The 57,671-nt window shown below is 67.8% G+C and carries 51 protein-coding genes (1 of these 51 running past the window's edge); 33 read left to right on the forward strand and 18 right to left on the reverse strand.

Features of this window, described 5'->3' with window-relative positions; all coding sequences use genetic code 11:
- Positions 1 to 570: 570 nt before the first annotated feature.
- Positions 571 to 3,549, reverse strand: a complete 2,979-nt coding sequence (locus tag DPM12_RS18750; RefSeq protein ID WP_112259887.1) for an HtaA domain-containing protein — start codon at positions 3,547 to 3,549, stop codon at positions 571 to 573.
- 18 nt (positions 3,550 to 3,567) lie between these two features.
- The gene (locus tag DPM12_RS18755; protein ID WP_123788422.1) at positions 3,568 to 4,386 is read right to left on the reverse strand and encodes a hypothetical protein; all 819 of its coding nucleotides are present in this window, start codon (positions 4,384 to 4,386) and stop codon (positions 3,568 to 3,570) included.
- A 134-nt stretch (positions 4,387 to 4,520) separates the two neighbouring features.
- Here DPM12_RS18755 and DPM12_RS18760 point away from each other — a divergent pair, with 134 nt between their 5' ends.
- Genes DPM12_RS18760 through DPM12_RS18775 form a run of 4 tightly spaced genes read left to right on the forward strand, consistent with a single transcriptional unit; the run spans position 4,521 to position 8,402 of the window.
- The gene (locus tag DPM12_RS18760; RefSeq protein WP_211659138.1) at positions 4,521 to 5,189 is read left to right on the forward strand and encodes a biliverdin-producing heme oxygenase; all 669 of its coding nucleotides are present in this window, start codon (positions 4,521 to 4,523) and stop codon (positions 5,187 to 5,189) included.
- Positions 5,189 to 6,403: a heme/hemin ABC transporter substrate-binding protein gene (locus DPM12_RS18765; RefSeq protein WP_211659139.1), complete on the forward strand. Its 1,215-nt coding sequence runs from the start codon at positions 5,189 to 5,191 to the stop codon at positions 6,401 to 6,403. The genes DPM12_RS18760 and DPM12_RS18765 overlap by 1 nt, the downstream gene beginning before the upstream one ends.
- Complete coding sequence (locus DPM12_RS18770; RefSeq protein ID WP_211659140.1) at positions 6,400 to 7,581, forward strand: FecCD family ABC transporter permease; 1,182 nt, start codon at positions 6,400 to 6,402, stop codon at positions 7,579 to 7,581. Before DPM12_RS18765 ends, DPM12_RS18770 begins: the two co-directional genes overlap by 4 nt.
- Positions 7,572 to 8,402, forward strand: coding sequence for a heme ABC transporter ATP-binding protein (locus DPM12_RS18775; RefSeq protein ID WP_112259889.1), 831 nt, complete (start codon positions 7,572 to 7,574; stop codon positions 8,400 to 8,402). The genes DPM12_RS18770 and DPM12_RS18775 overlap by 10 nt, the downstream gene beginning before the upstream one ends.
- 91 nt (positions 8,403 to 8,493) lie before the next feature.
- Here the strand turns inward: DPM12_RS18775 and DPM12_RS18780 are convergent, their stop codons facing one another.
- On the reverse strand, positions 8,494 to 9,030 hold the full coding sequence (locus DPM12_RS18780; protein WP_112259890.1) for a hypothetical protein: 537 nt from the start codon (positions 9,028 to 9,030) through the stop codon (positions 8,494 to 8,496).
- Between the two features lie 174 nt (positions 9,031 to 9,204).
- Between DPM12_RS18780 and DPM12_RS18785 the strand changes: the two genes are divergently transcribed.
- From DPM12_RS18785 to DPM12_RS18815, 7 genes are all read left to right on the forward strand, one after another.
- Positions 9,205 to 9,792, forward strand: a complete 588-nt coding sequence (locus tag DPM12_RS18785) for a hypothetical protein (RefSeq protein ID WP_112259891.1) — start codon at positions 9,205 to 9,207, stop codon at positions 9,790 to 9,792.
- A gap of 155 nt (positions 9,793 to 9,947) precedes the next feature.
- A complete protein-coding gene (locus DPM12_RS18790; protein WP_112259892.1) occupies positions 9,948 to 11,030 on the forward strand; it encodes an NAD-dependent epimerase/dehydratase family protein in 1,083 nt (360 codons plus the stop codon).
- Positions 11,020 to 11,754, forward strand: a complete 735-nt coding sequence (locus DPM12_RS18795; RefSeq protein WP_158542949.1) for a PIG-L deacetylase family protein — start codon at positions 11,020 to 11,022, stop codon at positions 11,752 to 11,754. The genes DPM12_RS18790 and DPM12_RS18795 overlap by 11 nt, the downstream gene beginning before the upstream one ends.
- Before the next feature lie 12 nt (positions 11,755 to 11,766).
- Positions 11,767 to 12,513 (forward strand): WbqC family protein, encoded by a 747-nt coding sequence (locus tag DPM12_RS18800; protein ID WP_112259894.1) that lies wholly within the window; start codon positions 11,767 to 11,769, stop codon positions 12,511 to 12,513.
- Between the two features lie 11 nt (positions 12,514 to 12,524).
- Positions 12,525 to 13,961 (forward strand): glycosyltransferase family 2 protein, encoded by a 1,437-nt coding sequence (locus DPM12_RS18805; RefSeq protein WP_112259895.1) that lies wholly within the window; start codon positions 12,525 to 12,527, stop codon positions 13,959 to 13,961.
- Positions 13,962 to 13,990: 29 nt separating this feature from the next.
- Positions 13,991 to 15,091, forward strand: coding sequence for a glycosyl hydrolase family 18 protein (locus DPM12_RS18810; protein ID WP_112259896.1), 1,101 nt, complete (start codon positions 13,991 to 13,993; stop codon positions 15,089 to 15,091).
- A gap of 127 nt (positions 15,092 to 15,218) precedes the next feature.
- Positions 15,219 to 15,941: an AfsR/SARP family transcriptional regulator gene (locus DPM12_RS18815; protein ID WP_158542950.1), complete on the forward strand. Its 723-nt coding sequence runs from the start codon at positions 15,219 to 15,221 to the stop codon at positions 15,939 to 15,941.
- A gap of 13 nt (positions 15,942 to 15,954) precedes the next feature.
- On the opposite strand, the gene DPM12_RS18820 is transcribed toward DPM12_RS18815, so the two are convergent.
- On the reverse strand, positions 15,955 to 16,737 hold the full coding sequence (locus DPM12_RS18820) for an alpha/beta hydrolase (RefSeq protein WP_112259898.1): 783 nt from the start codon (positions 16,735 to 16,737) through the stop codon (positions 15,955 to 15,957).
- Positions 16,738 to 17,181: 444 nt separating this feature from the next.
- Here DPM12_RS18820 and DPM12_RS18825 point away from each other — a divergent pair, with 444 nt between their 5' ends.
- From DPM12_RS18825 to DPM12_RS18840, 4 genes are all read left to right on the forward strand, one after another.
- Positions 17,182 to 18,717, forward strand: a complete 1,536-nt coding sequence (locus DPM12_RS18825; RefSeq protein WP_112259933.1) for a molybdopterin-dependent oxidoreductase — start codon at positions 17,182 to 17,184, stop codon at positions 18,715 to 18,717.
- 92 nt (positions 18,718 to 18,809) lie between these two features.
- Positions 18,810 to 19,529: a fasciclin domain-containing protein gene (locus DPM12_RS18830; protein WP_112259934.1), complete on the forward strand. Its 720-nt coding sequence runs from the start codon at positions 18,810 to 18,812 to the stop codon at positions 19,527 to 19,529.
- Between the two features lie 156 nt (positions 19,530 to 19,685).
- Positions 19,686 to 20,279, forward strand: a complete 594-nt coding sequence (gene sigK, locus DPM12_RS18835) for an ECF RNA polymerase sigma factor SigK (protein ID WP_112259899.1) — start codon at positions 19,686 to 19,688, stop codon at positions 20,277 to 20,279.
- Positions 20,280 to 20,284: 5 nt separating this feature from the next.
- On the forward strand, positions 20,285 to 21,076 hold the full coding sequence (locus tag DPM12_RS18840) for an anti-sigma factor (RefSeq protein ID WP_158542951.1): 792 nt from the start codon (positions 20,285 to 20,287) through the stop codon (positions 21,074 to 21,076).
- 64 nt (positions 21,077 to 21,140) lie between these two features.
- Here DPM12_RS18840 and DPM12_RS18845 read toward each other — a convergent pair whose 3' ends face one another.
- The 8 genes from DPM12_RS18845 to DPM12_RS18880 all read right to left on the reverse strand — a co-directional run bounded on the left by DPM12_RS18845 (position 21,141) and on the right by DPM12_RS18880 (position 30,381).
- A complete protein-coding gene (locus tag DPM12_RS18845; RefSeq protein ID WP_112259901.1) occupies positions 21,141 to 21,851 on the reverse strand; it encodes a GntR family transcriptional regulator in 711 nt (236 codons plus the stop codon).
- Complete coding sequence (locus DPM12_RS18850; RefSeq protein WP_112259902.1) at positions 21,851 to 23,071, reverse strand: fumarylacetoacetate hydrolase family protein; 1,221 nt, start codon at positions 23,069 to 23,071, stop codon at positions 21,851 to 21,853. The genes DPM12_RS18845 and DPM12_RS18850 overlap by 1 nt, the downstream gene beginning before the upstream one ends.
- A complete protein-coding gene (locus DPM12_RS18855) occupies positions 23,071 to 24,396 on the reverse strand; it encodes an enolase C-terminal domain-like protein (protein ID WP_112259903.1) in 1,326 nt (441 codons plus the stop codon). Before DPM12_RS18855 ends, DPM12_RS18850 begins: the two co-directional genes overlap by 1 nt.
- 24 nt (positions 24,397 to 24,420) lie before the next feature.
- A complete protein-coding gene (locus tag DPM12_RS18860) occupies positions 24,421 to 25,701 on the reverse strand; it encodes a TRAP transporter large permease (protein ID WP_112259904.1) in 1,281 nt (426 codons plus the stop codon).
- A gap of 7 nt (positions 25,702 to 25,708) precedes the next feature.
- On the reverse strand, positions 25,709 to 26,269 hold the full coding sequence (locus DPM12_RS18865; RefSeq protein ID WP_112259905.1) for a TRAP transporter small permease: 561 nt from the start codon (positions 26,267 to 26,269) through the stop codon (positions 25,709 to 25,711).
- Entirely contained in the window at positions 26,266 to 27,315 is a 1,050-nt protein-coding gene (locus DPM12_RS18870) for a DctP family TRAP transporter solute-binding subunit (protein WP_112259906.1), read from the reverse strand. Before DPM12_RS18870 ends, DPM12_RS18865 begins: the two co-directional genes overlap by 4 nt.
- A 49-nt stretch (positions 27,316 to 27,364) precedes the next feature.
- Positions 27,365 to 28,429, reverse strand: coding sequence for an Ldh family oxidoreductase (locus DPM12_RS18875; protein WP_211659142.1), 1,065 nt, complete (start codon positions 28,427 to 28,429; stop codon positions 27,365 to 27,367).
- Positions 28,430 to 28,977: 548 nt separating this feature from the next.
- Entirely contained in the window at positions 28,978 to 30,381 is a 1,404-nt protein-coding gene (locus DPM12_RS18880; protein ID WP_164465261.1) for a hypothetical protein, read from the reverse strand.
- Between the two features lie 310 nt (positions 30,382 to 30,691).
- Here DPM12_RS18880 and DPM12_RS18890 point away from each other — a divergent pair, with 310 nt between their 5' ends.
- Positions 30,692 to 33,253 carry a polysaccharide lyase family 8 super-sandwich domain-containing protein gene (locus DPM12_RS18890; RefSeq protein WP_211659143.1) on the forward strand — a complete coding sequence of 854 codons (2,562 nt, stop codon included), beginning with the start codon at positions 30,692 to 30,694 and terminating at the stop codon, positions 33,251 to 33,253.
- Between the two features lie 72 nt (positions 33,254 to 33,325).
- Here the strand turns inward: DPM12_RS18890 and DPM12_RS18895 are convergent, their stop codons facing one another.
- Positions 33,326 to 34,048: an IclR family transcriptional regulator gene (locus DPM12_RS18895; protein WP_112259910.1), complete on the reverse strand. Its 723-nt coding sequence runs from the start codon at positions 34,046 to 34,048 to the stop codon at positions 33,326 to 33,328.
- A gap of 101 nt (positions 34,049 to 34,149) precedes the next feature.
- Here DPM12_RS18895 and leuC point away from each other — a divergent pair, with 101 nt between their 5' ends.
- The 3 genes from leuC (at position 34,150) to DPM12_RS18910 (ending at position 37,304) form a co-directional block, all read left to right on the forward strand.
- Entirely contained in the window at positions 34,150 to 35,583 is a 1,434-nt protein-coding gene (gene leuC / locus DPM12_RS18900; RefSeq protein ID WP_112259936.1) for a 3-isopropylmalate dehydratase large subunit, read from the forward strand.
- Between the two features lie 61 nt (positions 35,584 to 35,644).
- Complete coding sequence (leuD, locus tag DPM12_RS18905; protein ID WP_112259911.1) at positions 35,645 to 36,235, forward strand: 3-isopropylmalate dehydratase small subunit; 591 nt, start codon at positions 35,645 to 35,647, stop codon at positions 36,233 to 36,235.
- 256 nt (positions 36,236 to 36,491) lie between these two features.
- Complete coding sequence (locus DPM12_RS18910; RefSeq protein ID WP_112259912.1) at positions 36,492 to 37,304, forward strand: HU family DNA-binding protein; 813 nt, start codon at positions 36,492 to 36,494, stop codon at positions 37,302 to 37,304.
- Between the two features lie 84 nt (positions 37,305 to 37,388).
- Here DPM12_RS18910 and cofC read toward each other — a convergent pair whose 3' ends face one another.
- The gene (gene cofC / locus DPM12_RS18915; protein WP_211659144.1) at positions 37,389 to 37,997 is read right to left on the reverse strand and encodes a 2-phospho-L-lactate guanylyltransferase; all 609 of its coding nucleotides are present in this window, start codon (positions 37,995 to 37,997) and stop codon (positions 37,389 to 37,391) included.
- Positions 37,998 to 38,166: 169 nt separating this feature from the next.
- On the opposite strand from cofC, the gene DPM12_RS18920 reads away from it, so the two are divergent.
- Genes DPM12_RS18920 through DPM12_RS18930 form a run of 3 tightly spaced genes read left to right on the forward strand, consistent with a single transcriptional unit; the run spans position 38,167 to position 41,163 of the window.
- The gene (locus DPM12_RS18920; protein WP_170313723.1) at positions 38,167 to 39,009 is read left to right on the forward strand and encodes a lysophospholipid acyltransferase family protein; all 843 of its coding nucleotides are present in this window, start codon (positions 38,167 to 38,169) and stop codon (positions 39,007 to 39,009) included.
- Positions 39,009 to 40,037: an NAD(P)H-dependent glycerol-3-phosphate dehydrogenase gene (locus tag DPM12_RS18925; RefSeq protein ID WP_112259914.1), complete on the forward strand. Its 1,029-nt coding sequence runs from the start codon at positions 39,009 to 39,011 to the stop codon at positions 40,035 to 40,037. The genes DPM12_RS18920 and DPM12_RS18925 overlap by 1 nt, the downstream gene beginning before the upstream one ends.
- A 16-nt stretch (positions 40,038 to 40,053) precedes the next feature.
- Positions 40,054 to 41,163 (forward strand): D-alanine--D-alanine ligase family protein, encoded by a 1,110-nt coding sequence (locus tag DPM12_RS18930; RefSeq protein WP_112259915.1) that lies wholly within the window; start codon positions 40,054 to 40,056, stop codon positions 41,161 to 41,163.
- An 8-nt stretch (positions 41,164 to 41,171) separates the two neighbouring features.
- On the opposite strand, the gene DPM12_RS18935 is transcribed toward DPM12_RS18930, so the two are convergent.
- Both DPM12_RS18935 and DPM12_RS18940 read right to left on the reverse strand, forming a co-directional pair.
- Positions 41,172 to 41,597: a DUF3515 domain-containing protein gene (locus DPM12_RS18935; RefSeq protein ID WP_158542953.1), complete on the reverse strand. Its 426-nt coding sequence runs from the start codon at positions 41,595 to 41,597 to the stop codon at positions 41,172 to 41,174.
- A gap of 8 nt (positions 41,598 to 41,605) precedes the next feature.
- The gene (locus DPM12_RS18940; protein ID WP_211659148.1) at positions 41,606 to 41,839 is read right to left on the reverse strand and encodes an Lrp/AsnC family transcriptional regulator; all 234 of its coding nucleotides are present in this window, start codon (positions 41,837 to 41,839) and stop codon (positions 41,606 to 41,608) included.
- Positions 41,840 to 41,928: 89 nt separating this feature from the next.
- On the opposite strand from DPM12_RS18940, the gene DPM12_RS18945 reads away from it, so the two are divergent.
- Positions 41,929 to 42,873: a thiamine-phosphate kinase gene (locus DPM12_RS18945; protein WP_211659145.1), complete on the forward strand. Its 945-nt coding sequence runs from the start codon at positions 41,929 to 41,931 to the stop codon at positions 42,871 to 42,873.
- A 95-nt stretch (positions 42,874 to 42,968) separates the two neighbouring features.
- Here DPM12_RS18945 and DPM12_RS18950 read toward each other — a convergent pair whose 3' ends face one another.
- Complete coding sequence (locus tag DPM12_RS18950; RefSeq protein ID WP_112259918.1) at positions 42,969 to 43,913, reverse strand: ribose-phosphate diphosphokinase; 945 nt, start codon at positions 43,911 to 43,913, stop codon at positions 42,969 to 42,971.
- Positions 43,914 to 44,451: 538 nt separating this feature from the next.
- Positions 44,452 to 44,643 (reverse strand): 50S ribosomal protein L28, encoded by a 192-nt coding sequence (gene rpmB, locus DPM12_RS18955; protein ID WP_112259919.1) that lies wholly within the window; start codon positions 44,641 to 44,643, stop codon positions 44,452 to 44,454.
- Between the two features lie 528 nt (positions 44,644 to 45,171).
- Here rpmB and DPM12_RS18960 point away from each other — a divergent pair.
- The 10 genes from DPM12_RS18960 to smc all read left to right on the forward strand — a co-directional run.
- The gene (locus tag DPM12_RS18960) at positions 45,172 to 46,836 is read left to right on the forward strand and encodes a DAK2 domain-containing protein (RefSeq protein WP_112259920.1); all 1,665 of its coding nucleotides are present in this window, start codon (positions 45,172 to 45,174) and stop codon (positions 46,834 to 46,836) included.
- A gap of 128 nt (positions 46,837 to 46,964) precedes the next feature.
- Entirely contained in the window at positions 46,965 to 49,319 is a 2,355-nt protein-coding gene (recG, locus tag DPM12_RS18965) for an ATP-dependent DNA helicase RecG (protein WP_112259921.1), read from the forward strand.
- Complete coding sequence (locus DPM12_RS18970) at positions 49,316 to 50,002, forward strand: RsmD family RNA methyltransferase (RefSeq protein WP_112259922.1); 687 nt, start codon at positions 49,316 to 49,318, stop codon at positions 50,000 to 50,002. The genes recG and DPM12_RS18970 overlap by 4 nt, the downstream gene beginning before the upstream one ends.
- Before the next feature lie 19 nt (positions 50,003 to 50,021).
- Positions 50,022 to 50,516 carry a pantetheine-phosphate adenylyltransferase gene (coaD, locus tag DPM12_RS18975; protein ID WP_112259923.1) on the forward strand — a complete coding sequence of 165 codons (495 nt, stop codon included), beginning with the start codon at positions 50,022 to 50,024 and terminating at the stop codon, positions 50,514 to 50,516.
- A 72-nt stretch (positions 50,517 to 50,588) separates the two neighbouring features.
- On the forward strand, positions 50,589 to 51,242 hold the full coding sequence (locus DPM12_RS18980; RefSeq protein WP_112259924.1) for a F0F1 ATP synthase subunit B family protein: 654 nt from the start codon (positions 50,589 to 50,591) through the stop codon (positions 51,240 to 51,242).
- A gap of 28 nt (positions 51,243 to 51,270) precedes the next feature.
- Positions 51,271 to 51,870, forward strand: coding sequence for a YceD family protein (locus DPM12_RS18985; RefSeq protein WP_425467615.1), 600 nt, complete (start codon positions 51,271 to 51,273; stop codon positions 51,868 to 51,870).
- Between the two features lie 2 nt (positions 51,871 to 51,872).
- Positions 51,873 to 52,076, forward strand: a complete 204-nt coding sequence (gene rpmF, locus DPM12_RS18990) for a 50S ribosomal protein L32 (protein WP_112259926.1) — start codon at positions 51,873 to 51,875, stop codon at positions 52,074 to 52,076.
- A 12-nt stretch (positions 52,077 to 52,088) separates the two neighbouring features.
- Complete coding sequence (rnc, locus tag DPM12_RS18995; RefSeq protein WP_112259927.1) at positions 52,089 to 52,961, forward strand: ribonuclease III; 873 nt, start codon at positions 52,089 to 52,091, stop codon at positions 52,959 to 52,961.
- Positions 52,954 to 53,826 carry a bifunctional DNA-formamidopyrimidine glycosylase/DNA-(apurinic or apyrimidinic site) lyase gene (gene mutM, locus DPM12_RS19000; protein ID WP_112259928.1) on the forward strand — a complete coding sequence of 291 codons (873 nt, stop codon included), beginning with the start codon at positions 52,954 to 52,956 and terminating at the stop codon, positions 53,824 to 53,826. Before rnc ends, mutM begins: the two co-directional genes overlap by 8 nt.
- A gap of 735 nt (positions 53,827 to 54,561) precedes the next feature.
- Positions 54,562 to 57,671: the 5' portion of a chromosome segregation protein SMC gene (gene smc / locus DPM12_RS19010; protein WP_112259929.1), read on the forward strand. 685 nt of this gene lie beyond the right edge of the window; only the first 3,110 of its 3,795 coding nucleotides appear in the window; its start codon is at positions 54,562 to 54,564; its stop codon lies off the right edge, out of view.

The following is a 57,671-nucleotide window of genomic DNA, read 5'->3' on the forward strand; positions in this document are numbered from 1 at the left end:
CCGACTCGAGTTTCAAGCTTGATCACCACTCAACGTTAGATAGTCTCGCATCGCCCCTCGCGTCGACTCCCGCCCCCCACGGCCGCGGCGGCAGGCCCGGCCGCCCTCCGCAGCGCCTCGTGCGCACGCTGGACACGTGCCCGCGGCAACGCACAGCGATCACGCCCAGGTCGGCACCTCGATTGCGTCGGCAACGACCGCCCTGGCGCAGATCTCCGGTCGCGCGAACGATCCCGGCACCGTTCCCGACCGTGGCGATGAATTGTCCCGCCTTCGTGCGGGCAGGAATCCGATGATGACTCGAGCCGTGACTGAAAATCTGCCGCCCGGGGCAGGAGCGCACTTATCGATGCACTAATAGTGATAAAAAAGTCATATTTTGTGCGCGACGGTCGTTGAAACTCGCAGTGGAATGTATCCCCCAGCCCGCTGAATGTGAGACGTATTGTCTGCGGTCGTCGTGCGATATTGCGGAATACGGTGCCGAAGCAGTGAAAAGCACGCGCCCCACGGCCGCAAAGACCGTGGAGCGCGTACTGGCCGGGCGCCACGCCGGCGAGCCGCGGATCCTCAGGCGGTGCCGAAGCGGCGGCGAAGCGTGCAGATGGCGGCGCCTGTACACAGGATCAGCGTGCCGAGGAGCAGCAACGACGCGGTCCCAGTGCCCGTGTCGGGCAACGTGTCGTCACCGGTACCGTCGTCACCGTCACCGGTGCCGCCCGGATCGTTACCCGGCCCGTTGCCGGAACCGTCGTCGTCCCCGTTGCCGTTCTCGTCGCCGGCTGGCTCGCCGGGTTCGATGGTGAACTCACCGGAAAGCTCGACCTGGCCGGCGGTCAGTGCCGCAGTTGCGGTACCCAATGGAAAGTCGCCCGGCACGGTCCAGGTCAGCTCGGCGGCGCCGGCGTCGTCGACGGAGGTGGAGCCGACGTCAACCGCCTGCCCGTCGGTGACGGTGACGGCGAAGCTGAGCGGGTCGAGCTCGGCTCCCTCCTCGTAGAAGTCGGCGAAGGCCGGGACACCGCCGGCAGTGAGGGTCGCCGGGACGTCGGTGGCGGAGGCGGTCCCGTCGTCCACGTTGAGCGGGTGGTCGCTCAGGTCGAGCGCCGCGAAGTCCACCTCGGGATACTCGACGATCTCCCCACTGTCGAGGCTCTTGCTCGCCACGTCGGCGACGAGGACGCCGGTGTCGCCGTCGATGACGACCTGCGGATCGGTGATGGTGAGTTCCAGGAGCGGTCCCTGGCCGTGGTCGTGTCCCGCGAAGTGGATCTGGCCGGCAAAGGACAGCTCGGCACGGTCGCTGTCGACGTGCCCCTCGCCGTCGGCGAACCGGAACGTGCCGTCGTCGTTGCGGGTGGCAGGGTCATGCACCTCGATGGACCCGTTCGCGACACCACCTTCGATGTAGTCGCGGAACGATTCGCGAACGCCCCAATCCAGGGTTCCGTCACCGGCGGTGCTGCCTGGCTCGGTGCTGACCGTGACCTGTGCGGTTTCCCCGGCGGGAAGTCCGTCGCCGTGGAACGTCACGTCCTCGCCTTGCACCACCGTCGACGGCGAGATCGTTAGCTCGGGCTCGGGATCGGGGTCCGGGTCGGGTTGGGCGTCGGCGAAAGTCACCGGGACGAGGACGTCCTGGCTGCGGTCTGCCCGGTAGTCGATCGGTGTCGCGTCCTCGGCCTGCGCCGAGCTGAAGCTCGCTACGTAGCACCGCTCCTGCAGGCAGTCCTCACCCGATCCGGTGACAGTGCCGGGGACGGTGAAGGTCCGGCTCAGGTTACCATCGGCGTCGGCGCGCACGACACCGTGCGCCAGCCAACCGGTGGGCCAGCCGTACTCCTCGTGGGTGGACGTGTTGGCCGTGATCGCCACCGAGATGGGCCGATTCGGTGCGTACCCGGTACCGGTGACCTCGATCTCCTGGCCGACCTCGATGTCGGTGGCCGGCTCGACGGTCAGCTCGGGCGTGCGGGCGTCGGCGAACGAGATCGGCGTGCTCGTCGTGTACGCCGGGTGGGCGTCCCCGTCGACCGGCGCCGTGTGGACAGCGAGCGTCGCCCCGGGCTCGACATCCACGGTTTGCAATTCGACCTCGAAGGAGCCGTCGTCGCCGAGCGCGTGCTCGTCGTTGCCCGGCTCCAGCGTGAGAGCGGGATCGAGCTCGGGTACCGGACCGTCCCCGGCCTCCGGCCCGATGCCGACCCGCAGGCCGCTCTCCAGATCGCCGGGTGCGAACCCGGTGCCGGTGACGATGATCGAGTCGGCGTACGGATCGAGATTCGCCGTCTTCGACACCTCGATACCGGGCTCCGGAGTCTCCTCCCCGTCATCGGCCACCGTCACGGGGATGCCGAACTCGTGCTCGGCGGTGACGGCGCCGCCGGCGGCATACGTGTAAACGCCGTAGTTTCCTGCGGCATCCCCGTCCGTGCTGACCGTCAGGGTGGCCTCGAACGTGCCGTCGGGCGTGAGCTCGACGTACTCGTCGAGGATCGCATCCCGGTACCGCTCCGGCACCTCATCCAGGGTGGCGCGCGTCATCGCCCAACGCTGGTCCAATACGGTCCGGGCATCCGAGCCGGCGCCCAGCGACGGTTGCCATTGGTCGGCGAACGCGCCGAACACCACATAAACGCCGGCTGGCAGCCCTTCGGGTACCGGTTGGCGGGCAGCGGGGTTGGCCTCGGGGTCGAAACCCGATCCCCGGACCACGATCTCCTCGCCGGCCGTGACCTCCGTGTCACCGAGCGGCGTTTCGCCGTCAGCGGCAAACACCTCGACGACTGGATCCCACTCCGGATCCGGTTCCTCGTCGTCGGGCTCCAGCGTGGCGGTGAAACTGACCGGGTCGAGCTCGATGTCGGGTAGTTCAGCGGAGTAGAACTCGTCCCATCCAATGGCTTCCATGGCCTCGAGCACCCCGGTTGTCGGCGCCTCCTCGACGGTGACGACGCCATCCTCGTCCGGTGTGAGATCTGCGGTGCTGAGATCGACCGTCGCGAATGCGAGATCCGTGGCCTCGACCGTTTCGGGCGGTTCAAGGCCGGGATCGGCACCGGCGAAGGGGCGGTACTCGGCATCGACGACGAGCGTCGCCCCGTCACCGTCGAGCTGGAGCCGCACGTTGCTGATGGTGAGCTCGAGGATGGGGCCGTCGCCGTAATCGTGTCCCCAGGTGTACACCTGGCCCTCGAACGCGATCTCGCCGGTGCCCGTCTCCGGATCGGCGGTGCCGGAGGCGTTCGGGAACGTGAACGGGCCGCGGGCGTTGCCCGGCCCGTCGAGCCATTCGGCGCCGTCACTGGTGACGATCTCGCCTCCGGCGATGGGCCCGGCGATGTAGTTGCGATAGGACTCGCGCAGGCCCCACGTGAGCTCACCCGCCGATACCTCATCGGAGATGGCGGCCCCGGCCCGGGCATCCGCATCTGTATCCGCATCCGGCGTGGCGGCGCCGGCCGTGGCGAGGGTGGCGGCGACGAGCGTAGCGGTCAGCCCGGTGGCTGCCGCGCGCCCCGCGTGCCGGCGGGAGTGTGTCGTGGTCATGCTGTGCTCCTCACGTTGTCAGCTGCTCGGGGTCGGTGATCCAGGAGTCGCGGAACGGTGGCGTGCGACGGCGAGCACGGCAGGACCGGCGATCAGGGCGAGCGCGCCCGCGACGAGCGGGGCCGTCGTCGACGAGCCGGTGGCTGCCAGCCCGTCATTGGTGTCGTCGTCGGCGTTCGGTGACGCACCCGAGGCGGCTCCGCCGTCGGCGGACTCGCCTGGCACGCCGCCGGATTCGTTGCCGTCCTCGCCGCCGGCCCCATCGCCGGCCTCATCGCTGTTCCCCGCTTTGGACTGCTCATCCGAGCCGGATGTGGCGAACGTCACGGGGATCAGGACGTCGGCGCTGCGATCCGCGGAGCGGGTGTGGTCGGCCCGGGTCCCGACGACGCAACCGTTCGGGGCGATCGACGTGTCGAGACAGTCGGTGTACTCGTCAGCTGCGGAGACGGTTAGCTGCACGCTGAACGAACCGGTGCCGTTCTCCTCGTCGAACGGTTGTGCCAGGCCCTCCCCGTAGGACGGAGGGTTGGAGGAGATCCAGGCCGACGAGCCGGTGCCGCCTTCCATGTCCATGCCGCCCAGGCAGGGCGTGGGCTGCTGGCCGGGACCGTTGTCGACGCAGAGCACGACGTAGATGCCGGTGTTCAGGTCGAAGCCCGAGCCGGACACGGTGATCGTCTCGCCGTCCGGATCGAGTTCCTGGCTTTTCGAGACCGTGACCGTCTGTCCCTCGGGCCCGGTCTCCGACGTCGCCGACGCGGGCGCCGCGAGGGCGATCGAGACGCCGAGGCCGAGACCCAGCGTGGTCACCAGCCGTGTAGTGGGTAAACGCATCCTTCACCTCGGATGTGTGTGAGCGGACGATGTGCGTGACTGCCAAATAGGTAAGGCTTGCCTAAGCACGATATCGTATAGGTAAGCCTTGTCTAGCTTTGGTAAGCCTTACCTGATATGTCGTAGGAGGCGCCGTGACCGCAACGACCACGCTGGATCGACCACCGTTCTCGCAGGCACTGCGCGAGCGCAGTCGCGAGGTGCATCGCCAGGCCGAGCGCTCGGCATTCGTCACCGCCCTGATGAACGGCCAGCTCGACCGTTCCGGATACGCGCTGCTGGCCAGCCAGCACCTGTTCATCTATGACGCACTCGAATCCGTGGCCGAGCACCTGCGACACACCCACACGGCCGGGCCGTTCATCACCGACCGGCTGCGGCGCCTGCCGAGCCTGCAAGCCGATCTCGATGTCCTCCTGGGACCGGGGTGGCCGCAGCGCATCGCGCCGCTACCGGCCACCCAGCGCTACGTCGAGCGCATCTACCAGACGATCGATTGGCCGGGCGGTTACGTCGCTCACCACTACATCCGATACCTCGGAGACCTGTCCGGTGGACAGGCCATCCGGGCCGTGCTGGCACGCTCGTACGGCATCGACGGCGACGGGGCGAGCTTCTACCGTTTCGATCAGATCGAGAAACCGAAGCGGTTCAAGGACGAGTACCGCGCCAAGCTTGACGCGGCACCGTGGGAACTCGACGAGCAGGAACGGGTAGTCAACGAGGTCCTGCTCGGCTTCCGGCTGAACGCCGACGTCTTCGCCGACCTCGCCCGTGCCGTTGGCCTGGAGCCGAGCCAGTGATGCGCCCGCACGGCCGCCGTTCGCTCGCCGTGGCAATGATCCGTGGCTACCGGGTGCGCCGCCGGAGGCACCCGCTCCCCGGCGCCTGCGCCATCCTGGCTGCGCTCGTGCTCGCGACCGGGGCAGCGTGCTCCGGCGAGCAGGGTGGCGCCGCGCACGGCCGCGAGCCACGCACGGTGGACGCGTGCCCGGAGCCGGTCGAGGGATTCGCCGTCAGCGTGGACGGCGATGGTCAACCGTTGGAGCCCGCGGATCCTTCCGAGAATCTCGCGGGCCGCGGCGAGCAAGCCGATCCGCGGTCGCTGTCCGGGCGCACCACTGCCGAACTCGACAACGAGCGTGTCCACCCCGTCGTCGATGCCCCCGCGCCGGAGCTACCCGTGGAGGTGGCGTCCTGCGACGGCGAGATCGTCGAGATAGATGACGCCAGCCGGATTCTGGCGGTCGACTTGTACGGCACGCTCGCGGAGATCGTGTTCAGCCTTGGCCTGGGAGACCGCGTCGTCGGCCGGGACATCTCCACCGGCTTCCCGCGGGCCGAGAACCTGCCCGTGGTCACGCCGGGCGGGCACGACCTCAACGCCGAGGCCGTGCTTGAGCTGAACCCCACCGTCGTGCTGACCGACTCGAGTATCGGCCCGCCCGAAGTTCATCAGCAACTGCGTGATGCCGGTATTCCGGTCGTGTTCTTCGACGACTCGCGCACCATCGACGGCATCCCCAGCCAGATCCGGGCCGTCGCGGGGGCGCTCGGCGTCCCGGACGCGGCGGAGGCGTTGATCGACCGCACCGAAGGCGAGATCGCCGGCGCCATGGCGATGGCGCCCGACGACGTCGAGCCACTGCGCATCGCCTTCCTCTACACCCGCGGAGGCATGGTGCAGCTCCTGGCCGGCCCGGGATCCGGCGCCGACGCCATGATCCGGGCCATCGGCGCCGTCGACGTCGGTACCGACATTGGCCTCGATCAGCCGTTCACCCAGATCACCTCCGAGGCACTGATCGAAGCGCAGCCGGATGTGGTCATCATGATGACCAAGGGGCTCGAATCGATCGGTGGGGTGGAGGGAATGGCCGAGTTACCCGGTCTGGCCCAGACACCCGCCGGCGAGCACCGCCGCGTGGTCGATATGGACGATGCCCAGCTGCTGAGTTTCGGACCGCGCACCGGCGCGACGATCGCGGCACTGGCCGAAGCCGTCTACGCGCCGTGACCACTGTCCGGGACATCGTGCCGGGGCCGGAGACCACGGCGCGAGGGTCGCGGGGCTCTCCCGAGCCCGCACGTGCGTCCGAGCCCCGGAAGGGCCGCGGACGGAGTGCGGCGCTGTTCGCCGTCCTGGGCGCGGCGCTCGTGATCGCCACGGTCGTGGCCGCCGGACGCGGCCAGCTGACGATCGTTCCCGCGGAAGTTGTGGGCTCGATCGCGCATCGCGTCGATACCGGCCTCGAGTGGTTGCTCGCCCGTGCCGGGCTCGCCGTCGACATCCCGCTCGACATCGGCCGGTTGCCGGCACATCCGCAGGGAGAGAACACCCTGTGGCTGGTGCGGTTCCCGCGGGTGGTCCTGGCCATCATCGTGGGCGCCGCGCTGGCCGTCGCCGGTGCGTTGATGCAGGGTGTCTTCGGCAACCCGCTAGCCGAACCCGCGATCGTGGGAGTCTCGCCAGGCGCGGCGGTCGGTGCGAGCCTGGTCTTCGTCACCGGGGCAAGCTTCCTCGGCGAATGGACCGTCCCCGCAGCCGCGTTCGGCACCGCGCTGTTCGCGACCCTGCTCGTCTACGCCCTGTCGCGATCGGGCGGGCGGACCGAGGTCGTAACCCTCATTCTCACCGGAGTGGCGGTGACCGCGGTCGCCTTCGCCATCGTGTCGTTCGCCACGTTCATCGCCAGTCCTGACGCTCGCGAGCAGATCGTGTTCTGGCAGCTCGGTAGCTTGAACGGGGCACGCTGGACGGCCGTGAGCGCCGCGTTCCCGCTCATCGCCGCCGGGCTGATCACGGCGATCGGGGTGACCGGCCCGCTGGACCTGTTGGCACTCGGTGACCGGTCCGCACGGCACCTGGGTGTCAACGTCGAGCGGCTGCGCATCGTCGTGATCGTCACCGTGGCCCTGCTCGTCGGAGCCGGCGTGGCGTTCGCCGGGGTGATCGGCTTCGTCGGCCTGGTAGTGCCGCACCTGATCCGTATGATCGTCGGGCCCGGTCACCGGGTGCTGGTGCCGGCCAGCGCGCTGGGCGGCGCGGTGCTCCTGGTGACCGCCGACCTCGTGGCCCGCACCGCCATCGCATACGCCGACCTGCCGATCGGCATGCTGACAGCCCTCGTGGGTGGGCCGTTCTTCTTCTGGTTGCTGCGCCGCACCCGCACGCGTGCCGGGGGATGGGCATGAGCGTCGGGCTCCGCCGCGGCACCGGCCTGCCCGAACCGGTCGACGTGGGTGACGTGATCGCCGCGATCCGCGACGCGGAGGTCAGCCTGGGCGGCGCACGGGTCCTGCAACGGGTCTCGCTGGAGATTCGTGCCGGCGAGGTTCTCGCGCTGGTGGGGCCGAACGGTGCCGGCAAGTCGACACTGCTGTCCGTGCTCACCGCCGACGTGATGGCGGGCGCTGGAGACGTCGAGCTGTACGGCCGGCCGGTGGCGTCGTGGTCGCCCGTTGCGGCCGCGATGCGGAGAGCCGTGTTGCTGCAGCAGGTCACCGTCTCGTTCCCGTTCACCGTCGCCGAGGTGGTGGCGATGGGACGCGCGCCGTGGACGAACACGGCACGAGAGCGCGATGACGGGGAGGCGATTGCCGAGGCGATGCGGCTGGCCGATGTGGAGAGGTTCGCGACGCGCCGGTTCCACACGCTCTCCGGCGGGGAACGAGCCCGCACGGCGCTGGCACGAGTGCTGGCCCAGCGCACCCAGCTGATCCTGCTTGACGAGCCGACTGCGGCACTGGACGTCCGTCACCAGGAGCTCGTGCTCGGCCTGGCACGGGAGCGGGCCGCCGCTGGTGATGCGGTGGTGCTCGTGCTGCACGATCTGAACTCGGCCGCGGGCTTTGCCGACCGCGTCGCCGTCCTGTCCGGTGGCCGGCTTGTGGCCGACGGCCCGCCGTCGAGCGTGTTCACCGCCGATCTGCTCAGCGACGTGTACCAGCATGGAATCGAGGTGCTCACGCACCCGCGCACCGCGACGCCGATCGTCCTCCCGGTCCGGGTATGAGGTGGTGGAAGGCCCGTCCGGTCGTGACCATCTGGCATCCTCGAGTCGGCGTGAATGCCGCCACGCAGCGCCCATCACGCCACCGCGTGAGTCACGCCAACGTGCTCTCGGTGTCGCCGCGGTTCAACCGCGTGCTCACCGCACGCGTCCGTCCCGTTCGCTCGTTTCGATAGGCACCCAGCACCGTGCCTTCGGTGCCATACAGCTCGATGACGACGGCGTCGCCCGCCACGCTCCACGTGTCGTTGCGGTCTCGGGTGCGCACTCGCAGCTCCGATCCTCCGTCGACGTCGATCGTGACAAAGCTGGCCAGGCGGGTGTGGGTGATGTCCGTTATGGTTCCCTGAGCGGACACCGGTGGCACCTCGACGCGTGCCGCGCGCCTCCACGCGGCGCTGCGAGAGTGAACGACCGCCAGGGACATGACGGCGATGCCGATGCCCACGATCAGCAGGAGAATCGCTACGAGGGGATTGATATCGTCCCGGAACCCGCTGTCGTCCTGGCTGGCGAGATTTCCCACGATGGCGATGCCGATGACAAATATGAAAGCCCAGAGGGCGATGGCAGCCCAGCGATATTTCCGGCCGAGCCGGCGGCGTTCCTGTAGCGGGTACAAGGCCGACATCGACAGTCCTCCTCGGCAATCGGCAGCATCACGTGGAATTCTCGGGTCGCGGATGAGACGGCCCTCGGTTTGTACCATATTTACCGCCGAGATGGTGGATTCTCGTGCCGGCTATCTAGCGCCCGGAGACGGTAGCTGACCAGCGGCCAGTGTGGAGGCGAGTGGGGTGGAACGGTGAAGAAAGAAGTATTGATCACGCTGGCCGTGTTTTTCGGCATCGGCATCGCGGTCATCGTCCCGTTCATCATCGTGTATGGCGACAGCATGCCGCAGGCAGACGATGGCCGTGCCTTGGGTGCCAGGCGTGCGATAGGCGAGGACCCGGTCGTGCTCATCGTGGTCGTCGGGACCGCTGTCGTTGCCGGGACGGCTGCCGAGTTGGTCTTCAGACGGTTGCGGCCGCGCTTCGCGCGGCTGGAGACGACCCGGGATGTCGCCGCGGCTGCCCGGGCGGTGTCCCAGGTCGGGGGCTCCGGTGGCGAGAGCGGTAACCATCTGCGGGAGCGCGCCCAGCAGGTCGCCACGTCGTATCTGCTAGGGCTGGACAAGCGGCAGTGGCCCTATGAAGCAGACCGGGTATGGGCCTACATCGATACCGGTGATGTCGAGGTGGTCGCGGAACGCAGCTTCCAGAAGCCCGGCCTGTTGTGGCACTGGGGAGACCGTCATCGTGCCACTCGAATGGATGTCCGGGGGAGGGCCCGGGTGCGCACAGATGGGACGGAAGCGAGTGAAGCCTTCATCGTCGAACCCCACGTGTGATCATGAATGATTTCCTCACTCAGAGAGGGGGAAATCATTCATGATCATGGAATTGTCACGCCGGAATCACGGTAGCGTCACGCCCTCTGTGTCTTACTGGATTTTCAGTAGAGGTGGGTTTTCTGCGTCATCGATTTGGGGGCAACACGGTGCCGATGTCATCGGACGAGCTGGCGTGGTCATGCAATGACGCCAGCAACACGACAACATCCACATTGATAACTGGAGGTGCGGGGTTCATCGGGGGACACCTGGCGGAGCGTCTACTCGCCGCTGGGCATCACGTGATCTGCATCGACGATCTCTCGACGGGCAGCGTGAGCAACGTCGCCAGGTTGAGCGATTATCCCGGATTCGAGTTCGTGCGCGGCTCGGTTCTGGACGAGAAGCTGGTGGACGGCCTGATGTCCCGGGTCGACACCGCGTTTCACCTGGCAGCGGCCGTGGGCGTCCAGCTCATCTTGCAGGAGTCGTTGCTCGGGCTACGCACCAATATCCAGGGCACGGAGAACGTGTTGGACTGTGCCCACCGCCACGGCGTGCGCACGCTGATCGCGTCGACGAGCGAGGTCTACGGCAAGAATCCCGCGGCCCCACTCAGGGAAGACGACGATCGCCTGATCGGATCGCCACTCATTCGCCGCTGGTCCTACTCGGAGGCCAAGGCGTTGGACGAGACGATGGCGTATCTGTACTGGTCCGATCTCGGGACTCCGGTCGTGATCGCTCGGCTGTTCAACGTGGCCGGCCCGAAGCAGACGGGGCGCTACGGCATGGTCATCCCGAGATTCGTCGACCAGGCGTTGCGCGGCGAACGGTTGACGGTCTACGGGGACGGCAAACAGACCCGTAGCTTCTGTCACGTCTGGGATGCCGTGGATGGACTGATCGCCCTCCTGGAGCATCCGGCCACCTACGGGAAGGCCGTGAACATCGGAAGGCCCGAGGAGGTTTCGATCCGCCAGCTCGCCGAGCGCGTCATCGCCGTCACGGGTTCCGTGAGCACGATCGAGCATGTGCCCTACGCCGACGCCTACGGCGACGGGTTCGAGGACACGATGCGCCGGGTCCCGGACATCGCCCTGGCACGTGAGCTCGTCGGATTCGATCCGCACCTCGGACTCGACGACATCATCATGAGTGTCGCCGCCGAGCACGGCTCGGCGGCGACGAACGGTTCGACGATGTCGCTGGGCTCCGAGCCCGGCGGAGCGGAGGTGGCCGCACGTGTTCGGTGATGAATTCCTGGCGAGGCAGCGGCTGCTGGTCATCACGCCGCATGCCGACGACGAGACCTATGGATGTGCCGGCAGCATCGCGCGCATCAAATCCCTCGGCGGTGAGGTGTTCGTCGTGCTGGTGTCGGCGGGCGACCTGGAGCACTTCGGTGACGACGGGCAGGGGCACAACAGGAAACTGGTGTCACATTCGACGAGGTTGAACGAGTTCGACTCCGTGATGCGTCGCCTGAAGGTCGACGACTGGGATGTCCTGTTCACCGATGAGCAGACCCATCTCGCTCTGGACACGGTGCCGCGCAAGGAGCTGGTGCGGCTGCTGGAGTCGGACGGCAGGCTCGCGATCGACCAGATTCGCCCGACGATGATGATGATTCCAGCGGTGAGCTACAACCAGGATCACGAAGCGCTGTACCGGGCGTGCGTCACGGCGACCCGTCCCGGAGTGCCTGGCCAGCGGCATCTGGTTCCGTTCGTGCTGGCGTACGACAACACGTCGTTGTTCTGGTCATTCGGCGATGATCGATTCCACCCGAACTGGTACATCGACATCTCGGATTTCCTCGCCACCAAGATCGAAGCGATGCGCTTGCACGAATCCCAGGTCCGGCCCCCGATCTACCACGGAAGCCCGGAAAGCCTTGAACTGGCGACGCGGGTCCGTGGGCGCGAGGTCAGCGTGGAAGCAGCCGAAGGCTTCGTCGTACTCCGTTCGCTCATCTAGGGGAGGGGCGAGATGGGAGACACGATCGTTTCGATCCACCAGCCGAACTTCCTGCCATGGCTCAAGCTCCTCGACAAGATCCTGGCCAGCGATGTCTACGTGGCCTATGACACGGTCTTGTACACGAAGTCGGAGTACCACGCCCGGCAGAAGGTGAAGTCCCACGCCGGCCCGGTGTGGCTCTCGGTGCCTGTCCGTCATGTCCGGGGCCAGCAACAGGTCATCGAGGAGGTGGTGATCGACAACGGCCAGCCATTTCGTAGCCGGCACCTGCGCCGCATCAAGCTGTCGTACGGTTCGACACCGTACTTCGGTGAGGTCTTTCCGATCCTCGAGGACGTCTACGGGCGCGGGCAGGAGCGGCTCGTCGATCTGAACGTGGACCTGATCGGGGCGCTGTGCAGCTACCTCGACGCCCAGGTGAGAATCGTGCGGGCAAGTTCCGTGCCACACGACGGTGACCGGACCCAGCGGCTGATCGACCTGGTGACGAATCTCGGCGGGACCGAGCACCTGACCAGTACGTTCGGCACCGACGGCCCACCGGTGGACTGGCATCGATTCACCGCGGCCGGAATTCCCGTCAGCTCCCAGCACTTCGAGCATCCCGAGTACGAGCAGGTCGGCGACGACTTCATCCCCGGCCTGGCGGCGATCGACATGCTCTTCATGTACGGCCGCAAGGTGGGCGAGGTGCTCGCGAGCCGGAGACGCAACGTGCGTGTCGATCCGGCGAGCGGAGCCGAGCCAGGCAGGTAGGCACTACATCGATGGACGTCGCGCTGTTGCTGCTCGTCTTGGGCGTCAACCTCACGTTCTGGACGCTCGTCGGGGGAGTCCGGCTGGCGAACGAACGTTGGGCTCGGCGGCGACGGGCCGGCGCCTCGCGGGAGACATCCGCACCGCTGGGGCCGGACGATGTCGCGGTCCTCATCCCGGCGCACAACGAGGAGCCCGTGATCGCGGCGTCCATCGCCTCCGCACTCCGGTTGGTGCCGAGCCAGAACGTGCACGTCGTCGCCGACGGGTGCACCGATGACACCGCCCGGATCGCGCGGGACGCCGGAGCGCAGGTTGTGGAGCTCGACCCCGGTCGTGGCAAGGCCGGCGGGATCGAGGCGGCAGTCCGACACTTCGACATTCCCGGCCGGTTCGAGGTTCTGCTCATCGTCGACGCGGATACCGAACTCGACGAGCACTATCTGGAACGCGGCTTGCCGATGCTCGACGAACCCGATGTCGTCGCGCTGGCCGGCTACGCGAAGGCGAGCTGGCGACCCGCAGAGCTCGATCCGATGGGCCGCTTTCTCGTGGCGTACCGCACCCGGCTGTATGCGGTGATGCAATGGCTGAAGTACGGTCAGACGTGGCGCTGGACCAACGTCACGTCGATCGTTCCGGGATTCGCCAGCATGTATCGGACTCATATGCTCTCCCGGATGGACCTGAACCCGCCGGGGCTGGTCATCGAAGATTTCAACATGACATTCGAGATACATCGCAAACGGCTGGGAAAGATCGCTTTCCGGCCGGGTGTGAACGCCACGACGCAGGACCCCGATAATCTCGCTGATTACTACCGCCAGGTGCGTCGTTGGTTTCTCGGTTTCTGGCAGACCTTGCGACGACACGGATTCTGGGCGAGCGGATTCTCGCTGGCGCTGCTGCTGTTCATCGTAGAGGTGATGGTGGCCAGTATCGGGCTCGTCGTGCTGGCGCTGGCACTCGTGTTTCTCGGGCTGAGCGCGGCGGCAGCGGCGCTGGGCGTATCCGGTGGCTGGATACTCGACCTGCAGATGTCGCTGAGCTCGTCCCTCGATCTGTGGATCGTACTGTTCCTGCTGGTCCTCCCGGACTACCTGCTCACCTGCCTGACAGCAGCAGCCTTCCGGCGCCCCAGCCTCCTGTGGTACGGCGTCGGCTTTCTCGGCCTGCGGCTGCTCGACGCGATCGCAGCGCTGCTCACGCTGCCGCAGGCATGGAGTTCGCGGTCCACCGGCCGATGGGTGAGCCCGGCCCGGCGCGTTGTTGGATTGGTACCCGGGACATCGGGTGCGGCCGTACTGCCGGGCTCGCCGGGCGCTGAGCACGGCAGCACGGCCGCGCCTCCGGGTCCGGATTCGGGTGGCCCGCCCCCGGGAGAGACGTCGGGTGGTCCGAGCCCGGGAGAGACACGGCACGACGATGATGGGCCGAGCGCCACGTGACCGGGCCGGTGCGACATCGACGGGGGCGCATGCCGACGGGGCCGTTCGCCGGGCTCGTGGCGCTGCTCGTGTTCGCTGCCGTCCTGGTGTTCGCGCTGTTCCTGGCCCGCGGCAATCCCCTCGCCGGCAGCCCGGATGGTGACGGGGGACGGCCGACGGTGATCGGCTACGTGCCGTACTGGGATCAGGTGCGCGCTTTCGACGTGGCAACAGCGCATCTCCACCTGTTCGACGAGATCAGTCCCGTGTGGTACGCACCGGAACCGTCGGGTGGGGTAGAACTGGCCGATGCCGAGCACACCGTCGTCGATCCCGCCGCGGTGGCGCACCTGCGGGCAGAAGGCGTCCGGGTGGTACCGACGGTCACGAACCTGCGCAGCGGGGAGTGGGACACCGAGACCGTGCAATCGGTGGTGCGTGATCCGGACACCCGGCGCGCGCATATCCGGGAGCTGGTGAACCTGGCTGTGACGGAGGATTACGACGGCCTCGACATCGACTACGAAGATCTCGATGCGGCCGACCGCGAGCCGTTCACCGAGTTCGTCGTGGATCTCGCCGCCGCCTTGCACGCCGAGGACAAGATCCTGACGGTGGACGTGCACCCCAAGACGTCGGAGTCCGGTGACGACGGCCGCAACCAGGCACAGGACTTCGCGGCGATCGGGGCGGCCGCCGACCAGGTTCGGCTGATGACCTACGACTACTCGTGGGACACGTCGCCACCGGGTCCGGTGGCACCCGCCGACTGGGTCGAGGAGGTCGTCGCCTGGACCGTGACCCAGATCCCGGCACACAAGGTCATCCTCGGCATCGATCTTCTCGGCTACGACTGGGCCGACGGCCACGGCGAGACGGTCGACCACGCGCAGGTGCAGGATCTGCTGGCCGAGCACGGATCCACCGTGAACCGCACGGATGACGGGACGCCCTGGTTCGTGTATCACGATGCCGGCGGCACGCGGCACGAGGTGTGGTTCGAGGACGCGGAGAGTGCTGGCGCCAAGCTCGAACTCGTTGCCGACTACGATCTCGGCGGCGCGTTCTTCTGGCGGCTCGGTGGGGAGGACGCGGCCGTGTGGGACGACGAGATGTGCCACCTCGGCTGTCCCGAACAGCATCCCAGGTGAAAAGTGGTCCGAATGGCCCTTGGTAGAGCGGTTATGCCGGTGTACATTCAGAGTGCTTTTCCTTGGGGGGCCGAGTATGAAGCGAAAAGATTCACGTCTGCGGTTGCGCCTGTTCGGGTGCTGGCAGATGTCCGTCGACCATCGAACGGTTGACATGCCGTTGCGCGCCCGGCGCATCATCGCGTTGCTCGCACTTCGCGGACGGCTGCCACGGTCATATGCAGCTGCGACGCTGTGGCCGGACACCGACGAGCAGCGGTCGCAAACCAGCCTGCGGGCGGTGCTGTCCGACGTGCAGCGGCGCATGCCCGGGATCGTGCACGCGTCGAATGGCGACCTGGAGCTGTCCGCGGAGGTGTCCGTGGACGTGCACGAGTTCCGTGCTGACGCCGCGACGGTGCTGCGTGGCGAGAGGCCGGACCTTTCCGGTGTGGACGACCTCGCGGCCGTCGCCGGAGGCGAGCTCCTTCCCGGGTGGTACGACGAATGGGTGCTCGTCGATCGCGAGCGGCTGCATCACCTGAAGCTGCACGTGACGGAGGCGCTGTCGGATCGCCTGATGAAGGACGGCTTCTTCCCGCAAGCGCTCGAGATGGCGTTCCGGGCGGTCGAGCTCGATCCGCTGCGGGAGAGCGCGCGCCGCGCCGTGATCCAGGTGTATCTGGCGGAAGGCAATCCCGCGTCGGCGGTGCGCGAGTACCGGCGCTTCCGGGCGACTCTCCGGGAGGAGCTGGGCGTCGAGCCGACGTACCAGCTGAGCGAGCTCGTCGAGCGGGGGAGCCAGTCTTCGTGGCCGGTGGAACCGGGCAGGCAGCCGGTACCGGATCGAACCTACCTGCCGACCGCCTGAGGGAGGTAGCGCGTCAGCGGGGCACGTGGCCGGGCGTGGCGAGCCAGCTGGTGAGCCGGCGGGCGAGGCCGGCGTCGAGCGTCTTCTCGGCGTGCCCGAAGCCCGGTTCGAGCCAGAGCGTACCGAGCTCGCCAGCGGCTGCGCTCACGCGTTGCGCGTGATCGATGGGGAACAGATGATCTCGATCACCGTGGACGACGAGCAACGGCACGTCGAGCTGGCCCGCGGCGGCGACCGGATCGATGGGGAGCGGCTCGGTCCACGGCACGTGCGTGACGTATGTACGGCGGAGCATCCGGAGCGCCAGCCTGCCGCTCCTGGTGAGAACGAGCTGGTGCAGCAGTCGCATGCGGGAGGTTCCGCGGTAATACCACTGGCTGGGACCGCTGACCGCGGCGATCCGGTCAACGCCGCCGTGCAGTGCGCCGTGCCGGACCACCACGGCGGCACCGAGCGAGAAGCCCAGCGTGACCACCCGGTGATAGCCGAGGCACCGTGCCCAGGCGACGGCCGCTTCGACGTCGTGAACTTCCTGCCAGCCGAGCGTGGACGTTCCGGTGGAGCCGCCGTGGCCGCGAAGATCGACGTGAACGACCCCGACACGTTCGCTGATCCAGTGGCCGATCTGCTGGAGTAGCGGATGCCGGGAATGGAGCGTGAAGCCGTGTGCGACGACGACGGCCAGATCCCGATTCCCGGACGTGGCCGGGAGGTGTGCCGCCTCGACGATCGTTCCGTCCTCGGTGAGCAGCCGCTGGCGGCGGACGTGCTGCTGGCCCGGGTGCTGATTGTTCATGGTTGTATACGAGACTACAGGGTGGAGTTGGATCACCGGTGCCTTCGGTGTCGTGAGGCTGACGGCAGCGGATCAAAGGAACCGACATCATCGAGGTTATGGCCCCGACAACGTCGGTTCTTTCGCGGCCGCTGGGTGAACCCGTCATTGCATGTCCGCGTGGCCACCAGCGTCAGGTGCGGGCATGGCATCACGGAAGCGGTGTCCCTTATTCATGGACCCACGCCCCGCACTTCTTGGTTCTGCGGAACGTCCAGCGGCCGAATTGCGCCCCTGGACGTTCCGAAGAACCAAGAAGTGGGCGTGCGGCAGTCCAGTCGCCGCGATTGTGGGTGTAGCGGCCTGCCGTGGTTGGTGATGTAGACCAATCCGCTGACCGATCGGCCCCGAACCAGGGGTATGAACGCTTCCCGCTCTTCGGCGCATCCACCAGTCGTGCGGATCATGGCCGCAGCCGCCGGCGTGGTGGCAGGTGCCGTGACGCTCGCCGCCGGTGAGCTCGCCGGATTGCTCGTCGGCCCACGGTCGGGGCCGTTCTTCGTCGTCGGTAACACGATCGTTGACCTCACACCGGAATGGCTCAAGAGCTTCGCCATCTCCACCTTCGGCGAGAACGACAAGATCGCGCTCTTCGCGTGCCTGGCCACGATGCTGACGTTGCTGGCGGCCATCGCCGGGTGGTTGCAGCTGCGACGTCCGCCGTGGGGTCTGGTACTGGTCGGGATACTTGGTGCGGTGGCCGCGGTCGCGGCGCTTACCCGGCCCGGTTCCGATGCCTGGTACGTGATCCCGGCGATCGTAGCCATCGTCTCGGGGTCCCTGACGCTGTGGCTGCTCATCAGTGTCCTGCGCGAACGGCCCGAGCAGCCGAGCGATTCGGCGCACGCAGACGCACCGCAGCCGCTGCCGAGATCGAGCCGGCGCCGGTTCCTCGTGCTGACCGTGGCGGCCGCCGGTCTGGCCGTGGCAGCGGCGGCCGGGTCCCGCACCCTCGGGCAGACGAGACAGGACATCCTCGATGCCAGGGCACGGCTCCGGCTGCCCTCCGCGGACGATCCGGCCGCGCCGCCGCCTGTGGATGCCGAACTCGACGTTCCCGAGATCACGCCGTTCACCACGCCCAATTCGGAGTTCTACCGGGTCGATACGGCGCTGGAGATCCCCAGGCTGCATCCCGGCGAGTGGCGGCTGCGGATTCACGGGATGGTCGACGAAGCCGTCGAGATCGACTTCGACGATCTCGTGTCATTGCCGCTCGTCGAGCGAATGATCACGTTGACCTGCGTGTCCAACGAGGTTGGCGGTGAGCTGGCGGGTAACGCCGTGTGGCTGGGATATCCGCTGCGCGCGCTCCTGGAACGGGCGCGGCCGCACGACGACGCGGACATGGTGCTGTCGACCAGCGTCGACGGCTTTACCGCCAGCACACCACTCGAAGCCTTGACGGATGGCCGGGACGCATTGCTCGCCGTCGGGATGAACGGCGAGCCGCTACCGATGCGGCACGGATTTCCGGTGCGGATGGTGGTTCCCGGCCTCTACGGCTACGTGTCCGCGACGAAGTGGGTCACCGACCTCCGGGTCACCAGGTTCGACCGGGAGACGGCGTACTGGACCGACCGTGGCTGGGCGGAGCGGGCACCGATCAAGACGGCGTCGCGGATCGACGTCCCCGGCTCGTTCGCCCGCCTGGACGCGGGCCCGAACGTCGTCGCCGGCGTGGCGTGGGCGCAGCGCCGGGGGATCGGCGCCGTGCAGGTCAACGTCGACGACGGGGAGTGGTACGAGGCCGAACTCGCCGGTGAGGTCTCGGTGGACACGTGGCGCCAGTGGTTCTGGGAATGGGACGCCGAGCCTGGCCGGCACACCGTGCGTGTGCGGGCCGTCGATGGCGACGGCGCGCTGCAGACCGGCGAACAAGTCCCGCCGATACCCGACGGCGCGAGCGGCTGGCACTCCGTAGTGGTGGAGGTGATCTGACCAGAAGCATCTCACCCGTTGGCACACAGCACCCAGAACGCGAAACCCAGACACGAAGATTCAGCAACTCGATCATGGAAGGAGTCGCGATCATGCGACAAATCACCCGACGTACATCGGCGGTCCTGGCGGCTGCCGTGACAGTGTCCCTTGCCGTCGCCGCCTGTGGCGACGATGCCAGTGAAGATGCCGGCAACGGGAGTAACGACGACGCGGCCAGCGCGCCGCAAGAGGACGAATCCGGCGACGACAGCAGCGACATCTCCGACGACGAAGGGGAAGCCTCCGACGACGAGTCTCGGGAGGGCGAGGCGATGGCCGGGCCCGTCGGGCCGGGATGCGCCGACTATGCGGAGGCGGTTCCGGACGGTCCGGGCTCGGTCGATGGCATGGCCGAGGACCCGGTGGCGACGGCGGCGTCGAACAACCCGTTGCTGACGACCCTCGTGTCCGCGGTTTCCGGGGAGCTGAACCCGGACGTCGACCTGGTGGACACGCTCAACGGCGACGAGTTCACCGTGTTTGCCCCGGTCGACGACGCGTTTGCCGAGGTGGACGACGAGACGCTGGATGCGTTGTCCGAAGACGCCGATCTGTTGACGACGGTCCTCACTTACCACGTCGTTCCCGGACAGGTGCCACCCGACGAGATCGCCGGTGAGCACGAGACGGTGCAGGGCGAGAGCGTGACCGTTGAGGGAAGCCCCGACATGCTGACGGTGAACGACGCCGACGTCATCTGTGGTGGCGTCCAGACGGCCAACGCCACCGTGTATCTCATCGACGCCGTGCTGATGCCACCGATGGAGTGACAGGCGGTGCCCGTCTCCGGCAGCGGGGACGTGACGGGTGGTCTCCCGCCTCCCGGGGAGGGCGGGAGACCACCCGATCGAGAGTTCATATCGGCGGGCGACCGGGAACGAGGAAGGTATCATCATGCATCTGCGCAGCTTGAGGATTGGCCACTGATGCCTGGGTTACGATCCGTCCCATCGGGCGACGACGCCGAGCCGGAGTCCGGTGATGTGCTGGCCGGCTTGTTGAACAGGTCGGCCCGGGGCGACATCGCCGCCTTCGAAAGGATCTATGACGACGTGGCCGGTGCGGTGCTGGGTCTCGCGCTGCGGGTGGTGCGCAACCGGGCTCAGGCCGAAGAAGTAGCACAAGATGTGATGGTCGAGGTGTGGCGCTCGGCAGCGCGATACGCCCCGGAGCGGGGCAGCCCGATGGCGTGGATCATGACCATTGCCCACCGCCGTGCTGTCGATCGGGTGCGCCACGAACAGGCGTCGGCTGAACGGGATGACCGGGTTGTGGCCCGGGACGAGCGGCGGCCGGTCGATGAGGTCGCCGAAGAGGTCGAGTCGCGCTTCGAGCGCGAACGGACCAGGCGCTGTCTCGGCACGCTCACCGACCTTCAGCGGGAGTCGGTGACCCTGGCGTACTACGACGGCTACACCTACCGGGAGGTCGCGCAGCTGTTGAACACTCCGCTGGGAACCGTGAAGACGCGATTGCGCGACGGTCTGATCCGGTTACGCGACTGCATGGGCATGGGGTGATGAGGATGGCCGCGAACGCCGAGATCCACACCCTCGCGACCCCGTATGCGTTGCATGCGTTGTCGGACGAGGACGTAGAGCTGTTCGAGCAGCACCTGGCCGAGTGCGCGGCGTGCCAGGCAGAGGTCGACGAGATCCGCGAGACCGCGACGCGGCTGGGAACCGCCGCTGCCGTCGTGCCGCCATCCGAGTTGAAGGCCGACGTGATGCGGCGTGTCGCGCACGTCCGGCCGCTGCCACCCACCGAAGACGTGGATGACGGGGATCGCCGTGCGCTGGAGGCGGGCGTTCGCCGCCGGGGGTGGCGTCGCTGGTGGGGGCCGGCGGCCACCGGTCTGGCCGCGGCGATGACAGCGGGAGTGATCATGCTCGGCGTCCAGCTGAACGAGACTCGCGATGACCTCGAACGCGCCGAGCAGCTCGCGACGCAGGTGGAGGAGCTGGTGGCCGCGCCGGACGCGGAGATGATCCACGCCGACGGCGACGCCGCCGCCGGTACCGTCGTCATGGCGCGTTCGCTGAATACCGCCGTCGTGCTCGCTCGTGATATGGACCCCGTGTCCGCGGAGGAGACGTACCAGATGTGGTTCATCGGTGACGACGGCGCCCGTTCAGCGGGTGTCCTGGGTGACACCGACGACGGCCAGCTCGGCCCCGTCACGGCGCACGGCCTCGACGATGCGGAGCACATCGGCATCACCGTCGAACCCGCCGGTGGGTCCGAGCAACCCACGACCGATCCCGTCATGGTGATCGACCTCCCCACCGCACCCTCCTCCCCGTCCTCGTCCCGCTGATCATGAACACTTGGCAGGCCGCACGGCCTGCCAAGTGTTCATGATCAGCGGGACGAGGGCGAGGTCAGAAGATGCGGGGGGACTGGGGGAAGCGCAGCTGGATGTTGCCGGTGTCGTCGAACGCCCGCGCGAAACGGTAGAAGGCCTTCGTCAGGTGCTCCCGCATCGCGGTCTCGGCTTCGTCCGGATCACACGCCTCGATCGCGTGGGCCAGCCGGGCGTGCTCCTCGATCGTCAACGCGCCATTCGTGTCGGGGGAGTAGAGGCGGAACGCGTGGAAATGACAGTGGGTTTGATCATAGGCATTCTTCACGACGTCGTTTCCGAGTGCCCCGAGGATGAGCCCGTGAAACCTAGTGTCGTGTTCCAGCAGGTGCTGGCGGATGTCCGGGACTCCCACGATGGCCCGGGTGAACCGTTCGATCTCCTCGTGCAGCCACCCGCTGGGGTTACCCAGCCGGTTCACGGCCACGGCGCGCACCGCCCACAGGTCGACCACCAGCCGGAACTCGAAGAGCTGGCGCAGGCTATCGAGGTCGAGCAGCGGTGTGGTCTGGTACCCCTTCCCGGGAACCTTGTGCAGCAGGTGATCGCCTTCCAGCCGACGCACCGCCTCGCGGATCGGTGTCTGGGACACGCCGAGCTGCCGCGCGAGCGCGTCGATGTTGACCCGCTCTCCAGGAGCGATGGCGTTCTCCAGGATCAGCGTACGTAGCTGGTGGTAGACATCGTCGCTCGACAGCCGGCGGGAATGCGCACCATCCGCGGTCGGCATCACGGCTCCTCCCGGGAACGGCTACCGTCACGCTGGCAGGTCTCAGGATTCCTGGCCATGACGGTACGTGTAGTCAAGTACTCAGTCAGCGCGCGAATCCCGAACGTCCATTGCGGCAGGGAGGCGGTGTCCGCGACCTCGTTGACCAGGGTGCCCAGATGCGTGCTGTGAATCGACACGCGGTCGCCGTGCTTGTGGGTGAATCCCATCCCGGGAGTGTCCCGATCCTGCACCGGCGCGAACAGCGTCCCCGTGTACAGCGCGAATCCGTCCGGGTACTGGTGGTGTGGGCCGTACGTCGCGTCGATGAGCTGTTCGAAGGGACGGCTGAGCCGGCCGACGCTGTTCTCGCCCTCCAGCACGTATCCGTCGTCGGCCCCGTCGACCCGCAACGTGATCCGCTCCTCGCGGGCGGTGTCCACCGTGAAAGATTCGTCGAACAGCCGGATCAGCGGGCCGATCGCACTGGAGGCGTTGTTGTCCTTGGCCATCCCCAGCAGCAGGGCGCTGCGGCCCTCGACATCGCGCAGGTTCACATCGTTGCCCAGGGTGCAGCCGCGTGCCCGGCCCCGGGAATCGACGATGAGTACGAGCTCGGGCTCCGGGTTGTTCCACGACGAGAACTGCGGGACGCCGATCCCGGCCCCGTAGCCGACGGACGAGAGCACCGGGGCTTTGGTGAACACCTCGGGGTCCGGCCCGAGCCCCACCTCCAGATACTGCGACCACATGCCTTCGCGGACCAGCACCTCTTTGATCTCCTCCGCGGCCGGGGAGCCGGGTACCACCGCGCCGATCTCGTCGTGCAGCACGCCGCCGACGCGCTCGCGCAGCTCGGCCGCCCGTCCGGGGTCTCCCGCGCAGCGTTCCTCGATGACCCGTTCGATCATGCTGTCGACGAAGGTCACCCCGCAGGCCTTGACCACCTGCAGATCCACGGGGGCGAGCAGGTGCGGGCGATCGTGGTCGCGGGCGAGCGACGCGTCGACGAGATCGGTGAGCCGCCAGCGGCGGGCACTTCCGATGTCGCGGATACTGGCCGTATCGGCGGCGTCGACGGTTTCGAGCAGCTGCGACGTGGTGGGCGCGACGTGGAAAAGGTCGACGACGTCGTCGCCGGAAACCAGGACCGGCCGGGGCCCGCCGGTCTCGGTGTCCCAGACCCGGCCGACGAGCGTCGCGGAGGCGGCGTCGTCGGGAAGCATTCCAGCCGTGGCCATCAGGAACGTCCCTCGCCACCTGCGCCGGCCTCCAGCTCGCGCCACCCCGGGCCATCCGGATAGACCCACGTGTCCAGCGAGCTCTCCAGCATCTCCGCGCCGATCCCGGGCGCGCGGGGAGCCAGGTAGTTCCCGTCGCGCATCCGTACCGGCTCGGCGAAGTGCTCGTGGAGGTGGTCGACATATTCGATGACGCGGTCGCGCATGCTCGCGCTGACGGCAGCGTAGTCGAAGAACGAGAAGTGCTGCACCAGCTCGCACAAGCCCACGCCGCCGGCGTGGGGGCAGACCGGAACCCCGAATTTCGCGGCGAGTACGAGGTTGGCGAGGTTCTCGTTCACCCCGGCAACCCGGGTGGAGTCGATCTGCATGACGTCGATCGCGCCGGCCTGCAGCAGCTGCTTGAACACGATCCGGTTGGCGACGGCCTCGCCCGTGGCGACCTTCACCGGAGCCACGCCACGGCGGATGTCGCGATGACCGAGTACGTCGTCGGTGCTGGTCGGTTCCTCGATCCACCACGGGTCGAACTCCGCAAGCGCGTTCACCCAGGTGATGGCGTCGTCGACTTCCCAGCGCTGGTTCGCGTCTATCCCGATCTTCACATCAGGTCCGACGGCTTCGCGGGCCAGGCGCATCCGTCGCCGGTCGTGGTCGAGATCGCCACCGACCTTCAGCTTGACCATGTCGAACCCCTCGGCGACGGCGTCCTTGCACAGCCGCACCAGCTTCTCGTCGCTGTAGCCGAGCCAGCCCGGCGTGGTCGTGTAGGCGGGGTAGCCGTGCTGCTGGAGCTCGTTGATACGTTCCTGCTTGCCCGGCTCGGCACGGCGCAGGATCTCCAGCGCCTCCTCAGGGGTGAGTGCGTTGCCGATGTGCGTGAAGTCGATCGCGCGCACGATCTCCTCGGCAGGCAGCTCGGCAAGCAACAACCACAGCGGCTTGCCGGCCCGGCGGGCACGCAGGTCCCACAGGGCGTTGACGAGGCCCCCGCAGGCCATGTGCGAGACGCCCTTCTCCGGACCGAGCCAGCGCAGCTGCGAATCGTGCACGAGCAGCCGCGACGCGGCGGCCATGTCGCCGAGGAGCTCGTCGACGTCGCGTCCGCGCAGCAGCTCGCCGTAGCTTTGCATGGCCCGGACCACCAGCTCGTTCCCGCGGCCCCCGGTGAACACCAGGGCGTGCCCGGTCTCGTCGTCGCTCGTGGTGATGGTGACGTAGGCGGCGGAATAGTCAGGGTCGACGTTGACCGCGTCGGAGCCGTCCAGCTCCAGCGAGGTGGGAAAGCGGACGTCGCGGGTGTGTACGGATGTGATGCGGGACAAGAGCGATCACCTTTCTGATGCATCCTAGGCCAGTCCCAGGAGGGTGGGCAGCCACAAGCTGACGGCGGGTACGAACGTGACGACGAGCAACACGACGAGCATCGGCACGTAGAACGGCATGACACCGCGGATCACCGTCGTCACCGGTGTGGAGGTCACGCCCGACAGCACGAAATGCAGCAGGCCGACCGGCGGTGTCAACAGGCCGAGCAGGAGATTGAAGATCACGATCGCCGCGAAGTGCATCGGGTGTATCCCGAAGGTTTCGGCCACCGGGGCGAGCACCGGGACGACGATGAGGATGGCGGCGGTGGGTTCGAGCACGGCACCGATCACCAGCAGGAACACGTTCACCAGGATGAGGAAGATGATGGGGTGATTCGTGACCTGGAGAATGAGATCGGCGATGGCTTGCGGTGCGCGTTCCCGGGCGAGCACCCAGCCGAACAGAGCGGCACCGGCGACGATGAGCAGGACCGACCCGGCTGTCTCCACCGTCTGCAGGATGACGTGGTAAATCTTTCGCCAGGTCAGCGCGCGATACGCGAGGGCGAGCAGGAAAATGTAGAGAACGCCGCTGGCCGAAGCCTCGGTCGGGGTGACGATGCCGCCGAGGATTCCACCGAGAATGATCACAGCAGCACCGGCCGCCGGCAGTGCGGCCAGCAGCTCCTTGCCCCGGACCGACCATGATGCCCTGGATTCTCGCAGCTCTTCCTTGGCGCGCGTCATCCACCACACCGTGACGCACAGGCACACGACCAGGACGAGTGCTGGCAGGATGCCGGTGACGAACAGCGCTCCCACGGACAGGCCGGCCGTCACCGCGTAGATGATGGCCGGAATGCTCGGCGGGATCAGCGGCGCGATGACCGACGACGCGCCGGTGATGCCGACGCTGAAGGAACGGCTGTAACCACGCTTGACCATCGCCGGCACCTGTACCCGGCCCATGGCCGCGGCGTCGGCGATGGCGGCGCCGGACATCCAGGAGAAGCCGAAGCTCGTCGCCACGTTGACATAGCCGAGACTGCCGCGCACGTGCCCCAGAAACGCGACCGCCGCACCGTAGACCCGGTCGGTGATGCCCGAGACGTTGGCGAGATTGCCCAGCAGGATGAACATGGGCACGGCCAGGATCGGGAAACTGTTGACCCCGGACAGGGTCTGCTGCACCGCCAGCTCCAGCGACGCCGATCCGTCCACGAGGACATACACCAACCCGGGTGTGAGCAGCGCGATCGCGACGGGAACCCGCAGCATGAGAAGGACGATCAGGGCGGCCAGCATGAGGAGGAGAGTCATGGCAGCCTCAGATCCCTTCCTTCTCGACGCTGTCCATGGCCTTCGGGACTTCCCGCGGGTGGCGCACGTTCACGTAGATGTTGAACAGGCTGTGCGCGAGCATCAGGCCGAACCCGATGAAGCCGGCCAGGTAGATGACGCTCACGGGCAGCCCGGTCGCCGGCGCGTGGGTGGTCGCCTCCCCGGCGGCGCCGAACGCCGCCACCGTCATGGAACCGGCCACCAGCACGACCACGAGCATGGCGAACGTGTCCACCGCGACCGCCAGCCGCCGGCCGAGCCCGGCCATGAGGAGGTCCACCGAGATGTGCAGCCGGCGAGCGGTGACGTAGCCGGCCGCGGCAAACGTGAGCCAGACCAGCAGGAAGCGCGCCACCTCCTCGGTCCACGGCAGCGGGCTGGAGAACACGTACCGCGTCACCACCTGCAAGAAGATGACGGAGAACGTCGCCACGAGCAGCAGGCAGCACACCGCGCGTTCGAGCTGCATCGCCGCCCGGTAGGGACGGGATACGCGCTCAAGATAGTCGGGAGCGTCCGGCGCGTCGTCCTCCCCAGATGGGGTCATGGAGTGCCCCGGATTTCGAGGTAGAGATCACCCCAGGGCACCTCGTCCGGCAGGTGATCGGCGACCGCGTCGGCGAAGGCCTCGCGATCGACGTCCTCGACCACCTCGATCTCGTCGGAGCCCTTCCACTCCTCGATGAACTCTTCCTCCTCGCTCACGATGCACTCACGCACGGCCTCGCTGGCCTCGTCCATCGCCTCGTCCAGGAGCGCGGCCTGCTCGTCGTCCAGGGAGTCGTAGACGCCGTCATGCGTCACCGTGTGCACGGCCTGCACCATGTGCCCGGTGAGGTTGATGTAGTCCTGGACCTCGTGAAACCCGGACGAGGCGATCGTCGGGACCGGGTTCTCCTGGGCGTCGAGAACTCCCTGCTGGAGAGCGGTGTAGACCTCATCCAGGGCCATCGGCGTGGCCGTTCCGCCCATGCCCTCGATGTTCGTCAGGTAGAGGGGCGCATCCGGGGTGCGTAGCTTCACGCCCGCGAGATCCTCCGGAGAGTTGACCGGGACATTCGACGTGACGTGCCGGGTGCCGTAGTACCAGGTGGACATCACCCGGATGCCGGATTCCTCGTAGAGGTCGTCGTGGATCTGGGTGATCTCTTCCCCGTTGACCGTCTCGATGAAGTGGTCGACGTCGTCGAACAAGTAGGCACCATCGAGCACGGCGGCCGGCTCGTGCCACACACCCAGGAACGACGGGCCGGCGACGGCGATGTCGAGGCCACCGTTGGCGATCTGCTCCAGGGACTCCGCCTCGTTGCCGAGCTGTGCGGACGGGTAGCTTTCGATGTTGATCCCGCTGCCCTCGAGGTGTTCCTGGATGGCGGGCACGCCACAGGTCTCGACGGGATGGGAGGCGTCGTAGACGTGTGCGAAGCGCAAGATCTCGTCGTCGGACGTAGCAGCCTCTGTGTCCTCCTCGTCGACGGTCTCTCCGACGTCGCAGGCGGCCAGGGCGGTGGCCACCAGCAGCCCGACGCCCGGTACGAGTGCGAGGGAGCGCTGGCGGTTGCGGGTGCCGTTCGTCGCGTTGGTCTTGATCATGTGCGTTCTCCGTTGAATGTCGTGATGGCAGTTGTCGACCAGGCTGGAATCATCCGTCCTGGCCGCCGGCGTCGGTGGTGCCCGCCACTCTGGGGATGCCGAGCGAATCGGCGAGCTGGTCAAGCTGCTCGGCTGTAGACGCGGGGAGCATGACCGTTTCGGCACGGGCCCGGCCGTACTCGATGTCGCCGGGCGCGTATACGTCGGCCGCGTCCGGAGCCCCGCTGTCGCGGACGCGTTCTTGCAGGCGCGCCACCCGCCGCTCCGTCGGCGTCCGGCCGGCGAAGGATGCCGTGTCGATGGCGATCAGCAGATGCCCGGTGTTCATCTGCACCGCGTGATCGTTCCAGATGTCCCGCGTCTCGTGAGCGAAGGCGGCAGTGGTGAGTGAGGCCCCGAGGGCTTCGAGCACCACCGAGAGCGCCGAGCCCTTCGGTCCTCCGAAGGGCAGCAACGCTCCCTGGAGGGCACGTTCGGCATCCGTGGTGGGATCCCCGTGCGCGTCAACCGCCCATCCGGCCGGGATCGGCCGGCCGTCGTTGCGGGCGGCGACGATCTTTCCGTACGCCCCTTCGCTCGTCGCGAAGTCGGCGGTGAGGGGGTGATCATCGGTGCTGGGAACGGCGATGGTCAGGGGATTCGTCCCCAGGAGCTTGCTCGCGCCGCCGTAGGGCGTGACAGAGGGTCCGGTGGTCGACGTGAGGATCCCGATCAGGCCGTGTGCGGCGAGTTCGTCAGTCCAGTACGCGCCGGCACCGTAGTGGACACTGTTTTGCACCGCCACGACAGCGGCTCCGTGGTGGTGCGTGATGCTGATCGCGCGCCGCACCGCCGCGTTCATGGCGACCTGGCCGAGCCCGGCGTCGGCGTCCAGCAGGGCGGTGGCCCCGCGTTCGTCGATCCAATGCAGGTCCGGTCGGGGGTTGATCCCTCCGGCCTGGAGCGCGGAAACGTACAGCGGTAACCGCAGGAGACCGTGCGAGTGGATGCCCCGCTGATCGGCTTGCACCAGCGAGCGGCTGGTGACGTCCGCATCTTCTGGCGGCACATCGACTGCTCGTAGCGCCCGGGAGGCGAACTCGGCCAGTACACCGGGACTGTACTGCATCGTCATCTGCGCGCAATCCCCTAACCTATAGGATTTTGCGAAAGCCTATAGGGAATGCGCGTGTATGGCAATGGTCTGTCCTCTTTCGGCGCTCACTCCATGTCTCGCGCCGCCTCCACCGCCCCCACGTCTCCCACCCCCGGCATCTGGCCGCCCCGGCATCTGCGCGCCCCGGCATCTGGCCACCCCGGCATCTGCATGATCATGAACACTTGTTGGGTCATATGGGTGGTGAAGTGTTCATGATCATTGGGAGGAGGGGTGGATTGCCGACGATTGCCTCGGCGAACCACACTTCTTGGGCCTGCGGAACGTCCAGACGGGCATAGAGCGTCCTGGAGGTTCCGCAGGCCCAAGAAGTGACCTTTCCAGTGTGCGATTGGATGGATCGGCGCTCGGTGCGCGTCGAGGACGATGCTGCGGGCCCTGGCGTTACTGCGGCGCCGCCGGCAATTCCCCACTTCTCGTGATCATGAACACTTCACCCGCCACTTGGCCCAACAAGTGTTCATGATCACGAGAAGTGTGCGGGCGTGCGGGTAGGTGGGTTGGCCTCAACCCGTGCCGAGTGCCGTCAGGTGGAATGGCCTGCCGCCGACGTCGTAGCTCTCCCGCACCTCGCCCGCGTTCAGGTCGATCTCGTGCACCCGGCGCGCCTCCGGGTCGCTGACGAACACGAGACCGTCCGGTCCCGTGGCGAGCTGCGGCGTGGGCTCGGTCCACTCGGCGTCCTCGTCGTAGGCAGCCGTCACGTCCCCGATCGATTCGACGTCACCCGAGGTGATGTCGACGACGTGAAGGGTGCCGCTCGCGGACATGCCGAGCAGCTTGCCGCCGTCGTGACCGGTGACGCCGAACGTGCTGAACGGCTCCGGAATTGCCACGGCATCAACCGCGTGTCCGACGGGATCGATGACCAGGTATGCGTCATCGCTGTAGTTGCCGACGACGACGTCGAGACCGTCGGCGGTCAGAAGGGCGCCGGTGCGCTCGTCGTCCCCGGGATAGTCGAGCTTGTGGCCGTCGACATGGCCGCCGTGCTGGTCGAGCACGAGGACACCGTCCGAGCAGCCGAACGCGACGGTGCTGCCGAGCGCCACCCCGCCGTGAAGGTCCGGGCACTCGGGAAAGCCCTCCTCGACGAGCTCACCGTCGGCATTGTGAATCACGACCTCCGGAGGCAGCGTGGTCTCGTCCGGGTCGGTGTCACCGAACCGCGTCACGATGGTGCGATCGTCGTACCAGGGCACGGCGACGCCATGGTGAGGAGCGTCGACGGGGAGCAGGTGACCTGGCCCGCCCTCGGCAATCTCGGACTCGTCCAGCAACCGGTACTCGCCGTCGTCGTCGTAGAAGATGGCGGCCCGGCCGTCGTGGCTGACGGCGTGTGCCGGGCGGCCTCCCGGGTACAGCTCCCGTGCTCGTGGTGGCGCGGTGTAGTAGTGGTCGTGGTCACCGTGTCCGACGGTCCAGGCGCCGCCGTCGATCACCTGGACCCCATCACGGTCGTAGAAGATGGCGAAGGCGTGCCGACCGTCCGGTGCCGTGGCGAACATGGTCGGTGTGTCCTGTGGCGCCTCGGTATCGATGACGTCGACGATGACGCCGGAGCCGGAGCCGGAGCCGGAGCCGGAGCCGGAGCCGGAGCCGGAGCCGGAGCCGGAGCCGACGTCGACGATCGAGATCTCGCCGTCCTCGGCGTCGGCGACGAGGAGCCGGTGGGTGGGAGCGTCGACCTCGGTGGCCTCGGGCATGGACTCGTCGTCACTCGCCTCGTCACCCTCGTCGTGCTCGTGGTCGTGCCCATCGCCGTGATCGTGGTCGTCATGGTTGCCGTTCGGGTCGGCCTCGCTGGTGCCGGTGTCGTCGGCGGGGGAGGCGTCGGTGTCGTCGCTCCCGCATGCGGCCAGTAGCAACGCCGCGGCGGCGACCGCGGGCCACGTAGGTCCAGCTTTCATCGCTGCGTGTCTCCTGATTCGTCGGTCGGCGGGCTTCCTGGCTCGCCGCTGTAGAGGGGAAGGCCGAGAAAGAGTATATGAGACTCATTATCATTACAATCTAGGAGATCGGCGACCTGTATCGCGCGCTTGCTCCGGGGTGAGTGCGTCAGGTGCCCGCGTCAGGTGTCCGCGTGGGCCCTGGCCGGATGGGTGACGCCGGAATTCCGTCGATCGTCGCCGGAATTCTGTCGACGAGTGAGTCTTGTCACCGCCCGGCGCGACTGATTTACTCCCCGAGAGGTCTAGTCCACTCGCCGAGGGAGTCGTCGTGCAGCCGCTCAGTCGTCGCCAGGTGTTGTCGTTCCTTCCCGCCGCCGGCCTGCTGGCCGTCACCAAGCAGCTCCCGGCCGGTGCAGCCCCAGCAAGAAGCAGCGACGATCATGCCCGGTTCCTCGCGAACACCATAGAGATCTTCGCTGGCACGGAGGAGTCGAATGCGCGACCCGAAGTCGCGGACAAGCTCACCGCCATCGCCCGGACCGCCAGAAACCGGCTCGCGGCGATGGACGACGCGGGAACGGGCGAGCTCTTCGCCGGTCAACCACTCGGTACGTCCGAGTCGAACCTGAGCCGCTCGTTCCAGTACCTCTACGAGATCGCGCTGGCCACCAAGACGCCCGGGATCGACGACCCGGACCTCGCGAACAATACGGATGTGCAGCAGCGCGTGATCGACGGCTTGATCTGGCTGCACGAGAACTACTACGGCGACCAGGACGAGGGCTACTACGGCAACTGGTACCACTGGGAGATCGGCATCTCCACGCGCGCCACCAGGACATTGGTGCTGCTGGCCGATCAAGTGGCCGAGTACGCTCCCGAGCTGACCGCGACCTACGTCGAGTCGATGGACGGCTACCTGCGCAAGGGCAAGGACGGCGACGTCGATCTCGATTCGCGCTTTCACACCGGCGCGAACCTGGCCGACATCACCACCAACCGAATCCTGCAGGGCGCGCTGCTCGGCGACGATGCGCGGATCGAGAAGGCGATCAGCGATCAGCAGACCGTCTTCGCCACCATCGACCCGTACGATCTCCAGCACGGCGTTACCGACGGCTACTACGAGGACGGATCGTTCATCCAGCACCACTCCGTCGCCTATACCGGCTCGTACGGACGGATCCTGCTGGGACGTGTCGTGCAGTCCGTGAAGATCCTGGACGGGACGTCGTACGCGGCGGGCGACGAGCTCGTCGACGTCGTGCATGGCTGGCTGACCGACGGGTTCGCACCGGTGATCTTCGAAGGCTGGATGATGGAGATCGTCAAGGGCCGTGCGGTATCGCGGACCACCACCGGCTATGCGGACGTCGGTGCCGTGGTCGAGGCGATCGTCGACCTCACCGACTACGCCGAGCCCGCGACGGCGACGGCGTTCGAGTCGTACGTCAAGTTCATCCGGTCCACCTCGCAGGCGACTCTCGACCCGACGAGCTTCGAATCGCCGGTCAGCATCCCGCGCTACACGGACATCCTGGGCGACGACTCCATCCCCGCCGAGGACCTGAATCCGCCCGAGCGCAGCGTCGCCTTCAACGCGATGGACAAGACCGTGCACCGCAGACCCGGATACGCCTTCGCGTTGGCGCGCAGCTCGGACCGGATCAGCAAGTACGAGTACATGAACTACGAGAACCTGATGCCGTGGTTCCAGGGCGACGGCGCGTACTACCTCTACTTGAGCGGGCAGGATCAGCGGGAGGCGTTCGGCGTCGACTACTACACGACGGTCTCCCCGTACCGGCTGGCCGGCGTCACCTCGCCGGTGGAGGAGCGGCAGACCATACCGGAGCTGTACGGGCAGGCATGGTACGAGAATCCAGATCACCCGCTCGAATTCACGGCGGCATCGGAGTCGCAGAACACCTACGTCTACTTCCCGCGTGGCACGAACGGCTACTCGGGTGGCGCGACCCTGGGAGCGTACGGTGTCGCGGGGATGGTGCAGTCCGACGACGTCGCCTACGCGGACAAGCAACGCGGCATCCTGCCGGATGATTTCGTCGTCTACCAGAACACCCAGGCGATCAAATCGTGGTTCATGCTGGACGAGGAGATCGTCGTCCTGGCGGCCGGCATCGTCGATCCGGCCGGGCGGGACGCGGTGACCACCGTGGACAGCCGTATCTCTGCAGCGGCCGACGACATCGCGATCACGGGACGCGAGCGGAACGGCGGAACGTGGTCGGGCACGGGGACGTCGCAGCTGGATTGGCTGCGCTACGCCAACGCCGGTCAGGGCACTGCCGTGGGCTACGTCTTTCTCGACCGGCAGGACGTGACGGTGAGCGTGGAGGAGGTCACCCGGAGCCGTCAGGTGGTGCGGGCGTCGAACCCGGATACGGACGTGACGAAGAACGTGTTCGGGGTATCGGTCGACCACCCCGGCGGTTCGTCACCGACGGCGCTGGCCTACGCGCTCGTACCGAATGCCGGCGAAGAGCAGCTCCAGTCCTACGCCGACGGGCCGTTGAGCGTGCTCGCCAACGACGAGCGGATCCAGGCGATCAAGCACTCGGAGCTCGGCGTGATCGCGGCCAACGTGTTCACCGATCGGTGGCAGCATGCCGGGCGCCTGGCCATCGGCGGCCCGGCTTCCGTGATCATGCGGGAGGCCGACGACGCGGTGACCGTGGCGCTGTCCGACCCCACGATGGATCGCGACACCGTGTCGGTCATCGTGCGGGGACGCCCCCTGAAGGTAGATACGGCCGATCCGGGCGTCGAGGTCACCCGGATACCCGGCGGCACCCGGATCGTCGCGGACACCCACGAGGCGTACGGGCGCAGCTTCACCGCGACGCTCCGGCCAGGCTGGCCGCGCTGAGTGGCCGCGACGTCGACGGTGTCGATCGGGCGTGCGGAGATCACGGTGCCGGAATAGTTTCCCGCCGCGTCCCTACCCGTCTTCGGCGTTCTTCAACACGTTCGTGAGGTGTTCCGCGGCGGCGAGTACCGCGGGAGCGTGCACGCGCCCGGGCTGGCGGGTCAGCCGTTCGATGGGTCCGGAGACGGAGACCGCTGCGACGACGCGCCCGCTGGCGGAGCGCACCGGCGCGGAGACGGACGCGACCCCCGGCTCGCGCTCGCCTACGCTCTGTGCCCAGCCACGACGCCGAACGGCGGCGAGCATGGTGGCGGTGAAACGCGCGCCTTGCAGGCCGCGGTGCATCCGTTCGGGCTCTTCCCAGGCGAGCAGGACCTGGGCGGCGGAGCCCGCGAGCATGGTGACGGTCGCGCCGACCGGGATGGTGTCGCGGAGTCCGGAGGGACGCTCGGCAGCGGCTACGCAGATGCGTTGCTCGCCTTGCCGGCGGAAGAGCTGTGTGCTTTCGCCCGTCGCGTCGCGTAACCGCGCCAGGACGGGACCGGCGGCGGCGAGCAGCCGGTCTTCTCCGGCGGCCGTGGCCAGCTCGCCGAGGCGGGGGCCGAGGACGAACCGGCCGTGCAGGTCCCGCGACACGAGCCGGTGATGCTCGAGGGCGACGGCGAGCCGGTGCGCCGTCGGACGGGCGAGACCCGTTGCGGCGACGAGGTTTGCCAGCGTCGCTGGACCAGCTTCGAGCGCCGATAAGACCAGGGCGGCCTTGTCAAGCACGCCAACTCCGCTAGAGTTGTCCATGACTCGATATTGCCATCTCAGCATTCGAGATGCAAGTCTCAAGCCGCAGGCCCTGACGAAGGGTCACATATCAGTAGATCATGGACGACGAGGAGACGGCGATGGGAAAGACCCTGGCCGAGAAAGTGTGGGATGCGCACGTAGTGCGCCGAGCCGAGGGCGCGCCTGACCTTCTCTATATCGATCTCCATCTCGTTCACGAGGTCACCAGCCCGCAGGCGTTCGAGGGGCTGCGCTTGGCCGGGAGGCAGGTGCGTCGCCCGGATCTGACCCTGGCAACGGAAGACCACAATACTCCGACACTCGACATCGACAAGCCGATCGCGGACCTCACCAGCCGCACCCAGATCGACACGCTGCGTCGCAACTGTGAGGATTTCGGTATCCGGTTGCATCCGCTGGGTGACACCGAGCAGGGGATCGTTCACGTCGTAGGGCCTCAGCTCGGGCTCACGCAGCCGGGCATGACGGTTGTGTGCGGCGACTCGCACACCTCCACGCACGGCGCGTTCGGGGCGTTGGCATTCGGCATCGGCACGTCCGAGGTCGAGCACGTCCTGGCGACGCAGACGTTGCCGCTGCGTCCGTTCAAGACCATGGCGATCAACGTTGAGGGCAAGCTGCGCCCCGGAACCACGTCCAAGGACATCATCCTGGCCGTCATCGCGAAGATCGGCACTGGTGGCGGGCAGGGGTACGTGTTGGAGTACCGCGGCGAGGCGATCCGTTCGCTGTCGATGGAAGCGCGGATGACGATCTGCAACATGTCCATCGAGGCCGGGGCCCGCGCCGGCATGATCGCGCCGGACGAGACGACGTTCGAGTACGTCCAGGGCCGCCCGCACGCCCCCAAGGGCAAGGAGTGGGATGCCGCGCTCGAGTACTGGAAGAGCTTGCGCACGGACGACGACGCCGAGTTCGACACCGAGGTCACGATCGACGCCGAGGAGCTCGAACCCTACGTGACGTGGGGAACCAATCCCGGTCAGGGGCTGCCGCTGTCGAGCGCCGTTCCGGATCCCGCGAGCTTCGCCGGGGAAGCCGAGCGCGCCGCGGCGGAACGTGCCCTGGAGTACATGGATCTGCGGCCCGGAACACCGTTGCGGGAGATCACCGTGGACACCGTGTTCATCGGATCGTGCACCAACGGGCGGATCGAGGACCTGCGCGCGGCGGCCGAGATCGTCAAGGGGCGGCGCAAGGCCGACGACGTCCGCGTGCTTGTTGTCCCCGGGTCGGATCGAGTGCGCCTTCAGGCCGAGAGCGAGGGTCTGGACAAGATCTTCACCGAGTTCGGTGCCGAGTGGCGGTTCGCGGGCTGTTCGATGTGTCTGGGGATGAATCCGGATCAGCTCTCGCCGGGTGAGCGCAGCGCGTCGACGTCGAATCGGAACTTCGAGGGCCGGCAAGGTAAAGGCGGGCGCACGCACCTGGTCAGCCCGCTCGTGGCGGCAGCGACGGGTGTGCGCGGCACGCTGTCGTCTCCCGCCGACCTCGACCCGACCCCACTCCCGTCCCGTGATCATGAACACTAGCCGGGCATACAGGCCGGCATAGTGTTCATGATCATGAGAGTTTGATGAAGAGCGAGGAACCATGGACAAGTTCATCCGCCACACCGGCGTCGGTGTGCCGCTGAGATACAGCAACGTCGACACCGATCAGATCATCCCGGCGGTGTACCTCAAGCGCGTGTCGCGCACCGGCTTCGAGGACGCCCTGTTCTCGGCATGGCGCCACGACGAGTCGTTCGTGCTCAACCACCCGTCGTATCGCTCCGGTTCGGTGCTCGTCGCCGGTCCGGACTTCGGCACCGGATCCTCGCGGGAGCACGCGGTCTGGGCGCTGAAGGACTACGGCTTCAAGGCCGTCTTGTCGGCCCGCTTCGCCGACATCTTCCGCGGAAACTCCGGCAAGCAGGGCTTGCTCACGGGGGAGCTGGATCAGGACGACATCGAGCGGATCTGGCAGGTGCTCGAAGACGCGCCGGGCACCGAGGTGACCGTCGACCTCGAACAACGCGAGGTGCGCTGCGCCGAGATCGTCGCGCCCATGCAGGTCGACGACTACACCCGGTGGCGGCTGATGGAAGGGCTCGACGACATCGGGCTGACCATGCGGCACATCGACGAGATCGCCGACTTCGAAGCGAGCCGGCCCTCGCACAAGCCGCGAACCCTCGCCTGAAGGTCGGCAAGGAACCGACATTGTCGCGGTCATGGCCTCCACAATGTCGGTTCGTTTCATGTGCCGCGTCAGTTCGTTTCATGTGCAGGGCATGCCTCGGCCGAAAGCTCCAGGAACGACGCCCGAGAGCGAGACATCCACGCGCATAATGCGCGACACGGGCGGCGATTTCTTGGCAGGACGTTGTATTCACGTGCGCTCACCAGGAAGACTGTGATCAGGATCCTGTGCGTCCATCCAGCATGAGGGAGCGACGATGGACAAGAAGAACTTGGTCGACCGCATCGCCGAGCGGTTCGACGGCAACCATGAGAAGGCGCAAGAAGCGCTGGACTCCGTGATCGATGCCATCACCCGATCCCTAGCGTCGGGGGAGAAGGTCGTCATCAAGGGGTTCGGCGTCTTTACCCAGACGAAGGAGAAGCAGAAGGGGAAGGGGCAGAAAGCGAAGCGGGCTGTCCCCACCTTCGACCCGGCCGAGGAACTCAAGGACGTCGTCGCTGGTGTGAAGAAGGTGCGCGCCCGGGTCTTCGGCTCGGTCTCGCAGGTTTCCGCGCAGGCCACGCACGCGGCAGAGGTGGCCTCGCGCGCCGCGTCGTCGGCTGCCCGAGCTGCGGCCGATGTGATTCGCGCCGAGCGGGAAGAAGGCGAAGGCCGCCAACCCGGCGCGCAGACGACGGGGACGACGGGCCGCGAACCCGCTGCGACGACGGGAACGGCGTCGTCGGCTGCCAAGAAGTCGACGGCAACGAAGTCTCCGGCGAAGAAGAGCACGTCGACGACGTCAGGCACGGCCGAGAAGTCGGCGGTCAAGAAGGCCCCGGCGAAGAAATCGGCAGCGAAGAAGTCGACTGCGAAGAAGTCCAGCTCGTCCAGCTCCTCGGCATCCGGTGGGGCGAGCAAGGCCGCGTCGGCGAAGAAGAGCAGCACCGCGAAGAAATCCGCTGCGAAGAAGTCGACTGCCAAGAAGACGACGTCGACGAGCTCTGGCAGCACCACGGCTACTCCTTCTCAGGGAGCGGCCTCGTCGGCCACCGACCGTGAGGGGACCGGCACCCAGGAGACCTGAGCGGCCCGGGACCCGGCCCCGCCGGGCCCCGTCGGCCCCGCCGAGCGCCGCCGAGCCCCGCCGAGCGGCCCCAGAAGGCTGGCCTCAGAAGGCGGCGTCGAGTTGGAGGATGACCGACTCCGTGCGTGGCCCCAGACCGATGCGCATGCCGTCCCACAGATCGACGGCGGTGTCGATGTCTCGCCGCACCGTCGGCACGTCGGCGATGTCGAGTTCGACGGCACCGGCCTCCTGGTGCGCGGCGCGCGAGCGCTCGCCGAACCGGGGAAGGAAGGGCGCACCCGTCGTGGAGGCATACAGGGTGGTGCCGACGCCCACGGCATCCGCGAGAAACGAGATGGGATACTCCGCCGCGTGTTCCAGGACTCGCTGGAGCTCGGCGGCGCGCAGCGCCGGAAGATCGGCGGACAGGGACGCCACCGGAAGCGCCGGCCGATGGCCCCGCAGGTGGCGCGCGCCGTGGCGGAGTGCCGCGTTGAGCCCGGCACCGGGGGTGTCCGCGATCACCTCGGCGCCGAGGCGTCGTGCCTCGGCGCGGAACTCGTCGTCGTCGGTGACGACGAGCACGGAGCGCACGGGCGGGCAGGCGAGCGCGGCGGCGACCGTGTCTGCGGCGAAGGCGCGTGCCATGTAGGGTCGCAATTCGCCGACCGTGTCGGCCAGGCGCGTTTTGGCGAGCTCTGGCCGTTTCACCGGCACGATGATGGACCACGAAGCGGCGACAGGCGTCACGCATCCTCCAAACCGGGGGTGGGCTGCCGTTGCTGATTCGACTCGGACATCATTGAGGGCCAGGCCGTCCGTGCGGTCGAGGCTGAGGCAGTGGACGCGGCCCGGATGGCCGACCCGGAAGGAGGATCCTGTGGGGGGACCGAAACAGCGGCTGGGCATCGCCTACCGGCTCGTGGTGTTCGTCCTGCGGCCGATCCTTCAGGTGATCACCCGGCGGCACTGGGTCGGAGCTGACCGGGTCCCGCCCGAAGGCACGGGAGTGGTGATCGTCGCCAATCACATCTCGCATCTGGACCCCATCACGTTCGCGCACTTTCTCTGGGACAACGGCCGGGCCACACGATATCTAGCCAAGGACACCCTGTTCCGTATTCCGGTGATCGGTAAGATCATCAAATCGTGCGGCCAGATACCCGTGTACCGGGAAACCCACGACGCTGCGCGTGCCTACCGGGACGCGGTAAAGGCGGTCCGCGAGGGCGAGTGCGTGGTGATCTATCCGGAGGGCACGATTACCAGGGATCCCCAGCTGTGGCCGATGACCGGCAAGACGGGTGCGGCGCGGGTGGCGCTGGAGACCGGATGCCAGGTGCTCCCGGTGGCGCAATGGGGCGTGCAGACGATCCTTCCGCCCTACTCGAAGCGACCCCGGCTTTGGCCCCGCAAGGCGGTCCACGTCCGGGTCGGTGCACCGGTCGACCTGGGTGACCTGCTTGGTAGGCCGGTCACCACGGAGAGCATGCGGCAGGCGACGGATCGGATCATGGCGGCGGTGACCGCTGAGTTGGAGATCATTCGGGGCGAGACCGCGCCCGAGCTGCGGTTCGACCCTCGTCGCGCCGGGACCTCGTCGACCGGCAAGCCGAGCGCCGCGGGCAGTGCCGCGGGCAACGACCGCGACGACGGGGCACGCGTGGACGACGAGGGTGCGGGCGAGGATGGTGACCCCGGCCCGGAGAGTGAGGTGCAGTGATGCAGGGGGGCAACGGTCGCGGCGCTCGGGTTGCGGTGCTCGGCGCCGGTTCGTGGGGCACCGCGTTCACGCTCGTCCTGGCCGATGCCGGCGCCGACGTCCGGCTCTGGGGGCGGCGCGAGGAGCTGTGCGACACGATCAACCGGACCCGGGTCAACCGGGACTATCTCGACGGCGTCGAGCTCCCGCCCGCGGTGCACGCGACCCCCGACCCGCACGAGGCGGTATCCGGCGCCGAGCTCATCGCCCTGGCGGTTCCCGCACAGAGCCTGCGCGCGAACTTGACGGAGTGGGCCCCGCTCATTCCTCCGCACGCGGTGCTGCTCAGCTTGATAAAGGGGATCGAGCTGCGTACCACCAAGCGGATGAGCGAGGTGATCGCCGAGGTCACAGCGGCGGGACCGGAGCGGATCGGCGTCGTCTCGGGCCCCAACCTTGCCCGTGAGATCGCGGGACGCCAGCCGGCGGCCAGCGTCATCGCGGCACATACCGACGAGCTGGCGCAGCGGGTGCAGGGACTGTGCCACAACCCGCACTTTCGCCCCTACACGAACACCGACGTCGTCGGTACCGAGCTCGGCGGTGCGGTGAAGAACGTCATCGCCCTCGCCGTGGGGATCGCTGTCGGGTTGGGGTTCGGCGACAATGCACGCGCCAGCGTGATCACCCGTGGTCTGGCCGAGACGGCCCGGCTGGGCCAGGCGCTCGGCGCCGATCCGTACACGTTTTCCGGCTTGGCGGGACTCGGAGACCTGGTCGCGACCTGTTCGTCGCCGCTGTCGCGCAACCGGACGTTCGGCGAGCGCCTCGGGAGCGGGATGAGCGTCGACGAGGCCGCGGCGGCCTCGCGGCAGGTCGCCGAGGGCGTCAAGTCGTGCGAGTCGATTCTGGAGCTGGCGACCAAGGCGGGCACGGAAATGCCCATCGTGGAGCACGTGGCGCGGATGGTGCGTGGCGAGCTCACGCCGCAGGACATGTTGCGCTCGCTGCTCGCCCGCTCGGCTAAGCCAGAACGGCATGGACACTAACGGTAGGGTCGAGGCGATGAATGCGACGCCATCCCGGATCCGGATCGCCCTCGTCTTCGGAGGACGCAGTTCCGAGCACACGGTCTCTTGTGTCACGGCAGGAGGCGTGCTCTCCGCGCTCGATCCGGCGCGTTATGAGGTGATACCCATCGGGATCACCACCGAAGGCCGCTGGGTACTTTCCAGCGGCAAGCCAGAGCAGCTTGCCATCGCCGAAGGACAGCTTCCCGAGGTGAGCGACGAAGGCGGCTCCGTCGTCCTGTCGGAACGATCCAGCCTGATCGTGCAGTCACCCGGCGAGGTTCCCGAAGAGCTCGGCACGGTCGATGTCGTCTTCCCCCTGTTGCACGGCCCGTTCGGTGAGGACGGAACCATCCAGGGCCTGTTCGAGCTGGCAGGCGTGCGCTACGTCGGCTCCGGCGTGCTGGCCTCGGCAGCGGGCATGGACAAGCACGTGATGAAGCTGCTGCTGCAAGCGGCAGGTCTACCCGTCGTCCCGCATGTGCTGGTCGGGCCCGGCGCGTGGGACCGGCAACGTGATCAGGTGCTCGCCGACGTGGAACGGCTGGGCTGGCCGGTCTTCGTCAAGCCCGCACGGGCGGGATCGAGCATGGGCGTGAGCAAGGTCGACGGCCCGGACGGGTTGGAGAGTGCCGTGCTGAGCGCCCGCGAGCACGATCCGAAGGTGATGGTCGAGGAAGCGGTCGAGGGCCGGGAGATCGAATGTGGGGTGCTCGAAGGCGTTGACGGCGGTGAGCCGGAAGCGAGCGTGGTCGGCGAGATCCGGTTCGACGCCAGCCACGACTTCTACGACTTCCAGGCAAAATACCTGCCGGACGACGGCGTCGCCCTCGACCTCCCGGCGGACATCCCCCCGGAGACGGCCGAGCAGGTACGGCACATGGCGGTGACCGCGTTCCAGGCGCTGTCGTGTGAAAGCCTCGCGCGGGTCGATTTCTTCCTTCGCCCGGACGGCTCGGTTCTGGTCAACGAGGTCAACACCATGCCCGGATTCACACCGACGTCGATGTTCCCGATGTTGTGGGCGAAGTCGGGCATCGACTATCCGGCGCTGGTGGACCGGATGATCTCGACCGCTCTCGGCCGGCCGCTGGGGCTGCGCTAGGGGGTGCGCTAGCGCAACTCGCGTTCCGGGATGTGGCTGGCGATCGCGGGGGCGAGATCGTGCAGGAGCTCTCCCTCGGGCGCGTAGTCGTCGGGAACGGCCACCTCGACCAGCACCTCGCGATCGGTCGACGTGAAGAACATGCCGCCGTCGCCGGGCTCGGGGAACCATCCGATCCCGTCGACCTCCAGTAACCGGGCACCGGGTTCGTAGGCGGCCGGCAGGTTGACGCCACAGCGGAGCACGATGGCTGGTTCGCCCCAGGCCGCGGCCGGGAGTGACTCGGGCTCGACGTCGCGCCGCACGGCGTCGCCGACGACCTCGGGAAGGTCCTGCAGTACAGCTGCGCAGGTGTCCGCTGCTGCGGGATCGACCTCGAACGGTTCGACGTCGACGGGGCCGAACCCGCACCCGCTCACGGCGAGCGCGGCCACAGACGCGATCAGAGGTGAACGACGGGACACGTGAGCGTTCGGGTGATGCCTTCGACGGACTGGACTCGCGCGACGACGAGCTTGCCGAGATCGTCGACGTTACTCGATTCTGCCTTCACGATTACATCGTACGGCCCGGTGACGTCCTCGGCGGAGACGACACCGTCGATCTCGGAGATCTGCCGCGCCACCTCGGCGGCCTTGCCGACCTCCGTCTGGACCAGGATGTATGCCTGTACCACCACGCGTTGCCCTCCAGCTCCTACGGAAAGATTGACTGAGCGCCAACCTATCGTGTTCCCCGGCAAGTTCCCGCGAATGAGGAGTGGATGTGGCAGACCGAATTTCCGATATGGGTGAGTTCGCATTGATCGGCCAGATAACTGCCCGGTTGCCGCAGGGCGCCGGCGTGGCGCTCGGCCCGGGAGACGACGCGGCGGTCATCGCGGCACCGGATGGGCGGACCGTCGTGACGACGGACATGCTGATCGAGGGCCGGCACTTCCGCCGGGACTGGTCGAGCGCGCGTGATGTGGGCCGGAAGGCCGCGGCGCAGAACCTTGCCGACGTCGCCGCGATGGGCGCCCGGCCCACGGCGGTGACAGTGGCGCTGGGCGCGCCGGGCGATCTGGAGGCGGCGTGGGTACTCGAGCTGGCCGATGGCGTACGCGCCGAATGCGGCGACGTGGGTGCGTCGGTGATCGGGGGCGACACGGTGGGATCCGAAGCGATCGTGGTGGCCGTCACGGCACTGGGCGACCTGGAAGGCCGCGATCCGGTGCCGCGTTCCGGTGCCCGGGCGGGTGATGTCGTCGCGCTGTGTGGCCGGCTGGGCTGGTCCGAAGCCGGCCTGCAGCTGCTGCTGGAGGGCCAGCACGTACCGGAGGAGGTGGTGCAGGCGCACCGCAGCCCGCAGGTTCCCTACTCTGCCGGCCCGCAGGCGGCAGATCTGGGAGCGACGGCGATGTGCGACGTCAGCGATGGCTTGCTGGCCGATTTGGGACACATCGCGGAGGCGAGCAGCGTCCAAATCGGCGTGGACGTCTCCGCCCTGGAGGTCGCCGACCCGGTGCGCGAGGCGGCGCGTCTCCTCCAGGCCGACCCGATCTCGTGGGTACTCACCGGTGGCGAAGACAACGCGCTGGTGGCGACGTTTCCCGCCGGGACCGTACTGCCGGACGCCTGGCGCGTCATCGGTGGTGTCGAAACCGGAAGCGGTGTGCTGGTCGACAGCACGTCGTATGCGGGCAGGGCCGGATACGACCACTTCAGCTGAGTGTCGTTCCTACCCGAAGTCGAGCGAGAGCCGGCATTTGTCGAGGTCATCGCCGTGATGATGTCGGTTCTTCACCGATGCGTGACGTAGCCCGCCTACGTGTCGTGGAAGAGGGCGCTGACGGATTCACCGTTGTGGATCCGGCGGATCGCCTCGGCGAGCTGTGGTGCGACCGACAAGACGTGCAGCTTGGGATGCCGCTTCGGCTCGGGGATGGGCACCGTGTTCGTCGTGACGATCTGGTGGACGTCGTCCAGCTCACCGAGCCGTTCGAGTGCCTTGTCCGTGAACAGGCCGTGGGTACAGGCGATACGGATCGACCGGACCCCTTGCTCGCGTAGCCGTTCCACCAGCTCGATGACCGTGCTGCCCTTGGCAATCTCGTCGTCCAGCACGATGATGTCGCGTCCGGCGACGTCGCCGATGACAGCGCTGATACTGACCTGGTCGTCGGCGTAGCGCTGCTTGGCGCCCGCGGCCACGGGAACGCCCAGCATCCGAGCGAACGCGGAAGCCTCCTTGGCGTTTCCGAGATCGGGGGAGACGACGACCACGTTGGACAGGTCGCCGGCTCGGAAGTGGCTGGCGAGTTCCCGAAGCGCGTGCAGCTGGTCGACGGGCACGCTGAAGAAGCCGTGGACCTGTGGCGAGTGCAAGGTCATCGCGAGCACGCGACTCGCTCCGGATGTGACCATGAGATCGGCGATCAGCCGCGCCCCGATCGAGATCCGGGGTGCGTCCTTCTTGTCCGAACGGGCATAGGCGAAGTGCGGCATGACCACGGTGGTGCGGGCGGCCGAGGCGCCGCGGGCGGCGTCGAGCATGAGCAAGAGTTCGACCAGGTTCTCCTGGACCGGCGGGACGATCGGCTGGATGACAAAGACGTCGTGCTCGCGGCAGTTGGCTTGTAGTTGGACCTGAAGGCAGTCGTTGGCGAAGTGCTGCACGGTACTCGGCCGCAGCGGCAGCCCGAGATGGTCGCAGATTTCCTCGGCCAGGCTGAGATGGGCGCTTCCACTGAAGATGGCGATATTACGCATGCCTGGTACGTCCCGGTGGTCGAAGTGGCGTGACTGTCACCAGGATGTCATGAGTGTGGCGATGGGGCGGGTGAGCCTGACTTCTTGGCTCTGTGGAACGTCCAGGCGGGTATCGAGGGCTCTGGGCGTTGCGCGGAGCCAAGAAGTGGGCTTTCCAGTTTTCGTCGAGCGGAAGGGCCGGTGCCAGAGAAGCTGGTGCTGAAGGGGCGATCGGAGATGGCTGGTGCCGACGGCTACGAAGGAACCGACATTGTCGAGGTCATGGCCTTGATGATGTCGGTTCGTTAGCTGTGCTCCGACGGCGCGAGCACGAGATGCCGTGTGAGCAACGGCACTCCGTGATACCTGATGGCGTCGCTCACCAGCCCCGGTCTGCCCGGATTCGCGGTGGTTCACCGCATGCCCCGATGCGACGATGCAGTGGAACGCGAACAGTTCCACCAGCTCGTGACAAGACCAGCAGGGGTTCAGCACAGGGCTGAGACCGGGGTTGCGTTATGTCGAGAGCACTGAGACCGGTTGCGCTATGCCGAGAGCACTAGGCCGAGCGAATGACCTTGCCGGCCTTGATGCAGGATGTGCAGGCCCGGATCCGCTTGGGGGTACCGCCCACAACGGTCCGCACGGTCTGGATGTTGGGGTTCCAACGGCGCGGGGTCCGGCGGTGCGAGTGCGAGATCTTGTTGCCGAAGCCCGGGCCTTTGCCGCAGACGTCGCAAGTGGCAGCCACGGGTATCTCCTATGAAGGTCACGGATCTGGAATGCGGAACTCCTCGTACTGCGACGCGAGGCGCTACAGCAGAGGCAACCGCTTTAGGATACCGGCTGGTGCCGCCAGCCCCAAAACCGGGAGGGTGACTGACCCCGCCGCTAGTCGCGCTCCGGCCCGCCGAGTCGCCCGTGCCCGCTGAATGACCGGCTCGTGCCCGCTGAATGACCGGCTCGTGCCCGCCGCGCCCGCCGCGCCTGCCGCGCCCGCCAGCCGTACGTGCCATGCACGCTGAGTCCACATTCATCGATCGCGGAAAGCGCTTCCCGACGTGCACTGGGCGTGCACGGCGCACTCCTGGGTACGCGGGCGGCGGCCGGGCGCGCTGATGGCGGGCGGGCGCGCTGATGGCGGCCGGGCACGCTGAGGGCGGCCGGGCGCGGCCCTCCGGTGTTCCCGGCAGAACGGGTCTGCCGTCGAGATCCGGTGGCACCGGAAGCGGTACGCTCCACCGACAGGTGGTCGCTACCGAGAGGGGAGGCATGGCCGGTGCAGCCGTTGCCGGACGTGGAGATCGTCCGCCGCTGGTGCCGCGCTGGACTTGACGGACTGGCCGAGGCGCGTGAGGAGATCGACGCGCTCAACGTCTATCCCGTACCGGACGGCGATACCGGCACGAACCTCTTCCTCACGATGGAGGCCGCCGTCGCGGCGGCGGAGGAGTGCCCACCCGAGGCAGAGCTCGCCGACGTGGCCGATGCGATGGCGCGTGGCGCCCTGCTCGGCGCACGTGGCAACTCGGGCATCATCCTGGCGCAGATGCTGCGTGGCGTCGCCGACGTCTTGGGCGTGCGGGGCATCACGTTGGCTGATGGCAGGGCGCTGGCTGAGGCGTTGCACCATGCCGCCGAGGCGGCCTACGAGGCGGTGCACGATCCCGCCGAGGGCACCATTCTGACCGTGGCTCGTGCGGCGGGCGATGCGGCTCGCAGGCATCTCGACCAACTCGAGGGATATGGACCCCCGGAGTGGCCGCAACTCGGCCTGCCGGGCGTCGCGCTGGCCGCCGCTCGTGCCGCACGCCACGCCCTGGCCAAGACACCTGATCAGCTCGACGTGCTCCGGCAGGCTGGAGTGGTCGACGCGGGCGGGCGGGGGCTGACGGTGTTGCTCGACGCCTTCGACACGGTGCTCACCGGCCGGCGGCCGTTGCCGTCTCCTCGTCGTGTCGGTGAACATCACGTGCCGGTGCCCGTCTCCGACCTGCCGCGATCCCTACCTCAGCCGGGCGACGAGCACGCGGCGTTCGCCTACGAGGTCATGTACCTCCTTCGCGCGCCCGACGAGACGATCCCGGGCCTGCGCGCGGAACTGGCCCGGCTCGGGGATTCGCTGGTGGTCGTGGGTGGCGCTGACGAGTGGAACGTGCACGTCCATACCGACGACGCCGGTGCTGCCGTCGAGGCCGGAGTGCGCGCTGGCCAGCCGCATCGGATCAACATCACGTACCTGGCAGCGCACGGGGGTGCCGCGAGCACCCAGGAGCCGCCGCCGGGTCGCGTCGTCGTCGCCTTCGCCGCCGGGCCGGGCCTGGCCGAACTCTTCGCTTCGGCCGGTGCGGTCGTCGCGGACACACCGGCGGGTCACCGCCCGTCGACGGCGGAGATTCTGGCGGCGGTCGGCGATGCTCCCGCCGGCGAGGTGGTTATTCTGCCCAACGAGCGCGATACCGTGCCGGTGGCCGAGGCAGCAGCTGCCGAGCTTCGAGGCCAGCATCGACGCGTGGCCGTTATCCCCGCCATCGCACAAGTGCAGGGGCTGGCCGCGATGGCCGTGCACGAGCCGGGCAGGGCCTTCGACGCCGACATCGTGGCGATGACGACGGCGGCCGGGCACGCGCGGCACGGCGCCGTGACGGTTGCTACCCGGGAGGCGGTGACAATGGCCGGTATCTGCCGCCCAGGCGACGTTCTGGGGGTTGTCGAGGGAGACTTCGCCGTGATCGGCTCGGACGTCCTCGACGTCGCCAAGGATGTTGTCCATCGCATGCTGTCGGCGGGAGGGGAGCTGGTCACGGTGGTCACGGGGGCGGATGCCGATCCGGATCTTGCTGCCGGCGTCGAGGAATCGGTCCGCATCAGTCACCCCGAAGTCGATACCGTCGTCTATGACGGTGGTCAGTCCCGTTACCCGCTACTTCTGGGGGTGGAGTAGATGCGCCGGCGTGGCGTCCGTGCCCAGGATGCGCCTGTGCGGTGTCTGTGTCGTCTGTGTCCAGGTCGCATGGCGAGCAGGCTAGCCGGATCGATGGGGCCGGCGGTGTGTCCCGGCGGAGCGGCGTGATGGTCGAGCTGCATTGGGACCTCGACGTCGCGCTGGGAGACAAGACGGCCAAGACGCTGGCGAAAGAGCTCGACCTGCACACGGTGGAAGACCTGCTGCGCTACTATCCCCGCCGGTACATCGAGCGTGGTGAGCTCACCGAGCTCGACTCGCTGGAGGAGGGCGAACAGGTCACGGTGCTGGCGAAGGTCAAGGAGGTCCACAAGCGGTCGATGCGCAGCCGGCGCGGTTCGATCGTCGAGGCAGTGGTCACTGACGGCACCGGCGAGCTGAAGCTGACGTTCTTCAACCAGCCGTGGCACGAGGAGAAGCTGCAGCCCGAGCGGCTCGGTATGTTCGCCGGGAAGGTCAGCACCTACCGGGGCGTGCGCCAGCTCGCGCATCCGGACTACAAGCTGTTCGTGGACGAGGACACCGACGTGCGCAGTGCGGCCGAGCTCTACGCCGAGGCGATCATTCCGGTGTACCGGGCAACCCAGCGGCTGGCCTCGTGGCGGATCGAGAAGTGCGTGCGCACGTTGCTCGATCAGCTGAGCGACGTGCCCGATCCGGTTCCTGACGACGTCTTGCGCCGGCACCGCATGCCGGGTCTGGCCGAGACGTTCCACGCCGTTCACCGGCCTGCGGATCGGCAGCGGCTGTGGCAGGCACAGGCCCGGCTGCGATTCGAAGAGGCGTTCGTCTTGCAGACCGAGCTCGCTCGGCGGCGCGCCTCGACGGCGGCGCTGCCGGCCACGCCGCGCCGGAGCGCCAGCGGCGGCGTGCTGGAGGCGCTGGACGCGCAGCTGCCGTTCGAGTTGACCCGGGGCCAGCGCCAGGTGGGCGACATGATCGCTGCCGATCTCGGTCAAGAACATCCGATGCATCGATTGCTGCAAGGCGAGGTCGGTGCGGGGAAGACCGTCGTCGCCCTGCGCGCGATGCTCGCCGTGGTGGACTCCGGAGGCCAGGCCGCACTGCTCGCGCCCACGGAGGTGCTCGCCCAGCAGCACTACCACTCGCTGATGGAGTTGCTGGGACCGCTGGGCCAGCGCGGCATGCTGGGCGGGCTGGACATCGGCACCCGGGTCGCTCTGGTGACCGGCTCCATGGGTGCGGCCGCGCGCAAGGAGGCGCTGCTGGACATCGGGGTCGGCGACGCCGGGATCGTCGTCGGCACGCACGCCCTGCTGGAAGAGCAGGTTCAGTTCTTCGACCTCGGTCTGGTGGTCATCGACGAGCAGCACCGTTTCGGTGTCGAGCAGCGTGCTGCGCTGACCGCGAAGAGCCGTGACGAGACGCGCCCGCACGTCCTGGTGATGACGGCCACACCGATCCCGCGGACGGTGGCGATGACTGTCTTCGGTGACCTGGAGATCTCCACCCTGTCCGAGATCCCGGCAGGGCGGGCGGATGTCGCGACGCACGTCGTGCCGGTGCAGGAGAAGCCGCACTATCTCGAGCGAGCGTGGCAGCGCGTGCGCGAGGAGGCCGAGGCCGGGCGCGGGGTGTACATCGTGTGCCCGCGGATCGGGGGCGACGTCGCCGACGACGCGGACGGGGGAGGTGGCACCGGCGGCGACATCGACGACGATGCGGTCCCGGCAGCGAGCGCCGGTGATCCGGACGATGATCTGAGCGACACCGCCCACACCGCCGGCACGGGTGGCAGTGCCGGCACCGGTGGCACGGGTGGCAGTGCCGGCACCGCCGGCCATGTTCCTGGGGACGCCTCCAGTGGGGGCGAGTCGGGTTCGGGTCGCCAGCCGATCGCCGTTCTCGAGCTCGCGGAGATGCTGCGCGAGGGCCCGCTGGAGGGTATCGAGGTCGAGGTGTTGCACGGGCGGCTGGGACCCGAGGCGAAGGAGGCAGCGATGCGCCGCTTCGCCAGCGGCACGAGGCCGGTCCTGGTGGCCACGACGGTCGTCGAAGTCGGCGTCGACGTGCCCACCGCGTCGACCATGGTGATCATGGATGCCGACCGGTTCGGGGTATCCCAGCTCCATCAGTTGCGTGGCCGGATCGGTCGGGGCAGTGTTCCCGGTCTGTGCTTGCTCGTCACGGACTCGCCGGCTGGAACGCCTGCCCGGGAACGGCTCGACGCCGTCGCGGCGAGCCGCAACGGGTTCGAACTTGCCAGGGTCGATCTTGAACAGCGCCGCGAGGGCGACGTCCTCGGTGCCACCCAGTCCGGCCGGCGTTCGAGCCTGAAGTTTCTCCGGGTGATTCGCGACGAGGACGTGATCCGCGAGGCCCGGGAGGATGCGGTCACAGTCGTGTCGTCGGATCCCGAGCTGCGTGAGCACCCGGAGCTGGACAGGGCCATCAGCGCATTCCTGGCCAGCCAGGACGACGATTACATGGACAAGGCGTGACCCGGATCGTCGGAGGTAGTGCGCGCGGGCGGCGGTTGCGGGTGCCGTCGGGCAGCATCACGCGCCCCATGACGGATCGCGTCCGCGAAGCGATGTTCTCGTCGCTTGAGTCGATGTTCGGTGGTCTCGAAGGTCTGCACATCTTGGATCTGTACGCGGGCAGTGGCGCGATCGGCCTCGAGGGCCTGTCCCGGGGCGCGGCGCGCGCGACGCTCGTCGAGTCCGACGCCGGGGTGGTACGGACCATTCGGTCCAATGCTCAGGCGCTCGGCCTCCCGGGTGCCACGGTGGTGCATGGCGCGGCCGAGCGGGTACTCGTGCCAGATACGAGATCAGCGGCGAAACCGGATGCGAGACCGGATGGGGGTCGCGAGGCCAGGCACGCCGATGGTGACCCCGCGTCCTCCGGGAGACGCGGCGGTGTCGAGGTGTACCGGGGACGCATGCCCGACCTTCGCTACGACCTCGTGGTGGCGGACCCGCCGTACGCGCTGGACTCCGAGATCTTGGACACGGTACTGGCCCACCTGGCATCGAGATGGCTGGCACCGGATGCCGTCGTCGTGGTCGAACGCCGGCAGCGCAGCGCGCCCGTTCGCTGGCCCACCGGGCTCACCGAGTTGCGCGAACGCGCGTATGGCGAGACCGTGCTCTGGTACGGTCACTCGGCTGGTACACAGTGACGAGCGTTGAGGAGGCACGGTGCGGCGGTGCGTCTGTCCAGGATCGTTCGATCCGGTGACGAACGGGCATCTGGATGTGATCGAGCGAGCGGCCGGCCTGTTCGACGAGGTCGTCGTCGGAGTGCTCACGAATGTGTCGAAGAAGGGGCTCTTCACGTACGAGGAGCGGGTCGGCATGCTTCAGGAGGTCTGCGGCCACCTGCCACAGGTGCGGATCGAGGGGTTTCACGGACTGCTGGTGGACTTCGCCCGGAGCAATGACATCCCGGTGGTGGTCAAAGGACTGCGCGCCATGACCGACTTCGACTACGAGCTGTCGATGGCGCAGATGAACCACCGGCTGACCGGATTGGAGACGTTCTTCGTGGCCACCAACCCGGAGTACTCGTACCTGTCGTCCAGCCTCGTCAAGGAAGTGGCGTCTTATGGCGGCGATGTCACGGGTTTGGTGCCTAAGGTGGTCCTGGAGCGGCTGGATCGCCGGTACGGTGAAGGTACGTCCGTTGACCGCTGACGTCGCGCGTCCAGCACGTCTCCTGGGTACGTCTCGCGGGACGGACCGGCAGGACGACAAGGGGGATTGGTCGTGGAGATCCACAGAAAGCTTGACGAGCTGACCGACATGGTCGAGTCCGCACGGACGATGCCGATGTCGTCGTCGGCGATCATCAATAAAACCGAGATCCTGGCCATGATCAGCCAGGTGCGTGACATGTTGCCAGAGAGCCTGGCGGCGGCGGACACGGTGATCGCGCAGCGTGAAGAGCTTCTGGAAGAAGCGCGCGCGAACGCGTCGAAGATCATCAACGATGCGAAGATCGAGCAGGCGACGCTGGTGGGTGACCACACGATTCTCGTGGAAGCCCGGCGCGAGCGTGGCCGCACTCTGGAGAAGATGCGGCAAGAGATCGAAGCCATGCGGGCCGCGCTCGACGATCACGTCGACGCCAAACTGGCCAACGTGGAGGTGGTCGCCTCCCGGATCGTCGACACCGTCCGCGAGGGCCGCGACCAGTTGCGCCAGTCGTCGCCCTATCAGGAACTCGCTGCCGGAGCCGGCCTGATGGACGATGGCGATCTTCCGGACGAGCTTTCGGGTGGTTTCCCCGGGGATTATCCGGGTGGCTTCCCCGACGAGGGGGAGCCCGCATCGGCGGGCGACAGCAGCGACGATGCGGCCGAGTTGGCGCAGCCGAAGCCGTCTAGTAACCTAGATGACGGCCTCCCGCCGAGGTCTTGATGAGCTTGTCCACACTGCACGAGAGTTGATACCGCTGAACGTCCTCGATCCGCGAGCACCGTTCGTGCTCGACGTCCGTGAACTCGGGCGCCGACCCGGATCGATGCAGCATAAGACTCTCGTGGTGCATGCGCCAGCTGATCTGGGCATCGGCGGCGTGGTGGAGGTGCCCGAAGGGTCCGACATCGGGTTGACCATCCGGCTCGAGTCGGTCATGGAGGGCGTGCTCGTCTCGGGTGAAGCGCGTGCACTGATCTCCGGAGAGTGTGCACGATGCCTCGACCCGTTCGACGACCAGCTGGCCGTCGAATGGCAAGAGCTGTATGCCTACCCGGAAGGCGAAACCGACACCGAGTCCGAGGCCGACGAGGACGGTCTGAGCGTCCAGGACGACATGATCGACCTTGAGCAGCCGGTGCGTGACGCGCTCGTATTGGCGTTGCCACTGGCACCGACCTGTCGGGACGATTGTCCGGGGCTGTGCTCGCAATGCGGGGCACGGCTCGAGGACGATCCGTCCCACCGTCATGAATACACTGACCCGCGGTGGGCAGCTCTGGCCGAGTTGCTGACCAATGAAACGAACGAGTCCGGCTCCTCAGGGGCCGGCCCGACGGAGGAGATGTAGCCGTGGCCGTCCCCAAGCAGAAGAAGTCCCGCAGCAACACCCGGCATCGGCGTGCGCAGTGGAAGATGAAGCTGCCACAGTTGCAGCGGCGTACCGTCAACGGGAAGACGACGTGGGTCGTGCCGCACCGTGCCCACGTCGTGGAGGATTCTCAGGGCACGCCGTTGTACCGGGAGTACAACGGCCGGCAGGTGGGTGACGCCTGATCGGATCACGCGATGTCCGCTGAGCCGAAGGAGTTATCCGAGCTCCAAGCCCGTCTCGGCGTGCCGGTGGATGATCAGATCCTCGAGCAGGCGCTGACCCACCGGTCATACGCGTATGAGCACGGCGGGCTCCCGACCAATGAGCGTCTGGAGTTCTTGGGAGACGCCGTCCTCGGCTTGGTGGTCACCGATTCGCTGTATCGGCGTCATCCCGATCTTTCCGAGGGGCAGCTGGCGAAGCTGCGTGCCGCCGTGGTGAACATGCGTGCGCTGGCCGATGTCGGCCGGTCGCTGAACCTGGGTGCCTTCCTGAAGCTGGGGCGTGGCGAGGAATCGACAGGTGGCCGCGACAAGGCATCCATCCTCGCGGACACCATCGAGGCGTTGATCGGTGCCGTGTACGTTGATCGCGGTATCGACGTGGCCACCGACCTGGTGCACCGGCTCGTGGACGATTTGATCGACATGTCGGCCACGCTCGGAGCGGGGCTCGACTGGAAGACATCGCTCCAGGAGTTCACGTCGCGGCACTCGCTCGGCGTGCCCGAGTATCACGTCAGCGAAGAGGGACCCGACCACGAGAAGACGTTCACCGCGCAGGTGATCTTGCGTGACGAGGTTTACGGCACCGGGCAGGGCCGGAGCAAGAAGGAAGCCGAGGCCAACGCCGCGGAGCTCGCCTGGAGTGCGCTCAACGAGAAGTTGGGCGATGCGATGATCGACGAGGTAGCGGCCGAGCACGAAGGCGCGTCCAATGGCGACGGTGCGGGAACCGGCGCGGACGGTGTCGATGGCACGGAGGTCCGCACGGATCGTGCTGATGGCACGGGGGTTGGCGCGGACGGCGCCGACCACTCGGCTGACGCCTCGACCCGCCGTGCCTGAGCTTCCCGAGGTCGAGGTCGTGCGCCTCGGCCTCCAGGCGCACGTCGCCGGGCGGCGCATCGCCCGCGTGGAGGTGCTGCACCCACGTTCGGTTCGCCGTCACGGTGACGGAGCGGCCGATTTCGCGCACTCGCTGGCCGGCGCGCGTCTGGGGCCGCCGGGGCGGCGAGGAAAGTACCTGTGGCTGCCGGTGGAGGATGGTGGGGCCGCTGCGGACCGGGCGATTCTGGGGCATCTGGGAATGAGCGGACAGTTGCTGCTGCAACCGCCCTCGGTGGCCGACGAGCCGCATCTGCGCATCCGTTTCATCTTCGACGACGCCGGACCCCAGCTGCGCTTCGTCGACCAGCGTACGTTCGGCGGTCTTGCGGTGGCGCCCGTGGACGAGACGGGCCTGCCCGCGGAGATCGCGCACATCGCGCCCGATCCGCTGGACCCCGCCTTCGACCTCGACACGTTCACTGCCCGGGTGCGCCGGAAGAAGACTGCTGTGAAGCGGGCCTTGCTGGACCAGTCGCTCATCTCCGGGATCGGCAACATCTACGCTGACGAGGCCCTGTGGCGGGCGCGCCTGCACTACGCCAGGCCGACGGAGACGTTACGGCGCGCCGAGGTGGCCCGGCTGGTGCAGGCTGTCGGCGACGTGATGCGGGCGGCGCTGGTCGAGGGTGGCACGTCGTTCGACCGGCTGTATGTCAACGTGAATGGCGACAGCGGATACTTCGAGCGCTCCCTGCGGGTTTACGGCCGTGGCGGAGAGCCATGCGCGCGCTGTGACACGCCGATCCGGCGGGATCCGTTCATGAATCGCTCTTCTTATACGTGTCCCGCCTGCCAGCCGCGTCCGCGCCGGGCACGCTGGTGATGAGCTGGTGGCGAGCCTGGTGACCTCGGGGGGCTGAATCCGGCCGGAGGCCCGGCGTGCCCTCCTGGTCGAGGTGCGTGGCCAAGGTTGAGTCCCGTCGTATCCAGTCTCAGCTTGACCGCGGGCATGCCAGGATGCCATCCTAGAAATGTAGCTGCGGAAGGCGTATGCCTGTCGTCAACTTCATGTTGGCTGTGCAATTGTGCGCGCCCGTAGCGGTCCTGAATTATTTTTCGAGAATCAGCCTGTGGAGGGCACCAGCGATGGCAAAGGCGCTGTTCGGTCACGTAGGGGGCCCGGATCCAAGGCTCGTCACCGAGGTACAGAGACTCCGTCGTCGAGTCAGCGACCTCGAGGCCGAAATCACACGGCTCCAGGCGGCGAACGATGACCTCGCCCAGGCCGCGCTCGAGCACGAGACCATGGTCCTTGACGAGTCGCAGGACCGTCAGCCCGCGTTGACATGAGGAAGGTCCGGCAGCATTGCTGCCGGACTTTTCTTTTTTGTCCCTGAGGTGGCACTGGCCAACCCGGGGCAGTCCGGCTCGTAGCCGACGCGGCCACGAGGCGGGTCGGCTTGTATTCAACACGTCCGGGCCCAGGTTCGTGGTTCGTCACGGCGCGGCGTCGCTCACGATGCCCGGATGAACCAGTAGTCTCGTAGTGTCACGGTTGCCGTTCCGTGTCATACTCGAATGCTGCTCGTGCGGGGGCGCGGCGAGAGAGAGTCATCCGTTGCATCTGAAGAGCTTGACACTACGGGGGTTCAAGTCCTTCGCGTCGTCGACGACGCTTCACTTCGAACCCGGCATCACCTGCGTCGTCGGTCCGAACGGATCGGGGAAGTCGAACGTCGTCGACGCTCTGGCCTGGGTCATGGGCGAGCAGGGAGCGAAGAGCCTGCGTGGCGGCAAGATGGAAGACGTCATCTTCGCCGGGACCACGGGCCGGGCCGCGCTCGGCCGGGCCGAGGTGCTTCTGACGATCGACAACACTGACGGCGCGTTGCCGATCGAGTACTCGGAAGTCACCATCTCGCGGACGATGTTCCGCAATGGCGGATCGGAGTATTCGATCAACGGCCAGTCGTGCCGGCTGCTCGATGTCCAGGAGCTGTTGTCGGACTCGGGTATCGGCCGGGAGATGCACGTCATCGTCGGTCAGGGCCAGCTCGATTCCATCCTGGGCGCGACACCCGAAGGGCGACGAGGGTTCATCGAGGAGGCGGCCGGCGTCCTCAAGCATCGCAAGCGCAAGGAGAAGGCGCTGCGCAAGCTCGAGGCGATGGAGGGCAATCTCACGCGCTTGCAGGACCTCACCTCGGAGGTGCGCCGCCAGCTTGGACCGCTGGGCAAACAGGCCGCGCTGGCCCGTCGTGCCGCGACGATCCAGGCCGATCTGCGGGACGCGCGGCTGCGGCTGCTGGCAGACGACCTCGTTCAGGCGCGCGCGAGCCTCGAACAGGAGGTGGCTGACGAAGCCGCGCTGAAGGCCCGCCAGGCCGAGCTGACCCAGTCGCTGGAGCAGGCACGCGCTGCCGAAGCACGGCTCGAATCCGAGGTCAAACAGGCCGAGCCCGTGCTGGCCCGGGCGCAGGATGCCTGGTATCGGCTGTCCAGTCTCCGCGAGCGGATCAACAGCACCCTCTCGCTCGCCCGTGAGCGCGGCCGGCACCTGACGACGGCGGAGGAACCGGCCTCCTCGGGCCGGGACCCGGAGGAGATGGAGGCCGAAGCGGCCGCGGTGCGCGAGCAGGAATCGGAGATCTCCGAGCAGATCGAGAACGCCAGGGCCACACTCGACGCGGCCATCGCGGAACGTTCGGAGGCCGAGGACGCGGCGGCGGCCGAGGAGCAGCGCCTGGCCGATCTCACCCGGGCCGCGGCCGACCGGCGGGCGGGTGCCGCCCGGCTCGCCGGGGAGGTCGAAGGATTGCGCAGCCGCGCCGCGGCGGCCGAGTCGGAGCTGAACCGCCTGAAGGCCGCGCGCGCCGAAGCGCAGGAGCGCGCGACGGCCGCCGAGAGCGAGTTCACCAGCCTGGAGACGACTATCGCGGGTCTCTCCACGGGCGAAGAAGGTCTCGACGCCGAGCACGAAGAAGCTGCCGCGGAGCTCGCCGCTGCCGAGGAGGCCCTTGCCGAGATCGTCGAGAACGAACGTGCCGCCGAGCGCGAGCGGGCAACGCTGGCCGCCCGCAAGGAGGCGCTGGAGATGGGGCTGGCGCGCAAGGATGGTTCCTCGGCGCTGCTGGCCGCTTCCGATCGGGTGTCGGGAATCCTGGGCTCCGTGGCCGCCCTGCTCACGGTGGAACCGGGGTGGGAAGCGACGGTGGCCACCGCCCTCGGAACGGCGTCGGACGCGGTCGCGGTGGGCTCGGTGGATGATGCCGTCAACGCGCTCCGGTTGCTGCACGACGAGGATCTCGGCCAGGCGGGGCTGCTCGTCGGCGGCGCGCCGTTCGACGACCCGGGCAGCTGGCACGGCCTTCCGGCCGGCATGCGCTACGTCGTCGATCTGGTGACTGCCCCCGCCGAGCTGCAGCCCGCACTGACCAGCCTGCTACGGAACATGGTCGCGGTGGATGACCTGCCGGCCGCGCGCGCTCTGGTGGCCGAGTATCCCGACTTGTGCGCGGTGACCAGGGCAGGTGACCTGCTCGGCCGCGGTCGGGCCTACGGCGGATCGAGTAATACGCAGAGCTTGCTCGAGGTCCAATCCGCGGTCGACGAGGCCGCTGACCAGCTGGCCGAGGCCACGGCACGTGCCGAACGACTCCAGCGGGAGAAAGAACAGGCCACCCGGCGCCGGGACGAAGCACAGGCACGCGAGACGGCCGCCCTGAACAAGCTCCACGAGTCGGATGCCGAGCTGTCGGCCACGGCCGAGCAGCTGGGCCGCCTCGGTGACGCCGTGCGCGCGGCCAACGAGGAAGCCGAGCGGCTCACCGCCTCGATTGCCGAGGCCGAAGATGCCCGGGACCGGGATCTGGCGAAGCTGGCCGAGATGGAGGAGCGGCTCGCCACGGCCGAAGAGGCCAGTGACCCCGACGACGAGCCGTCGACCGAGGAACGTGACCGGTTGGCCGAGCAGGTGCGGCTGGCCCAGCAGCGCGAGACGGAGGCCCGGCTGTCGCTGCGCACGGGCGAGGAGCGAGCACGGGCGCTGGCCGGACGCGCGGAGAGCCTGGAGCGTGCCGCGCGGGAAGAGCGCGCCAACCGGGAGCGCGCCGAGGCGATGGCCCGCAAACGTGCCCGGCAGGCGGAGATCTGCGCGGCCGTGGCTCGCGGCAGCGAGATGTTGCTGCGCCAGGTCGAGGAGTCCTTGGAGGTGGCCGACGCCGAGCGCCAGACGGCCGAGCAGACGCGGGCCGAGCGGAACGCGGCGCTGGCCGAGGAGCGAGAGCGGACCCGCACGATCGCGACCGAGCTGGAGGAAGTGACCTCCACGGTGCATCGCGACGAGCTGGCCCGCGCCGAGCACCGGATGCGTGTGGAGTCACTGGAGACCAAGGCGCGCGAGGAGATGGGTGTCGAGCCGGACACGCTGGTCGACGAGTATGGCCCGCACCTCGAGGTGCCGGTGTTCGAGGCGCCGGATCAGGCGGGCAAGGGACAGCAGAAGAAGCGCAAGGCGGCCGGCGGGAACGGCGCCGCCGGCGCGTCCGGGAACGGTGTACCGGAGGGTGCCCCGGATGGCGTCGCGGAAGGATCCGGCGAATCCGGGGACGCACCGGCCGACGGCGAGCCCGGTGACGACGGGACCGGCAGCGACGGGACCGGTGGTGACGAGCCGGACGGTGATGGCGCCGGCGAGCGGCCGTCGTCGATCACGCAGCCGGTGGCCGA

The organism is Phytoactinopolyspora halophila (assembly GCF_003287285.1).
Lineage (GTDB): Bacteria > Actinomycetota > Actinomycetes > Jiangellales > Jiangellaceae > Phytoactinopolyspora_A > Phytoactinopolyspora_A halophila.

Bases quoted from the DNA above. Each gene is read 5' to 3' on its own strand.
- DPM12_RS18875 (WP_211659142.1), bottom strand. From the start codon at position 28,429: ATGACGATGCAGTACAGTCCCGGTGTACTGGCCGAGTTCGCCTCCCGG.
- DPM12_RS18750 (WP_112259887.1), bottom strand. From the start codon at position 3,549: ATGACCACGACACACTCCCGCCGGCACGCGGGGCGCGCGGCAGCCACC.
- leuC (WP_112259936.1), top strand. From the start codon at position 34,150: ATGGGAAAGACCCTGGCCGAGAAAGTGTGGGATGCGCACGTAGTGCGC.
- DPM12_RS18755 (WP_123788422.1), bottom strand. From the start codon at position 4,386: ATGCGTTTACCCACTACACGGCTGGTGACCACGCTGGGTCTCGGCCTC.
- DPM12_RS18840 (WP_158542951.1), top strand. From the start codon at position 20,285: ATGGCCGCGAACGCCGAGATCCACACCCTCGCGACCCCGTATGCGTTG.
- DPM12_RS18950 (WP_112259918.1), bottom strand. From the start codon at position 43,913: ATGCGTAATATCGCCATCTTCAGTGGAAGCGCCCATCTCAGCCTGGCC.
- DPM12_RS18925 (WP_112259914.1), top strand. From the start codon at position 39,009: ATGCAGGGGGGCAACGGTCGCGGCGCTCGGGTTGCGGTGCTCGGCGCC.
- DPM12_RS18860 (WP_112259904.1), bottom strand. From the start codon at position 25,701: ATGACTCTCCTCCTCATGCTGGCCGCCCTGATCGTCCTTCTCATGCTG.
- sigK (WP_112259899.1), top strand. From the start codon at position 19,686: ATGCCTGGGTTACGATCCGTCCCATCGGGCGACGACGCCGAGCCGGAG.
- DPM12_RS18930 (WP_112259915.1), top strand. From the start codon at position 40,054: ATGAATGCGACGCCATCCCGGATCCGGATCGCCCTCGTCTTCGGAGGA.
- DPM12_RS18830 (WP_112259934.1), top strand. From the start codon at position 18,810: ATGCGACAAATCACCCGACGTACATCGGCGGTCCTGGCGGCTGCCGTG.
- DPM12_RS18775 (WP_112259889.1), top strand. From the start codon at position 7,572: ATGGGCATGAGCGTCGGGCTCCGCCGCGGCACCGGCCTGCCCGAACCG.
- DPM12_RS18800 (WP_112259894.1), top strand. From the start codon at position 11,767: ATGGGAGACACGATCGTTTCGATCCACCAGCCGAACTTCCTGCCATGG.
- DPM12_RS18815 (WP_158542950.1), top strand. From the start codon at position 15,219: ATGTCCGTCGACCATCGAACGGTTGACATGCCGTTGCGCGCCCGGCGC.
- DPM12_RS18825 (WP_112259933.1), top strand. From the start codon at position 17,182: ATGGCCGCAGCCGCCGGCGTGGTGGCAGGTGCCGTGACGCTCGCCGCC.
- DPM12_RS18870 (WP_112259906.1), bottom strand. From the start codon at position 27,315: ATGATCAAGACCAACGCGACGAACGGCACCCGCAACCGCCAGCGCTCC.
- DPM12_RS18850 (WP_112259902.1), bottom strand. From the start codon at position 23,071: ATGGCCACGGCTGGAATGCTTCCCGACGACGCCGCCTCCGCGACGCTC.
- DPM12_RS18865 (WP_112259905.1), bottom strand. From the start codon at position 26,269: ATGACCCCATCTGGGGAGGACGACGCGCCGGACGCTCCCGACTATCTT.
- DPM12_RS18845 (WP_112259901.1), bottom strand. From the start codon at position 21,851: ATGCCGACCGCGGATGGTGCGCATTCCCGCCGGCTGTCGAGCGACGAT.
- DPM12_RS18820 (WP_112259898.1), bottom strand. From the start codon at position 16,737: ATGAACAATCAGCACCCGGGCCAGCAGCACGTCCGCCGCCAGCGGCTG.
- DPM12_RS18805 (WP_112259895.1), top strand. From the start codon at position 12,525: ATGGACGTCGCGCTGTTGCTGCTCGTCTTGGGCGTCAACCTCACGTTC.
- DPM12_RS18790 (WP_112259892.1), top strand. From the start codon at position 9,948: ATGTCATCGGACGAGCTGGCGTGGTCATGCAATGACGCCAGCAACACG.
- DPM12_RS18910 (WP_112259912.1), top strand. From the start codon at position 36,492: ATGGACAAGAAGAACTTGGTCGACCGCATCGCCGAGCGGTTCGACGGC.
- recG (WP_112259921.1), top strand. From the start codon at position 46,965: ATGGTCGAGCTGCATTGGGACCTCGACGTCGCGCTGGGAGACAAGACG.
- DPM12_RS18895 (WP_112259910.1), bottom strand. From the start codon at position 34,048: ATGGACAACTCTAGCGGAGTTGGCGTGCTTGACAAGGCCGCCCTGGTC.
- rnc (WP_112259927.1), top strand. From the start codon at position 52,089: ATGTCCGCTGAGCCGAAGGAGTTATCCGAGCTCCAAGCCCGTCTCGGC.
- DPM12_RS18880 (WP_164465261.1), bottom strand. From the start codon at position 30,381: ATGAAAGCTGGACCTACGTGGCCCGCGGTCGCCGCCGCGGCGTTGCTA.
- DPM12_RS18810 (WP_112259896.1), top strand. From the start codon at position 13,991: ATGCCGACGGGGCCGTTCGCCGGGCTCGTGGCGCTGCTCGTGTTCGCT.
- DPM12_RS18780 (WP_112259890.1), bottom strand. From the start codon at position 9,030: ATGTCGGCCTTGTACCCGCTACAGGAACGCCGCCGGCTCGGCCGGAAA.
- DPM12_RS18765 (WP_211659139.1), top strand. From the start codon at position 5,189: ATGCGCCCGCACGGCCGCCGTTCGCTCGCCGTGGCAATGATCCGTGGC.
- leuD (WP_112259911.1), top strand. From the start codon at position 35,645: ATGGACAAGTTCATCCGCCACACCGGCGTCGGTGTGCCGCTGAGATAC.